The sequence below is a fragment of the Deltaproteobacteria bacterium genome, assembly GCA_029860075.1.
In the GTDB taxonomy this organism is placed as follows: domain Bacteria; phylum Desulfobacterota; class JADFVX01; order JADFVX01; family JADFVX01; genus JAOUBX01.
This window is the reverse complement of the sequence record JAOUBX010000026.1, coordinates 1-53,588: the sequence shown is the minus strand read 5'-3', so window position 1 is coordinate 53,588 and position 53,588 is coordinate 1. Positions and strand designations below refer to the sequence as shown.

Sequence of the window (53,588 nt, the reverse complement as noted above, 5' to 3'; positions counted from 1 at the left end):
GTAGCGTATTTTTTCAAATGCCTGCCATAAGGCCTTAAACTTTTTCCCCATGAAGTCTGTTGTCTTCATACCTGTTGCCAGGTCCCTTGCTTCGCTGATTCTGTCTACCGCGATGAGTCCCAGCATATAGATAAGCTTTGCACGGATTTTATCGTCATCTATAGGGTCGTAATCATAGCCGTAGCGGCTATTCTCCTGGAACATATCGCTTTTCCTGTCGTCTTTTGATTTTTCGGGAAAGCGTTTTGAGAGCGCTTCATAGAGCGCTATGTCTTTAGTGTCGGTTATGAGGGTCCACTGCGGTTCGATGAGGCTGGCTTCATGCTTTATTGTCAATGTCTTGGCGAGATCGAGTGTTTTGCCGCCTGATGGGACATTTAGCCGCAAGCCGGGGATGGTAAGTGCCTTGACGATGAGTTTTGTGGCTTTCTTTTTGTCAGTGAGAGAGAGGAGGTCAGGAACCTGGACATTGACGATCCCTGAAGGTCTTGCCGACTCGAAGGAGGCGAGGTAGGTCTCGAACTTTTTAATAACCGACTTTTCATTGTCCTTATTACTTTCATTGAAATCCATCATTTTTAAAGTATCAAGAAAATAAAGAGCACCCTGTCCGCTGAGCTTTGCCCTTGTTTTTAACTCATCCAGGGTTTTGGTCAGCTTTTCCTGATCATGAGTTAAATAAAATACCATCAAACGGAGCGCTGTCTCGGGCGTTCCCTTGTTCGATGAAGATCTTTCCATGACCTCTTTTTTCAGGGTATGCCAGCTTTCCGGCAGTGGGACAGAGGCGAGCAGTGATTTTAGGGAAAGGCTGTTTTTATTTCCCATACTCTTGTATCCGGCTATTTTGGTCAATGTTTCCGGGGGAAGCAGCCAGAAGCGGTCATAAAGCTTGAGCCATCGGGACACCGCTTTCTTCGGTGACAAGGTGGCTCTAACAGCCTTGAATTTATCGATATCCGATTTGAGTTTTTTTGCTTCACCCCGGCCCTCATTTTTTTCAGTCTTTCCCGGCATATCTGTCAGCTTGTTAATTCTGGAAATGATCTCTTCCGCGCCAATCATCTCCCTTGCTGATAACCGGTAAGGAGATATAAAGATAATGAGGAAAATTACCCCTAATAAAAGTATCCCTGTGAAGCCTCTTTTCTGTCTCTGGAACATGACGCCCTCCCTTATGAAGTTTTAGATCAAATAAAAAAGCCTGTCTTCCTGTTTCGGATTAGGGGCTTTTGCCCCGCTTTGATTTTGGTGAAAGGAGCCAGACTCATTAGAGATTAAAAGAAATATAAATCACATTAAATTTTTAGAATGGTTCTACATGATACATTATATGGCTGAAACGTAAGGAGGAAAAAGTTAGGGTACCCGGAAAATACCCTGATATTTAATTGCGGATTTGGGATTTCGGAATGCGGATTGAATGGAGCAGTTGCAGGTTGCTTGTTACTGGTTGCAGGTGAAAAGATGGTTTCGCGCAGAGGAAAGCGATAGAACGCCGATGACACAGATTTAGCGGATTTTCACTGATTTGAAAGATAGTGTTTCGCTTAAGGGTAAATACTTCTAAAGTTCAGAATAAAATTCTTTAATCCTGTAAACTCCGTTAAAATAGATTTCTCTCTCTTGCGCCCCGGCACCCACAGTGCCTGGCCTCTGAAAGAGGCATTTCCCCAAATCCCTGTTATCCCTGTTCTATTGCATGCTTTCAGATATTAATTGACGATTGATACTGAAACCTATAATATAGGTTTTATAACCTTGATAATAGGTGTTGATATGCTTGAAAAAATATTTGGAAGTGCGACGGCTGAAAAGGTTTTGCTTTACATGACGGCCTATGGTGAGGGCTATGCCACGGGTATTGCAAAGACCTTTCATATTCCCCTTAACATGGTGCAAAAACAGCTTGCCCGTTTTGAAGAGGCGGGTCTAATTGTAAGTACACTTAAGGGAAGGACAAGGCTTTATACGTGGAATCCGAGATATCCCTTTTTGAAAGAGTTTAAGGCCCTTATGGAAAAGGTTTTTCAGTTTGTTCCACAGGAGGAGAAAGAGCGATATTACCTTGAGCGGAGACGGCCGAGAAGGAAAGGGAAGCCTCTATGAAGATTACAAAGGATTCCACACTTAAAGATGTGGCCATGATTGTTTGCAAGGCCCTGAAAACTGAATTCAAAGTTCTGAGTTCAGGATTAGAAGATGGTTTCGCGCGGAGACGTTTATACCCTTTGGGTGCTAAGGCGCAGGGGGAAGGAAGTTCAAAATAAAATCTGTGTAAATCCGTATAATCCGTGCCTGCCCCGTCAGAAATACTTTCATTCGGGGTCATCTGCGTTCTAATAATTTTTCCGTGATCTCCGGGCCTCCGTGGTCGATATTTTTTAAATTGTCACAACACCCTCATCGCTCATCATTACAGAGATGATTTCAGGCATGTCACCTACACGCCCGAAGGGAATCTTGTCGAAAATGCCGAAGTAGTTAACACAGGTTCCGCAGGCAACGAGATCTACACCGCTCTTTTCAAGAATTTCCAGTGCGTCGAGCATTGCCGAGCCCTCTCCCATAAGTTTGACGCCTGTATTATAAAAAATGATCTTTCCCGGTTTGTTCTCTTCATTGCATAACTTTCGGAGGAAGGATCCCATTACCTTTGAACCCAGCTCTTCAGGGCCTTTGCCAAAAAACTCACTGTTAATGATTATATTCTTTCCCACGTTTTATTCTCCTTGTTTTTTACCTGCAATATATCGAAATAATATTTCCAATACAAATAAATATTTATGGAATCCCTGCTTTTTGAATCGAAGGGATACTTATCTTATCTAATGAATAGGAGAGATAGAGTATTTATAAAAGGTGAATTCTATGAAGATAATAATTAAAGCAACCCTTCTTTTGACCTTAATTATTGCGGGTTGCACAAATATACAAAAGGACGGACAGATGGAAGTGACTGAAAAAAATATTGAGACGAAAAGTCTTGCCAGGGCTACTTTTGCAGGGGGGTGCTTCTGGTGCATGGAACCCCCATTTGAAAAGATGGAAGGTGTTGTGGAAGTGATTTCCGGCTATGCAGGAGGTGAAAAGCCGCATCCAACCTATGAAGAGGTATCATCGGGAAATTCGGGCCATTACGAGGTTATCCAGATTGCATACGACCCCAAAAAGACTTCTTATGATGATCTTCTTTATACTTTCTGGCGGCAGATTGATCCTGCTGACGGCGGGGGCTCCTTTGTTGACAGGGGACCTCAGTACAAGTCTGCCATTTTCTATCATAATGAGGAACAGAAAAAGAAAGCTGAGGCTTCGAAAGATGCGCTTGGTAAATCAGGAAAATTTGACAGGCCTATAGCTACTGAAATTATTGCCTATGACCGCTTCTACAGGGCTGAAGAGTATCATCAGGATTATTACAAAAAGAATCCTCTCCGATACAAGTTTTACCGCAGCGGTTCCGGGCGGGACCGTTTTATTGAAAAGGTCTGGAAAGATGATGACAGGGCCGAGGTGGGCTTCCTTAAACCCTCTGGGGAGGAACTCAGGAAAAAGCTCACGCCGCTCCAGTATAAGGTGACGCAGCATGAAGGGACGGAAATGGCCTTCAGCAATGAATTCTGGGACAATAAAAAGGAAGGGATTTATGTCGATATCGTTTCCGGTGAGCCTCTTTTCAGTTCCATAGACAAGTTCAGGTCGGGCACAGGTTGGCCGAGCTTTACCCGCCCTCTTGTGGAGGAGAATGTTGTCGAAAAGGATGATAACAGCTTTTTCATGAAAAGAACGGAAGTGAGAAGCAGGGGGGCTGATTCGCACCTGGGCCATGTCTTTGATGACGGTCCGGATCCAACGGGACTACGTTATTGTATTAATTCAGCGTCTTTGAGGTTTATTCCTAAAGAGGAACTGGAGAAGGAAGGCTATGATAAATATCTTGAGCTTTTTGAGTAAGAAATAATGACTCTTTCCTGTTTAATTAATCTTTGAAATCCCCGTTTTTTGGGCGGGGTAAGAGTTAAAAGGGTATGCCATAATAATTTTACTTTTCTTTTGCGGACAAAGAAAAGTAACAAAAGAAAGGCCGCCCTAAAACTTGGTCCCGCCGAGGCGGGACTTCCCTCGCTTCCGCATCTGCCTTCGGCGGTCACAAAAACTCGCTTCGCTCAGACAGTTTGTGACCTTCATCCTCAGCCAGCTGCTTCACTCGGCTGCGTTTTAACGGGAAGTGAAAACAAGCCCCTTCATGGCTAAAAGAAAAACCACCGTCCTCTGGGCATAGATTCTTTACTAAATTTAATGTTTTTATAGTTTTTCTTTGCGTCCTTTGCGGCTTTGCGCGAAACACTTACGTACGGATTTGTTTCTATGCAACATGGTGGCCCAATTATTTCCGAATAAAGCGAAATAATTCACTCCAGCATTTTCCCCGTCATGGGAACAAAAATGACGCCGCTGATATGATCGACGAGATGCTTCCCTTCCTTTTTTGTCACCAGAGTCAGTGTCTGATAGTAGGTGGTGCTTCCCAGGGGAATGATGAGTCTCCCTCCCTCTTTTAATTGTTTTAGCAGGGGGGGAGGAATGTGGTTGGCTGCCGCCGTGACGATCACGGCGTCGAAGGGGCCGGCCTCTTTCCATCCGTAATATCCGTCACCATGCTTTACCTCCACATGGCCGTATCCGTTTTTTTTAAGGTTTTGCCCTGCCGACTTTGACAGTTCTTTTATTATCTCAATGGTCCACACCTTTGCACCTGTCTCGGCCAGGACGGCTGCCTGATAGCCTGACCCCGTGCCAATCTCCAGGACTTTATCTCCTTTTTTAACTTCAAGTTTTTCCGTCATGAGAGCGACGATATAAGGTTGTGATATGGTCTGTCCGTAGCCGATAGGAAGGGGATGATCAGAGTAGGCCTGATGCTGCGCTGCTTTGGGGACAAAAAGGTGTCGCTTTACTTTCAGCATGGCTGAAAGCGTTGCTTTATCCGATATGCCCCGTCCCTTGATATCCCGCTCAACCATTGCTTTGCGCATGCTTTCAAAAGGATCCTTTGCAGCGAGAGAAAGAGAGGGCATTGCCATAAGGCCCGGGGTAAAATAAATGATGGATATGATTAGAAATTTGAACATAATTTATCCTTATCTTTAGCATATCAAAAAGAGAGTGAGAATCAACATGTTGCCATGAAAAAGGATATTTTTTTCAAAATGCAGGGAGATAAAGTAGTATAATTTTATATGAAGTGGTAAATTAAGTGTCAAAAAAGGGAAAAGACAATAGGGTGGGGGAACTGTGAAAGGTGAATCTCTTGCAATGGGGGAGAAAAATATAATGCTGTCGACAGTTGCCCTGTTCGGACTTTTGACAGCAAAATGAGAATAATAAAAATCTTTTGAAAGGTTTCCGGCAGTGTTAATCAAATGTCCCTCATGTGGTCTTGAAGGTGAATACAGGAAGGGTTATGCAGGCGTTATCCAGTGCAGGAAGTGCCAGACTGTTTTTTGCCTTTCCGAGACGGTCCTGCCCGATAAGGGCCTGTCGGAAAGGATCTGGAGAGTAAAGGGGGAAGGAGGCCTTCCGGTAAGTCTCAGGGTTTTGAGATTCAGGGTCAACGCAGGCAACCTTTCAGGTAACGGGGAAATCAGCCCCGATGGAAAGCGGTGGATTAAGGTCGCTTCTCACCCCATGCTGGCCAGGTATCTTGATAAAGATAAACCCCATGAGGAAACAAATAAGGAGGTTCAAAATAAGGTCTCGCCTCCTCAGGCCATTGAGAGCGCTTCCCAAAGTGACAAAGATGAGGAAACAGAACTGCTGAAGGGAAGACGCCCCTGGAAATCAGCGCTTGGCTTTGCCTCTTTTGCTCTTATTGCATCAGGCGCTTTCTTTTTTCCTCTCTCTAAAAGCCTGGATAAGCTGGATGAAGAAAACAGGCAGCTTAACAATGAAAACCAGTTTTTAAAGGGTAAGCTATCAGGCGCCGAAGATCGAATCGCAGGTCTTGAAAAGCAAATTGACTCCATTGGCCGCAAGTTTGAAGAAGTAAAACAGTCAAACGAAGAATTTTTAAGGGCAAAGGAGGTTCTGGAAGATATAAAGAAGAGTATTGACAGTCACAAGGTTTACCTGGCTGTAAGTCTTGGCGAAAATCTTCTTTACGTCAAGATCGGGTCGAAGACGCTCAAGGAATATACCGTTTCTACAGGCAAGGGGTGGACAAAAGTAAAAAAAACGGGAAAGACCTATAATTTTCTTACCCCCAGGGGAAAAAGGGTTATTGAGGTAAAACAGAGAAACCCCATCTGGTACAAGCCTGACTGGGTATGGCATGAAAAGGGGCTTGAGCTCCCTAAAACTATTTCCATTGAAGACAGGGCGGTAAAAGGTGAACTGGGTAAGTACAGGCTTAAGCTGGGCGGCGGCTATGCTATTCACGGAACGAAAAGTGGCGTAATTAACGGTAAAAAAGAAACCCACGGTTGTATAAGGATGGGCAAGAAAGATTTGAAGGAACTCTATTCCATGGTGAAGCGTGGCACGGAAGTCTACATTTATTAACAGAGCCTGACTACTGAATTGCTTGCAGGATTCAGGCAGAAACAATTTAGCCGGAGAGGAGCAGTTTATGACGATAAGTGGAAATCCGCACAAACTTGCTGTGGATATAGCTGAAGGCTTTGCAAATGTTACCATGGCTACTTTGAAGAAATATACGCCGCAGGATTTGAAAACCATGACTGTTAACGTCAATATGGTGATCAGGGAGTTGAGGCAGGAGCAAATCCCCCTTGAAGATGTGATGGCCCTTAAAAAACGAAACATGAAAATACAGAGAGCGAACCAGGCTCTCTCTGTTATCAGGAATTATTGCAAAAAAAAGCGGATAGTTCTTTAGTTTTCATCGGGAAAGGGCGCTCTTTCGCAATCTCAGCGTCAATCTTCGGTTTTGCCTGTGCCACGCGCAGCAGTACGTCTCCGTGCAAACCCTTGATCTTGCAAAAAAGCCCTCTTTTCCGGATTGAAAACAAAGTCCCGTCTATCGTAGGTTTTGGATGGGCGCTATCCGGCGGCCTTATTTCTCCGGTCATGGAATGAATCAACTGTCAATGGAAAACAGGGTAAAAGGATATTCGCTCTGGCTCGTGCCGGAAGGTGAAGCGAGAAAGGTGCTTGAAGCGCTCATTTTAAAGTTGAGCAGCGCCCTTGGCACGCCATCCTTTTTGCCCCATGTCACGCTTCTCGGACAGCTAACTGAAGATGAAGAGGAGATCGTCGAAAAGACGGCGCAACTGGCTTCTTCTATTGAGCGCTTTCCTGTAAGCTTGAGCGGTACGGGCTATCTCGATGAATACTTCAGGTGTCTCTTTTTGGTTGCCGGAGAAAGTCCCGGCTTGATGACGGCGAATTTAAAGGCGAGGAGCCTCTTTGGGCGAATGGACGGCCCCCTCTTTATGCCTCATCTTAGTCTTGTTTACGGCAATATGTCCGTAGAGGCTAAAAAGGATATTGTTGCAGAAATGATCGGCCATAGAGACTGCTCTTTTCAAATCAGGAAAATCAGTCTCTTTTCAACGAAGGGCTCTCCCCACGAATGGTACCCTGTTGAAGACTTCCCTGTCGGCTAAAGGCTGAAAATTGCATTGCTTACAGTATGGGGAAGTTGAGCGTAGCCGTTACAAGCGCAGCAAAGATAATTCCAATGCCCTTTGTGATAATGATTAAGTCTTTCATTTTTTTCTCCTTTTTTAAGGTTTGATTATATTCATCTTATATATTAGCATTTAGTGTGCCAAATATATGGCGCCATAAAAAGTATCAATAATTACAGGTGGTTAGCTGCTTAAGGCCGGGAGAGAGCTGTTTGTCTTCCTTGCGTGTAATGTTTCAAAGTAGAAACGCTGTGTGTGATTATTTTTTCTGCTAGAAAAAATCTAATAAAATCTAATACTTGCAGATTGTTTCAGTCGTGAAACAATGTTTATTTGTGAAACATGTATTGCAAATCATCTTGTGCCCTCTTATAATCAGGGTAGTAATGAAACAGAAGTGTCGCTGGCAGTGTAGCATAATGTATCATTTATTATTCAACACCTGCTATTAAGCAAATATTTGAAACGACTTGGTTTCATGGGGAGGAAAGAATGGAAGACGGTGATTTACTGGTCGGTTTAAATAGTGATGCTATACTCAATGGCATTGCTGATGGGGTCATTGTTGTAGGGCTTGAACGCAAGGTCCTTTTTGTCAATCGCGCAGCCCAGGAAATTCTGGGAGGCGCCGACGGAGAAAGCATTATGTGCGGGGAAAATTGCAGGGAAGTGGTTGCCCACTCTGCCTGTGCCCTCGGTTGTCTTATGTCGCAGACGATGAAAACGGGGGAGCACATTTATAATTACGAAGCTGTTCTGGAAAAGGATGGAAAGAAGAAAACACTCAGCATCAATACTTCTGCCATCAGGGACAAAAACGGAAAAGTCATCGGCGCCGCCGAAATATTCAGGGATGTAACGCTCATCCAGGAACTCAAAAGCGAACTGAAGGACCGCTACTCCTTTAATAATGTAGTCGGGCGAAATTACAAGATGCATGAAGTCTATGAACTGCTTCATGAAGTAGCGCCTACGCGATCCACAGTGCTCATTGAAGGGGAGTCGGGTACGGGGAAGGAACTCATTGCCAATGCCATTCATCACAGTTCTCCCCGAAGTGGCAAGCCTTTTATTAAGCTCAACTGTGCCGCTCTTGCCGAAGGGGTACTGGAAAGTGAACTTTTCGGCCATGTAAAAGGGGCCTATACGGGAGCCATTGCAGACAAGGCAGGTCGTTTCGAGTTGGCCAACGGGGGAACGCTCTTTCTCGATGAAATAGGAGAGATATCGCTCCAGACGCAGGTAAAACTGCTTCGTGTATTACAGGAGAGTGAGTTTGAACGGGTGGGGGGAACGAAATCGATAAAAGTTGATGTTCGCGTCGTTGCGGCCACTAACCGTGAACTTAAAGATATGGTGGAAAAGGGGGCCTTCAGAGAAGACCTCTATTACCGGCTCAAGGTCGTTCCTATCCGTCTTCCGGCCCTTAGGGAGCGGACTGACGACATTCCTATTCTGGTAAACCATTTCATCGAAAAATTCAACAAAGAGATGTCCCGCGAGATTACCAATCTCTCACCAAGGACGATGGAACTCCTTATGGACTACAACTACCCCGGTAATATTCGTGAACTTGAACATGTTATGGAGCACGCCTTTGTTCGCTGCCGGGGAAAGACCATTCATCCCGAGCATCTTCCCAAGGAGTTGCAAAGTTCTGATCTTATCGACAGGGCCATGGACAGCGACGAACCGCTTAAGGAACTGGAAAGGGAAACCATCGTCAGGGCGCTCAACGAATCGGACTGGAAACTCCAGACCTGCGCCAAACGGCTCAAAATAAGCCGGACTACCCTTTGGCGGCGAATGAAGGATCTTGGTATTGAGAAGAAATGAATATGGCCCTTGTTTCTAAGTGAAATGAATGTTAGCATCTTGCCCTGTTTTATTCATTTATTGATTGTTAAATTTGCGTCATGTGGAGATCTCTGACCAGAGGTCTCCGACCCGAAGTTTTTAATCGGGCATCCGTAAAATGGTTCTTCACGGGAATATAATTGTGAGAAAAAAAGAGCCTTTGCGAAGGGAGTGAAGCAATCTCACATCTAAATACAGAACATTGAGATTGCCACGTCGGTCTTGTCGACCGCCTCGCAATGACTGAAAAAGGATAAACTTATGATAGAAGGCTTATTAATTCTTATCGCCATACTTGCCGTGGCAATACTCGTTTTGCTCATCCTCCTTTTTACAAGAAAAGAGGGTAGGGAACTCGTTCAACTGGAAGACCAGATTAGCTCACTTGAAAAGAATTCAGAGAGAACAGAACGGGGCATGAAGGAAGAAATCACAAAAAACAGGGAAGAAGCGACTCTTCAGGCAAGGCAGGGGCGTGAAGAGCTGGCAAACGCTCTCAAGACCTTTGGCGATGGTCTCTTTTCACGCATTACCGATATTTCAACCATGCAGAAAAACCAGCTCGACACCTTTTCCACCCAGCTCACAAGGCTGACTTCAAGCAATGAAGAGCGCCTTGAAAAAATGAGGGAAACGATTGAGCAGAAACTGAACCTGCTTCAGGAAGACAACAGCAAAAAACTGGAGCAGATGCGGGCCACCGTCGATGAAAAGCTTCATGCCACTCTGGAAAAGCGTCTTGGTGAATCCTTCAAAATGGTGAGTGAAAGGCTTGAACAGGTACATAAAGGGCTTGGCGAAATGCAGTCGCTGGCATCGAGTGTGGGGGACCTGAAAAAGGTGCTTACCAATGTGAAAACAAGGGGAACCTGGGGCGAAGTGCAGCTTGGCAACCTTCTTGAACAGGTTCTCACTGACGACCAGTATGCCAAAAATGTAGCCACCAAAAAGGGAAGTAACGACAGGGTCGAATTTGCCATTAAACTGCCCGGGAGAGATGAGGGAGAGGGTGAAGTCTGGCTTCCCATTGATGCCAAATTCCCCCAGGAAGATTACCAGCGCCTTGTCGATGCACAGGAAAAAGCGGACCTTGCCCTTGTGGAGGAATCGTCCAGGCAGATTGAGGTACGTATAAAAAATGAAGCAAAGAGTATTAAGGAAAAATATCTCGACCCGCCCAATACGACGGATTTTGGAATCATGTTTATTCCCATTGAAGGACTCTACGCTGAAGTTTTAAGACGCCCCGGCTTATGTGACAAAATTCAACGTGAATTCAGGGTTGTCGTTACGGGCCCCACAACACTGGCGGCGCTATTAAACAGCCTGCAGATGGGATTCAGAACTATCGCTATTGAAAAACGTTCCAGCGAGGTTTGGGCTTTGCTTGGCGCCGTAAAGACGGAATTCGGCAAATTCGGCGATATTCTCGACAAAACGCAAAAGAAGCTTCACGAGGCAAGCAACACCATCGAAACGGCGGCCAGAAAATCACGTACCATTGAAAGAAAGCTTCGTAATGTGCAGGAGCTTCCGGCAGGGGAGAAGGAGCCACTCATGGAGGAGTAGTTTTACTACAGGGTTTTTAAGTAAGACTTTTGTCATAACTCCCCCTGGCCCCCTCTTATCTTAAGCGAGGGAATTTATGCTCCTCCCCTTAAGGTAAGGGGCGCTTGGGTGGGGTTATGATAATTACAGGTTTAAATAATATTCAACTTAGTGTTAATCAGTGTCAAAATATTTTTCATGAAAGGAAGGTAAATGCTGTCAAAAATAAAAGATTTTTTTAACCAGAGTGCTTCCCTTGAAGGAAAGGGGGGCGAATCAAGGGAGCAAGTGATACAGAAAGCCGCCTGCGCCCTGATGATTGAAATGGCGAATATTGATGATGAATTCAGTGAAGATGAAAAAGGGCGCATCGTTGCCATTCTGAAAAAAGAATTTGACCTGTCGGAAGAGATGGCCCATGAGCTAATTGATCTGTCCCATGAAGAGCTTGAAGGGAGCGTCGATCTCTGGCAATTTACGAGCCTTATCAATCAGAATTATTCACCGGAAGAAAAAATCCAGCTTATGGAACTGGTCTGGAGGGTTGTTTATGCTGACGGCCATCTGGATCAGCATGAAGACTATCTCGTTAAAAAAATTGCCCACCTTCTCAACTTGAGGCATGGCGAGATGATTGATGCCAAGTTGAAGGTATTGGGGAGGAGCAGGTAGGCCTTGGCGATGTGAAGATATAGGGATTAGCTTCTTTTTTTGTTTGATGAACAAACATACTTTTCTTTCACCCTAAAGAGTATAAAGGCGCAAAGAAAAGTATGCAAAAGAAAGCCGCCCTTTACGGACAAGCCGAATAAGTGCCTTCGCGAAATAAATTTCTAAGTTACTAAATTTTGGCCTGCGGCTTCCCTCGCTCACGCATTTGACTGTGGCGGGGACAAGCCCTAAATAGGATAAGTGCCTTTACGAAATTAAAAATTTCTAAGTTACTAAAACTCGCTACGCTCAAACAGTTTATCCCCTTCTTCCACCGTCAAATACTCCACTCGGCTGCATTGAATGGGAATAGAAAAGATTGGTCATTTGATGGGTTACGTTTCACTGTACCCATCCTTGTTGTTTTATAAAGGGAAGCCACAATCCCTCCCTTTTGTAAAGGGAGGTCAGGAGGGATTTATTCCTGCCAATCTCATAAATAGTATTAAATAAAACATATAAAAGGAGAGAAACAAATGAAGAAATGGGTTTGTACGATTTGCGGTTACATTCATGAAGGAGATACCCCGCCTGACAAGTGTCCTCAATGTGGCGCCGGGGCAAACAAGTTCGAAGAGCAGAGCCGGGAGGGTCTTGCCTGGGCTGATGAGCACAGGATTGGCGTTGCAAAAGATGTGGACAGTGAAATCGTAGAGGGGCTGAGAATGAACTTTACCGGCGAATGTACGGAAGTCGGTATGTACCTCGCCATGAGCCGCCAGGCCGACAGGGAAGGCTATCCGGAGATTGCAGAGGCCTACAAAAGAATCGCCTTTGAAGAAGCAGAGCATGCGGCAAAGTTTGCTGAACTGCTTGGTGAAGTTCTTGTTGCAAGCACAGAAGAAAATCTCAAGGCAAGAGTTGCCGCAGAAAACGGGGCCTGTGCCGGAAAGAAAAAACTGGCCACCCGCGCCAAAGAGTTGAATCTCGATGCTATCCATGACACGGTTCATGAAATGTGCAAGGATGAAGCCCGTCATGGGCAGGCCTTTGAAGGACTGCTGAAGAGGTATTTCGGCTGATGTAAGTATGGAAAATAATAGAAGATAATGGGGTGATCCCCAATGTTGTTAAATTAAGCCATTCATCCCCTCTCCCGCCGGGAGTGAGGGTGAGGGGGGAGTATAATATTAGAACCTTAGGTGCCGCCCCTTTTAGTTGGTGAGCTTCACAAAATAAAAAACCCGCGCCCGATGAATTCCGGTTGCGGGTTTTTTATTTGAATCTTGAGTTGGAAAAATACAAAAGAGCAATATGTGTCGTGACAAAAGAAATAATTTTGTGATATAGAAATACCTTGCACCGGATAATATCGATTTTTATTAATAACAGGCAAATTACGGTGTTATCCAGAATAGAGATCGCTGACTATAAAAGGATTTTGAAAAATCTTGATAACTGAAAAGATTTAAATATAGATTAATTTTGTGGATATACAGAAAAACTTTAGGCTAACTGGTTATACCCAAAAGAAGAATGATACTAGAAGCAATATTTGAATCTTGGCATATAGGTGATGGAAATTATCCACCACTTAAGACGGGCGATAAGGTTAATTTATCTTTTGAGCTTGAAGAAAGAGGTATTAAAACTATCACTGAAACAAATGAATATTTTATGCGTTCACAGGGAAATGCCGATTATGAATTCTCTGGAATAGTTCTCAGGAATTACGGGCAAGAAAACAATGAATACATATTGGTTGTTGATACTGGAGGGTTTAAGTTTTATATCTGTTCCAACAAAGTCTCAGAATTCAAAGCAGGCGACCAAGTTGCAGGTGAAGGAACTTTGCTTCTTGATCACTACATATGGGTGGAATTTTTGAACGACTACAAAAATCCTCCGGATTTATTCTATAACTTGACAGTAGATCAGATCAGAAAGGTCAAAATACCGGAAAAGTTTATTTATCGTCATAAAAATGGTAAGTCTATGCCAACACGTGTTGACATGAATGAAGCTAACGATATAGAAATAGAAGAATTAAAAACCATGGAGGGACAACCTTTTGATGAAGAGTTCTATATTGTGAAATTTGATGATTCAGGCTTGGAAGGTGTTCGCATAGCAAAAACGTTTATATGAGGTATAACCCCGCATTCAAGCAGATCGCTGACGGCTTGCTTAATTCAATCGTTATTTGCGACCCGAGGTCGCACTATTGATTGTATTACAAGTAGTTACGTTCCTTGATAATACCTGACATGTTCCTGTCAGTTCCCAACGGAGACATGCTGCCATTGCGCTGATGATGGGGTGAGATGCTATCACGTAGCGAAGGCTCTTCTGTAATGGGAGAGATCCGGTTGAAACATTACCGGCTCTGTAAAGAGGCTGAAAGGTAGCAGGTGCCTTCGCACGAGAACATAGAATTAATCTGATTAAAAAGGGAGAGCAAATGACGGGATATGCACCCTTTGAATAGTTTGTTATTCAGAAAACTTATTGGTATCGTGTAGTAAAATTTAATTTACGGGTTGTTCCACAAGGGCAGCTTATGGAGGTGCTTGAGCCGTATGATGGGAAACTGTCACGTACGGTTCTTAGGAGGGAAGGGGGCAGTAATGCCCCTGACCTATCCGGTGTTTGAAAAGGAAATTATGAGCAAAAAAGCATTAATTGCAGTTGTGGTGGCTGCTATGTTTATAGCTGTTACATACTACTATTTTTCGGGTAAAGAGTATGTTGTGCGCATGTCAGAATCTGACATCAGGGAAAAATTGGATAAAAAGTTACCATTAACAAAATCCTATTTTTTCATTATCCAGATCACGCTTCAAAATCCTCGTATTCTTCTCGAAAATGGCACAAAAAGGGTTAATGCCGGCCTAGATGTATTGCTTAATATCAAAATTGACAAAAACCCAAAACCGCTGGGTGGGTCAGTCGATGTATCGGGAGGAGTTAGATATCTAGCCGAAAAAGGGGAGTTTTATCTTACCGATCCAGTAATTGAGAGCCTGGGAGTTCAAGGTATACCTGATAAATATATGCAAAAAGTAAATAAGGCTTTAACAAAAGCGTTAGCTAAATACTACGATGAAAATCCAATATATACCCTTAACTTAGGCGACGGGAAACAAGCAGTCGCTCGTATGGTCTTAAAGGATGTGGTCGTTGAAAATAAGGAACTGGTGGTAACTCTTGGTATATAAACATAACAAGCCTGTAAACGCGGACGTCAAAAACTGTACCGGTCGTACCTCCTCTACAGTTTTTTCCGCCGGTTACGGCAACGTTCAAGCTGTAGCCCCCCCTCATAATCCCCGTTTAATTTGATATAATTGGCAAAAAGCAAAGAGGATATTGTCCATGCCCAATTTTATCCACAAAGACCTCAATCAAATGGAACGGGTTGCTTAAAATTATGAAGCCCAATTGTAGCCGGGAACCTTTGAATATGCCATTCATTATTTAATTGCGCATAAAGCTGATCTTTCTGTTTTTTACTTCCGCTATAACAATGATATAGCAGGCCGCCCAGCCTACCACCCCTCTGTCCTGCTAAAGATAGTCCTCTTCGCTTATTCCAAAGGAATTACATAAAGCAGAGAAAAGAGATTCAGTTTAAGAGGCAGGAAAAAAGTCCAGGGTCAGTGGCAGTTGTACAGTATGGTTCATAATATTGAGAAATTAATGAACTATGGAAGATTGCATTAATAAGGGGGAAAAGTGACTTATAAGAGCTTGTTTATCAAAAAAAGAGGCTCTGTTTTTTTTAATTGAGAAATCAGGCAATATATTCTTGAAAAAAGGTAATGATTGAGATAAAGATAAGTTATTAAATTTAATTATTGGCTCTGGTAAGGGGAATTCTACAAACAGGGTGTTTCTACAGCCTCATTATGTGCGGAGTAAGGACTAAAGAAATATGAAAAACTTTCTTCAACGAATATTAAATGGGGCAACGTACGGGATAGGGTTTTCACTTGTATTTGTAGCGGTAATGCATTTATATATCACACACCTTAAAGAGCAGGTGGAAGAGCAAGGTTACTCCGATTATCCGGAGGAGTTAAAGGAAGAATATTATAGTGATATTTTGGTTGAGACTTTGCAATTTTTCATGGTTGAAGGCCAGATTAGTATCATCGGCAAGGTAACGAACAAAACGCCGGTTGACTTGTTGCAGGTCAATGTCGCGGCAAGTGTAGAGTACGAAGGTAAACCTATAGAAAAATGTACCGCTCTTGCTGAAGGGTATATTAAAAGCGGTGGATCTACAAAAGTAACAATTTATTGTTCAGATCATTGGGATTCAGTAGATCCGAAAAAGTTAAGTGCGCAATATAGGCCGAGTAACGTATATTTAGCGTATGAGTAAAAAGGGCAGTGGAGCACATAACCAACTGGCAACCCATAAGGAAAAGGGGACACCCATTAAAAGGCACCGTGTCAAGGGCAAAAAGTATCCCCTGACGAGAAAAAGTCCCTTTTTACAATACGTTATGCTTAAAAAATGAAAAACAGAGTTTACCCATTAGCAGAGCTAGAAATACCTATGTCAGTGATTGACAAATTCGGGCCTTTTGATGAGTTTGCTCGAGATGCATCAATGGTCACGGTGGAGTTAAAAAATGGGGAAATTATAACTGGGGTACTCATTGTATACCCAAACTACATAGGTGCTATTGAAGGAGAAGATGATTTGATCTTTTCACCTAAAGAGGTAATTAAGGTATTCCAGACACCGGAAGATCTAAAAAAACGGAGCAAATCTGGTTGGTTCTGGCTGTATGATCCAAAGGAGTTTAGTAGGCTATGAAGTTACGCTCCTTGTAATACCTGACATATTCCTGACCTGGCCGGCATTGTGTAAAAGCTCACTATGAAACAAAAGAAAATACTTAAACCAGGCAATGAATGTTCTTTCCAAAAGATGGGAATTGGTCAATCATTGGCAATATTTGCTGCCGCTTCCATTGCTTTAATCCTGGAGACACAATTACTTATTCCAGCTCTAAGCGCAGCTGCCGGATTGGAACCCATACTTTCCTGGTTTATCGTAGCAGGAGTAGGCATATTTACCCCAATGTTGATGGTAACTGCATTTATACTGAGAAAAGAAGGCGCTCTGTTTCAGCCCGGATTTTGGAGAAATCGTCTTCGTTTCCATCGTATGAATAGAGGCGATTGGTTTTGGAGTTTTGGCGCTATAATTGTCATCGGAATTATGAGTTCAGGAATGATGAAAGGGGCAGAAGTCATTGTCGGTCAAATGGAGCCCCAGCCATCTTTTATGTCATTTGAGCCACTTACCTCTGAGAGGTATTGGGTGTTGGGAATTTGGCTTCCATACTGGATACTTAATATTATGGGTGAAGAAATCTTATGGCGAGGAACGATGCTTCCACGTCAAGAACTAGCTTTCGGAAAACAAACCTGGTTATTTCACAGTATGGGATGGGGTATTTTTCATATTGCCTTCGGTTGGCAGCTTCTTGTTATCTTATTGCCTGTCTTGTTTATCCAACCTTACGTGGTTCAACGTCGCAAGAATACCTGGGTTGGAGTAGTTATTCATGGAGGAATTAATGGCTCAGGATTCTTGGCCATTGCCTTCGGATTGCTATAGGGAGGCTAAAAGTTTTGTCGCTTATCCAACAAACAAAATTTAACTATTGCATTCAAACAGAACTTGATCCGCCGAAAATATCTCAAATTGTGTCAATAGATTGCAAGCGCATTGTTTTTCCAGGTTCAGTGTTGCTGATCGCATAGGCCTGTCTGCTGAAATGATAGCTCGTATCTATCGTTACCGTTAGCAAATTGAACTGCTCTTCCGCCGGTTTAAGTGTATTCCTGTTATTTAGCTTTTTCTTGGACATAAATAGCAACTTTGCTTGCAAATTCCCTCCTTTTTATGTATACTTCCATCAATTATGCTGCAAGCAGCAATTTACGGTAAAAATAACCCCTATATTTGGAGAATAACTGATGAATTTACAACTGGCGCTTGATGTTCTTGACAGTAAAAAAGCTATGGAATTGGCAGAGGTGACACGTGAACATGTTGATATTATAGAAATAGGCACTCCCTTAATGAAGCATGAAGGTATTCACATTTTAAAATTGTTGAGAGAGGCTTTCCCGGAAAAAATTATCTTTGTAGATTTGAAAACCATGGATGTTGGCGAGTATGAAGCGGATTTTTGCTTTAACTGCGGCGCCGATATTGTTTCCGTTCTGGGCGTTGCTGATTTGGATACCATTAAGGGCAGTGCAAAGGCAGCCAGAAAGCATAATGCTAAAGTGCTTGTCGATATGATAAATCACCCTGACAAGACAAAAAGGGCCATTGAAGTTAAAAAGGTTGGTGCTGATTTTATCGGCGTACATTCAGGTATCGATCAACAGCTAAGAGGAATTTCACCCTTAAACGATCTCAAGGTGATTTGCCGGGTGACAGACATGCCGGTTTTTGTGGCCGGCGGGATAAATCTCTCCAATATTGGCGATATTAAAAAAGAAAATCCCGATACAGTCATTGTCGGTGGCGCAATCACCTCTTCAGAAAACCCTGCCTTGGCCGCAAAGCAAATAAAAGAGAGTTTGTTATGAAAGAAATTGCCGTCAGTCTTACATCTCAGGTAATTAAAAGTATTGAGAATATTAATCCCCGGGTAATCAATCACTTTGATGATTTTATTCATTCCCATGAGAGGATATTTGTTGTTGGGGCCGGGCGAAGTGGCCTTGTGGGTAAGTTTTTTGGAATGCGGCTCATGCATATAGGAAAAAGTGTTCATATTGTTGGTGAAACTCTGACACCAAGAATTAATGAAGGGAGTATCCTCATCGCTATCTCCGGTTCAGGAGAAACATCCTCCGTTATTTCCGTTTGTAAAAAAGCAAAAGAAAGCAATGCCAAAATTGTGCTTTTTACGTCAAGTGAAAAAAGCGCTTTGTCCGCAATGTCTGATCTGGTGATAAAAGTGGAAGGTCCGGCGGAAAAACCCCAGAATGATGTCAATGTGATGCCTATGGGCACATTTTTTGAAATTACAACGTTAATATTACTGGAATCATCCATAGGAAAATCGATATTTAACTTTGAGATAACAGAAAATGAATTGAAACTTCGTCATACAAACCTGGAATAGGACTCTCCTGAACAAAGATTCTCTTGATTAGTCCCCCTTTTTAATTTATAACGAATAAGGTTAGATTGTGTGAGGAAGCGCAATCAGAACCCTTTGCCGGACAAACCCGGTGGTAAAGGATTGCCTTGTTTCTGAGACCATGAGCGCTTGCCTGGATCAAGGCTTGCTCCTGCCGTGATGATATGTATATGCCGCTGGAAGTCCAAAGCTCCGGAATGTGTATTCAAAACAGCAACAGCATACTCTGCCCCATTGATTTATGAAAATTGGCTGCCAGGCCCTGTATTTTTTTCTTGCATATACAGATAATTTTTGATAGTTATTCTTACCGGGGGAGGGTAGTGCAATGGGGGGAACCGGAAAAGTGAATAATATTAAAAGCCCGCACCTGATGATCCAGGTTGCGGGTTTTTTTTTGAGCCTGGCCGTCTATGGCTTTGGATTTTTCAGTCTCCATTTGCCTTTGTATTTGCAATTGGAGCAGCATTGACAACAATTGGCTGAAATCCGGCAAGGCTTGAAAAGCAGTTGTTACTTTATGGCGGTTTAGCGCACTGGTCAGCAATAAAGTGAAAAAATGTTAACGCCTTAATCATCTTACTCTATGAGTAAAAACATCTAAATAATGGAGGGTTCAAAATGAATGATATGTATGACAACCAGGTAGGTCCCGGCGTTCAGGGAAAGGGCAGTATCGCTATTTACACTAACAGGCGAACTGCCAAAATATTATATTCTCCGCAGGACGAGTCCAGGTCAACGGCGCTTTATAATATTAACAGCGCAAGGCCGGACAAACCCCTTCCTGTTGGAGAATGGCTTGAAATTCCTAATGCCGATAATGTTTATATCGACTATGAAGTGGAGCCTGAAGGTGATATTAAAATTTGTTGGTCCCTGTAAGGAAACATAATCAATTGCTCCGAGACAAAGAAGGGCTTTCCACTTTGCCTTGATTGAAGGAACCCAATGCGCCGCCAGGGATTCAAGACCAAAGACCTGAACTCAAGGCAGTCCTGAGAGCTTGTTTTGCCGTGACCTGCTATTAAAACTCTCCTTAGCGTTCTTCCCATCTTTGAGAAAAAATTTATACGATTAACCAGGCAATACCTTTAGGGTGTTTAGGGCAGGGGGTAGAGGGGATACATTGTAATACCTTTTATTGCCGGGTAATAACCTGTTATGGGGTTAGTAAAACCGGTAATCATTCTAATTAACTGGAGGTAACTAGCAATGAAGAAATTGTCACGTCGAAAATTCATGGGGGCTACATTAGGACTTGGCGGAACAATTATGGTTCCGGGATTGGTTTTTCCGGCTGCCTTGCCAAAGTTAAAAAGCGGTTCTTCCCAATTGAGTACAACATCGGCGCTGGAGACCATTAAAAAACAAATTGCAAAATGGGGACAGGAAGGTCAGAAATATAAAAATGACAAACTCGATTTTAATAAAGATGAAGAATGGGACAGGCTGCTTCAGAATTATTTCGAAGCCGATAAATTTACCTGCACTTCTGTTAATTCTGCCAACCTCTGTCCATCCCTGAAACCCGTTGATGAGATGGTGTCCATGGTTCAGCAAATGCTGGCTGAAGATATTTCCTTTCCCATGCGGGCGGAACTGGCTCAGGCCGGCCTGGGGTATGGACTGGATGCCATTAAAAACTGGATAGGTCTGGGGGCGTCAAACTGTGAGCCGCAGTGCCTGGTTGCGCTTACCCGTAACACGACGGAAGGAAACAATTTTATCAACAATGGTCTTGTAACGTCCGGTTTTTTTAATCCCGGTGAACATAATGTTGTTGTATGGGATGTCAATCACCCAACCAATCTCGACGCATGGTTTTATCGTAAAGCCACCCAGGGCTGGGGAAAGAATTCCATTAAATCATTACAAACAAAAATGTTTTCGCAAAAGGTCTCTGAAGAAGAAAGAAAAATGGGCATGATCCCATCAGATCCACAGAGTGAAGACGATATTATTTTGCCCCTTAAAAACCTGCTGGACAGTCGAACAAAGATGGTCACCTTGTCCTGGCAGTCAAATGAATGCGGAATGCTTTTACCCATGGACCGTATCGTGACCGAAGTGAGGTCCATTAACAGAAATATCTATATCCACGCAGACAGTGCCCAAACCTTTGGCGTGCTCGATCTTAAATTGGATAAAATCGACGTGGATAGCATTACAGGCAGTTTCCATAAATGGCCTTGCGGACCCAAAATGGTTGGAATTATTTACATGAAAAAAGAGACGGACGCCGCCAGGAACTTTACACCTGATGTGTGGGGTTATGATGAATACATTAAAACGCCTGCTGACTATGGCTATGATCCGGAAAGGGGAGCAATGGACCCGAATAGCAAGCGCTTTTCCTACCTGGGGCAACAAAATGACGCCACCCTGGTTTCTACGTGGATTACTGCGCTATTTCATAGGGGACATTTTCATCCCAATGTATCTCCTGCCAAAATTGAGGCGCGCATACATTATCTGGGTGATCAGGCAAAAGCAGCGCTTTATAAACATTTGCCAAAGATTTTTCCTCAGTTTACTGAAAAAACAGCCTATAAATGGATTGCCACACCTACGACAAATGATAAATTCCGCAGTTCCGTATTTCTCTTCAAGGTTCCCCATGGTATTGAGGCAGGAGATGTGATGAAGCATGTTTATGAGCGGCACAAATTTGCCATAGCCAACCTGAAGGTTAAGGGCCATGACTTGCTCCGAATTGCTCCCACAATAAGCAATTCATCGAAAGATGTGCACAGGGTTGTTGAAGCCATTGTTGACGTTATCCTGGCAATGAAAAAAGGCAAATTGGCAAATAAAACTCACCTGCGCTCATATGCATAGCTTTGCAGCGCGCCTAAATAGTTCGACTGCAAATCTTGTGAAATAATGAGATAAATTGTGCATAAATCGCTTGCACCCAAAGAAGGCAATGTTTGTCTCTTGCCCGGCAGCCGATAGGCTAAATAATAAAGTCATCGGGTTTTTCTTGTTTTATCCGTTCAAGCATTTTAGCTTCTCACAAGCTTATTGCCAGTCCCGCCTTTAAATAGTAAAATTCAGGCATAAAAGAACGGAGGACTTCCTGATCAAAGATTCAGCCTTCCTTTACAGAGACGGCAAATGGCTTGTGATAAATAAACCGACGGGCTTGTCAACTTATGGGGCCAATCCCGGCGATACGGGAATAGCCGAGTGGCTGGAACTTCATCATGGCCTCAAGGTTTTTGTATGCTCCCGCCTCGATAAGGGAACAAGTGGCATTCTCCTTTTTGCATTAACGCCTGAGGCCAGTGGTGAAGCTGAAAGGATTCATGAAAAAAACCTTGCCGGAAAAAGCTATTATTTTATATCGGACGGCAAGCATGCAGGGAAAAGAGAATGGTCCTGCTCTGAACCGCTTGACGGGAAAGCATGTGTTACGGGCTTTAGCGAAATAAAGAGCGGCTTTGGCTATTTTCTCTACAGGGCACAAATAAGGCGGGGAAGAAGACATCAGGTGAGGCGTCATGCGGCATTATCGGGGGTAGCTCTTCTCGGTGATGATAAATATGGCGGGACACCTTTTCCAAGGCTTTGCCTTCACTGTGCGGAACTTACCTGGCCAGGACTTGAAGAACCCATACAGATAGATTTGCCGCCGTCATTTCAAATGCTTTTGGAAGGAGAAAAGAGGATTCTCATTGAAGCGGCTATCGCTTATGAAAGGCGTCTTCACTGGTTGCAGACGGTTTCAGAGGCTTTTCGGATTGTTCATCGTGGTGAGCTTGGCGCTTATGACTTGTCGCTTGATCTTTTCGGTTCCTGGCTTTTACTTACCGGGTATGATGAAAAGCTATCATCGGAGCAGTTAAAGGTTGCTCTGGAAAGTGTTTTCCCTTTTTGGAAAGAGCGTTATCATTTCCAGGGAGGAATAATAAGAAACAACCGGAAAAACCCTCATGAGAAAAAGCTTTTTGGTGACCTTCTTGCTTTCGGGGAAAAACCGCCTGCCGCCTTTTTTGTAAAAGAACAGGATTTAAGTTATGAGATTGCCCTGAATGATTGTCAACATACGGGCCTCTTTCTTGACCAGCGTGACTCGCGTAAAAGGGTCGAGGTTGTGGCCGAGGGGAGGCGCATAGCAAATCTCTTTTCCTTTACCTGTTCTTTTTCTGCTGTTTCTGTTGATGCAGGGGCTGAAGTTGTTTTTTCCGTCGATCTTGCTTCCGGGGCTTTAGAACGAGGGAAAAAAAATTTTGATTTGAACGGATTGAGTAAAAGTGGTAGGGGAAAGTTTATCAAAGAAGATGTTCTTAAATGGTTGACCCGTCAGGTGCGAAAGAAGGAAGGTGATCCCGTGGGATATAAAGCCTGGGACTTAATTATCTGTGATCCGCCTGTATTTGCCGCTTCAGGGAAAGGGAGCGCATTTTCCGTCGAAAAAGCGTGGCCTCTCCTGGCAGAGCATATTCGCTTGATTCTTTCTCACAAAGGGATTGCGCTCATGGCAAATAACCACAGAAGTGGAAGTGACAAGTATTACAGAACTGTTCTTGAAAAAGAGTTTTCCCGTGTTATACCCTTTCGTCCACCTTTCGATTTTCCCGAGTTACCGGGACATGGTTCTCATGTGCGGATTTACTGGTGCGAGGTTTGACCTGAAAAGGGCAGCCGGGCATGGATTTAGAGTGTAATCTGTTGGTTTTATAGTGTTTTCAGAAAATCCCGGCTTCCACCCACAGGTCAAGCGGGCATTTTCCAGGTTAAATTGAATATGACGCGATTGGCAATTGATATGTATCCCTGCCGGGAAATATGTATTTCCAGCGGCATGTCGTGTAATGATGGTGTTTTATCATTGGGGTGCGGCCAGTTTTTTTGCTTTTTCCTTTTGTTCGTCATTTAGAATCATCATGGACTCAACTTTGGTTTTTACGTGCCTCATACTCAGCTTGTTTTGAAGTTCCGACATTTCCCTGATTTTTTCTTCCGCTTTTTTCATATCAATCTCTTCTTTGGCAAGGAGTTCGTTGAGTTCCCTTTTCGCTACTCTCAGCCTCGCTTTTTCGACAACGCAAAATCTGTCACAATCACCCTTGATCTCGCGAAGCTGCCTGATCTGATCCTGGCTGAGGCCAAGTTTTTCAGCATTCATGAGGTAAAGATGGTTTTCACGGGTTTTGTCGTCACACTCAAGGAGCATACCGTGGGTGTTTACATCATTGTCCTGGTTTTCAGCATTTGCCTGGAAGGGGAGTAAGAAAAAGAGAAAAAAGGTAATGATTAACAATTGTCTCATGGCTTAAAACCTCCCTTTGTTTAAGTGGCTTTCTACTTTATTGATGAAATAAAGGCATTTTAGATGCAAAAAATGAATCCCCGGCGCTTGTCTGTTCTTATCAAAAGAGAAGGCAGTCTTTTTACGCCTTTTGGTACTTTCAATGATAGTGTTGTTTTATAAGTGAAAGTATAGCAGGAGGAAATGAGAGAACAAGGAAAGGAATTGGAAAAAAAAGAGACAATAAAAAGCCCCTTTCAGCAAACACGCTGAAAGGGGACTGTCTTTGAGAAGTCATTTTCTCTTACTTTGCTTCCAGGGAATATTTAGCTTTTACCCAGGCGTCAAATCCACCTTTTAGCGCATATACTTTCTGGAAACCAAGCCTTTTTAACATCACCGCCACACGGGCGCTGGTTGCTTCGTTCTTTCAGGTGCAGTAAACAACGATTTCACTGCCCATGGGAATTTTCGATGCCGCTTCTTTGGCGACATTTTGGTAGGCTAGCCTGATAGCGCCCTTGATCTTTTGATTGCTGTGATCCCAGGACCCGCCCGTTCTCGAATCTATGACGGCAATTTTTTCCTTTTTGTCCATTTTTGCCTTGAGTGTTTCAACGGTCATTTTGGGGATAGCATTCACATCTTTGGCGAGAATATTCTCTTCTACCCCTGCGGCAAAAACAGTAAAGGGAAACAGCAATAACATGAGTCCAAATAATAGTCTGATCAAAAAACCACCTCCTTTTTAAGAAATTTGGGGAATCTTTAATTTACTTCATTTTCGAGCCTTGTAAGCCATGCCTCGTAAGCATCCTCATCGATGCCCAGAATGGAAGAGCCGAAAAGGAGCGCTTCTTTTTCCTTTGCGATTTTTCCGTAATTGATCTTTACAATACGGTAAAGGGCCAGGGCAATAACATCTTCATCGCGTCCCTTGAAACGGGGGTGAAGGGTAATGCAGTAACACTCGTCTTTTCCATTGTTTACCCTGTCCAGCCTTGAAGACTGATTATCTTCAAGGGCAAGCTCATTGTAGTCGATGACAGTAGGAAATCTGACGACTTCGCGATTGTTAAGTGCTTCAAGAAAGGTTTCAAGGGAGTCCATTTTACCGTACCTGGATAGCGATTTTTCAGTAACCATCATGATATGGTTCTCCAGCCCCTCTCTCAGTCTCTGCGCATTCAGTTTCTTGTCGTATTCCGGTGGATAGTTTCTTTCAGACATGAGGGCCTCTTTTCAACATAGGCATAGGCGCTATGGTTGTGTATGGATTCAAAGTTTTCAGCTTCAATACTGAACCAGGTTATTTCATCTCTTGCATTTAACTTAAGGAATATTTCTCTCACCAGGTCTTCAACAAACCTTGGATTGTCATAGGCCTTTTCCGTAACGTACTTTTCGTCAGGTCTTTTAAGGAGTGAATATATTTCACAACTGGCGCTTTTTTCAATAATTTCAATGACATCCTCTATCCAGATAAATTTATCAAAGCGGAAACTGACGGTGACAATGCTACGCTGGTTGTGGGCGCCTCTTTCGCTGATCTCTTTTGAACAGGGACAGAGACTGGTAATGGGAACGGCAACTGAAATGATAAAGTCCTTCCCTTCATTACTGGTTCCTTTAAAGCGGCAGTTATAATCGACAAGGCCCTTTTCCCCGGAAACGGGGGCTTCCTTTTCTATGAAATAGGGGAATTCAACCTCAAGATGTGCCGAAGCGGCATTGAGCTTTTCCTTCATATTGTCAATGATTTCGACAAAGTTATGAACCGATATTTCCCCGTGGTATTGATTGAGGACTTTAACAAAGCGGCTCATATGGGTCCCCTTGAAATGGTGAGGGAGGTCGACATACATGTTGATCTTTGCTACCGTATGCTGATACTTTTTTTTCTTGTCATGAACGAGGATGGGATACCTGATATTTTTGACGCCCACCTTCTCCAGTTCTATTTTTCGCGTATCTTTTTCGTTCTGGATATCCCTTGTCTTTGCAGTCATGATTATTCCTCATAATAGGAGGCGGCAGCACAGTCTGTCTCCCATACAGTGATCTTTTTTACCTTTGCCGTACCGGCAAGGCCCCTGCTTAGTTCCTCATAAATGTATTTTGCAATATTTTCCGATGAGGGATTAATTTCCCTGAAGGCTTTATGGTCATTCAGGTAAATATGATCCAGGTCGCTAATGATGTGGTTGCTCTTTTTTTTGAGTACGTTAAAATCGACTGCCAGTCCCCTTTCATCGAGATCTTTGGTTTTCACCACAATGTCTATTTTCCAGTTGTGGCCATGGAGCGTTTCACAGGCGCCGTCATAGTTCCTTAAATTGTGGGCCGAGGCAAACTCGGTTTTGATCATAATTTCATACATTTTATTTCTTTAGTCCTTAATCAAGATAGTGTATGGAATGGTCAATATCACCATTCCTGATTTCCAGAATACCGACAGCGAGTTTTTTCCCCGGTCTTTTTTGTCCTCCCCCGCCGGGATTAAAAAAAAGTGTATTGCCCCTCACCTTGACATGCTGCTCGTGGGTATGGCCGAAAACAACTATATCAGGATTAATTGAATCAATATCATTCATTACCGAGGGCAAGAGCCTTCCGAATTCAATAACCTTGTGAGTGAGGTAGGTTTTTTTATCCCCCAGAATCAATATTTCTTTTTCCCTGCATTTTTCCGTTAAGGGAAAGCTGTCCGTATTACCCAGGACAGCCTTGACCGGCGCAAGGGTTTCCAGATCGGAGAGTATACCTTCATTGCCGACATCACCTGCATGGAGGATTAACTCAACTTCATTAAAATAATCAAATACATGGGGATGGATTTGACCGTGTGTATCGGATATGACGCCTACTTTCATAGTTACCAATGATACAGATTTTTGCTTCTTGCAACAATAAAAAAAGCCCGGTCTTTAGACCGGGCTTTAAAAAACGTTGATGAGAGGCTTACATCATGCCGGGCATACCGCCCATGCCACCCATGCCGCCAGGCATGCCGCCGGGCATAGCGCCTGCGCCGCCTTCTTCAGGAACTTCAGCGATCATTGCTTCAGTAGTGAGCATAAGTGATGCAACACTTGCCGCATTTTGAAGCGCTGTTCTTGTGACCTTGGTAGGATCGATGATACCGCTTTTGATCATATTTTCATACTCATCGTTAGCCGCATTGAAACCGAAGTCGTCTTTGCCTTCCTTGATTTTCTGGACAACAACAGAGGGTTCGAGGCCTGCATTAGCTATGATTTGCCTGATGGGCTCCTCAAGAGCTCTTTTAACAATGCTTACACCGACTTCCTGGTCGTGGTTAACTACTTTAAGACCATCGAGTGTAGAGATCGTTCTAAGAAGCGCAACGCCGCCGCCGGGAACGATGCCTTCTTCAACAGCCGCTCTCGTTGCGTGAAGCGCATCTTCTACTCTTGCCTTTTTCTCTTTCATTTCCGTTTCAGTGGCAGCGCCCACATTAATTACGGCAACACCGCCAACGAGCTTGGCAAGTCTTTCCTGGAGCTTTTCTCTGTCGTAATCGGAAGAAGTTTCTTCAACCTGAGCCCTGATCTGCTTTACACGGCCTTCAAGGGCAGACTTCTCACCGGCGCCGTCAATAATAGTTGTGTTTTCCTTGTCAACGACGATTCTCTTTGCTCTTCCGAGATCATCGAGAGTAAGAGCGTCAAGCTTGATACCAAGTTCCTCAGCGATGAGTTTGCCGCCTGTCAGCGTGGCAATATCTTCAAGCATGGCTTTTCTTCTGTCGCCAAAGCCGGGAGCTTTTACGGCGCAGCAGTTAAGGGTTCCTCTCAGCTTGTTAACAACGAGTGTTGCAAGCGCTTCGCCTTCGATATCTTCAGCGATAATGATGAATGGCTTGCCTGATTTTGCAATCTGCTCAAGGATGGGGAGAATGTCCTTCATGTTGGTAATCTTTTTTTCATGGATAAGAATGAAAGCATCTTCCAGAACCGCCTCCATTCTTTCAGGATCAGTCACCATGTAAGGAGAGAGGTATCCTCTGTCAAACTGCATACCTTCAACAACGTCGAGGGTTGTTTCCATGCCTTTGGCTTCCTCAACAGTGATAACACCTTCTTTGCCGACCTTGTTCATTGCTTCGGCGATGATATTACCGATGGTCTCATCGTTGTTGGCGGAAATGGTTCCAACCTGGGCAATCTCTTTCTGGTCTTTTGTCGGTTTGCTGATTTTCTTAAGCTCACCAACGCTTACTTCAACGGCCTTGTCGATCCCTCTTTTTACGTCCATGGGATTAGCGCCTGCCGCTACCATCTTGGAGCCTTCTTTTACGATGGCCTGGGCAAGAACGGTAGCTGTAGTCGTACCGTCACCTGCAACGTCAGAGGTCTTGGAAGCAACTTCCTTAACCATCTGTGCACCCATGTTTTCGAATTTGTCTTCCAGTTCGATTTCCTTGGCTACTGTTACACCATCTTTGGTGATTACAGGGGAACCGAATGATTTATCTATGATTACGTTTCTACCTTTAGGTCCGAGTGTTACTTTTACAGCATCGGCAAGTTGGTTTACTCCACCCAGAATTGCGCGCCTTGCCTCTTCACTGAAATTAATTTCTTTTGCCGCCATTTATCTTTCTCCTTTCTTGTCTTGTTTCTTACTCAAAAATTGCGAGGATATCGTCTTCACGCATAATGAGGAATTCTTCACCATCAATTTTAACGTCTGTACCGGAGTACTTACTGAAAAGTATTTTATCTCCCACTTTTACGTCCAGTGGAGTTACTTTTCCTTCATCGGAAATTCTTCCGTTTCCTACGGCTGCAATTTGACCTTCTGCAGGCTTTTCCTTTGCACTGTCAGGGATGATAATTCCACCCTTGCTTACCTCTTCCTCCTCAAGTCTCTTGACGAGAACTCTTTCATGAAGTGGTCTGATTTTGCTCATTTTATAAAACTCCTTTCTTTCATCTTCTATGTTTTGGATTTTTGCCTTTTTAGCACTCTCACAGGGAGAGTGCTAATGAGTAGTTAGAAATATAATAACAGGCATTTATAAAATCAAGGGGGGGAGGGTACTTTTTTTAACTTTTTTCTTTTTGCTGGTTATTTGATGGGTTGCCGGGGGTAAAGGATTAGTTGTATTGCAACTCGTCGAGCAGTTCGTTGACGAGAATATGGGCCGTGTCTTCGGCAAGGACTTCAATTGCCTGAAGCTGATTCATATCTTCAGATTCAAAGACTTCATTATTCGATTCGGAAACTTCAAAGAGGGGTTTTTTTGTCAGGTCATTCCAGAATTTAATGACGGCCTTTACCTTGACGCCGTCACGGCCGCAGCAGCCCTGTTCATATTTGTAGTTACTTACTTCCCCTGTAATATAGTAACAGTCTGAAGCAGCAGGGCATTGCTGTCCCATGTAGAAATCAAAATTATAGGTTTTGCCGTTGCGGCCGCTGAAATAGTCCTTTTTTGTCAGTTTCGTATAAAACTGGTCGGAAATAAGTTTTATAACCTCATCGGGAGTCGAGGCGCCGGAAAAGGGCCTGAAAAATATCATGTTTTTTTTGCCGGTGATTCTTTCATCGCTTAAACGATTGAGATGTGAACAGCTGTTTAAAAAAAGGGAAACTATGAGGAGGGCAAAGAGAATTCTCATAGGTCAAAGCCTCTTTTTTCCATTTCTTCGGTAAAGAGTTTGTTGTACATGACTTCCCACTCCCTGCTTCCTTCAGGAATAACTCTTGTATAGGAACGGATTTTTTTTCTTATCATGTCATCGACCTGGTCTTCGGCCTTGAAATAATTGAGGAGTATTTTTTTAATATCATGAAGGACGGGAACCTTTCCTCCTTCATCGATGCAGGATTCTTCTTCAAAGAGGTCGAGGATAAGATGTGAGAGGTGGCTCACCCTGTCATCACTGAATCTCATAGTATGAACCCCTTCTCTTTGGCTATTTTTGATTTTATCATGGAGAAAATTTTTCTTGAATCGACTTCACCTCTCTCAATCTGGCTTGCGTAGCTTGCCATGATCCGCTTTACTTCCCTGTCAATCTGCTCTTCGCCTTTCAGGTTGTCTGCGAATATGGCCCTGATCTTTTCCCTAAGCTTGTTTTCACTTTCGCCGAGCCGGAAATAGTCATTTTTTTTTAACTCATTAACGAGAATAAGCGATATTTTTTCAAGCTCTTTTTCATGATCTTTCATGATCCTAAAACTAACAGAGGCAGGGGGCTTTTGCAAGTGAAAAGCAGTATATTAAGCATTTGTTTACAAATGGTATTTATTGCGATATATTTGCTTATAAATAAAGAAATATTAAATGCGGCTAAAAAAGCTGTTTTTGACGCGCTGATTGATATCTCTTCAATTGATATCCGGGGATAGCAGAAAAGTTTGGAAAGGCCATTTTATTGTTTTTTTAATGTTAATATGCTTTGATGAGATGAAAGAAAGACTCTATATTAATCATTGTTTTCTAAAGTAAGCAGGATATGCCATGGGTGAGCCGAAAGAGCCTGAAGACAGTATTTACAATTTACGGGACGAGATAGATAAAATTTTTCGAGATGTTCTGACTGAAGAGGGATTCTTTGACAGGGTTCATTTCCCTGTTGTAGACATTACGGAGAAAAATGATATTCTGAAAATAGAGATAGAAATTCCCGGATTGTGCAAGGAAGATATAAAACTTGAAATGCTTGGCAATACGCTTGTCCTGGAGGGTAACAAGATTGATCAGGAAGGGTCGGAAAGAGTAAAGTATGTTTGCATGGAAAGGCGTTTTGGCCCCTTCAGAAGGACCATTGTTCTACCTACAATGACGGATATAACGAATGTAAAAACAAAACATGAAAATGGTGTGCTTACCATTACTATGCCCAAGCGGCTGGAACGCAGGGAAGCGGTTAAAACAATTGAAATAGAATAATAAGGGAGGTTCGTTTTGCCTGAAGAAGATGCAAAACAGGAAGAATTAAAAATACCCGGCACCATGCCTATGCTGCCCGTGAGAGATGTGGTCGTGTTCCCCTACATGATCCTGCCCCTCTTTGTCGGCAGAGAGGCGTCAATCAAGGCTGTCGATGAGGCCCTGGCAAAAGACAGGATAATTTTCCTTGCCTCTCAAAAAAGTGTGGAAGACGAAGAGCCCAAAACGAAGGATATCTATCGTTCGGGAACGATTTCCATGATTATGAGGATGCTCAAACTTCCCGACGGCAGGGTCAAGATCCTTGTACAGGGGCTTTCGCGGGGGAAAATAAAAAAATATGTAAAGACCTCCCCTTCCTTTAAGGTGAGTGTGGATAAACTGGATGAGCCGCAGCTTACAGACCTTTCACTTGAAATAGAAGCGCTCATGAGAAACGTCAAGGAGCAGCTCTCTGAAATTGTAAATATGGGAACCCTTGTTGCCCCTGAACTCCTTCAGGTCATTGATGAGATCAATGATCCGGGAAGGCTGGCAGATCTTGTTGCTTCCAACCTGGGCATGAAAGTGGAAGATTCGCAAAAGGCCCTGGAAATAGCCGATCCCGTTAAGCGGCTTAAAAAGGTTAATGAAATGCTTGGCAAGGAACTGGAAGTTATCACCATGCAGGCCAAGATCCAGTCCATGGCGAAAGAAGAGATGACAAAAAGTCAGCGCGAATATTTCCTGAGAGAACAGCTTAAGGCCATCAGGCAGGAACTGGGTGAAACAGACGATCTGAGCGCTGAAATTGATGAACTGAGAGAGCAGATAGATACAGCCGCTATGCCTGATGAGGTTGAAAAGGAGGCTGTCAAACAGCTTGAGCGGCTTGAGAAGATGCACCCCGACTCAGCCGAATCGGGTGTTATAAGAACCTATATAGAATGGCTTGTTGATCTCCCCTGGAGCATCTCTACCGATGACAACCTCGATGTCATTGCCGCCAGAAATGTACTTGATGAAGACCACTATGACCTGGAAAAGCTCAAAGAGAGAATCCTTGAATTTCTTAGTGTGAGAAAACTTACCGATAAAAAGAAAGGGCCTATTCTCTGTTTTGTGGGACCACCGGGGACAGGCAAGACCTCCCTCGGCAAATCTATTGCCAGGGCCATGGGGAGGAAATTTATTCGCATGTCCCTTGGCGGCATGAGAGATGAGGCCGAAATAAGGGGGCACAGAAGAACCTATGTGGGGGCCATGCCCGGAAGAATAGTGCAAAGCCTTAAGCAGGCAGGATCAAATAATCCTGTAATAATGCTTGATGAAGTAGATAAAATAGGTATGGATTTCAGAGGGGACCCCGCCTCGGCGCTTCTTGAAGTCCTCGATCCTGAGCAAAACAACTCTTTCGCCGATCACTATCTCGGCGTACCCTTCGATCTTTCCGATGTAATGTTTATTACAACAGCCAATATGCTCGATCCCATCCCCTCTGCACTGAGGGACAGGATGGAAGTGCTTGAGCTTTCGGGCTATACCCTGGAAGAGAAGATGCAGATATCGAAGCGTTATCTCATCCCGAGGCAGATTGAACAAAACGGTTTGAATGTGGAAAATATATCCATTTCCGATGCTGCGCTCAGGAGTATTATTTCTCAGTACACAAGGGAAGCGGGACTTAGGAACCTTGAAAGGGAGATTGGTTCCGTATGCCGCAAAGTGGCCAGAAAGATAGCGGAAGGACGCAAAAAGAAGAGTGTCGTTACGGCAGGCAACCTGTCGTCCTTTCTCGGTCCTCCCAGGTTTCTGCCGGAGGCTGAAAGAGAAGAAAACGAGATCGGTGTGGCAACGGGTCTTGCCTGGACCCAGACCGGTGGAGAGATCCTTTACGTTGAAACGTCGGTTATGAAAGGGAAGGGGGGGCTCACACTGACAGGTCAACTGGGTGATGTGATGAAGGAGTCGGGCCAGGCGGCGCTCAGCTACACAAGAGCAAATTCGGAAAGACTTGGAATAAGGGATAGTTTTTTTGAAAGTAGTGAGATTCATATTCATGTCCCGTCAGGCGCCATTCCTAAAGATGGCCCTTCGGCAGGCATTACCATGGCCTCATCGCTTGTTTCCGCCGCTACGGGAATCCCCCTGAAAAGAGACGTGGCCATGACCGGTGAAATTACGCTCAGAGGAAGAGTGCTGCCTATTGGTGGTCTGAAAGATAAGGCCCTGGCAGCTATGAGAGCCGGCATTAAGGATATTATTATCCCTGATCAAAACAAAAAGGACCTGGAAGAGATACCCGTTCATTTGCGGAAAAAAATGCATTTTATTCCTATAAGCCATATTGATGATGTTTTTAAGTATGCACTGATCCAAAGTCCTTTTAAAGGTGTCGGTAAGGCCGAAGTAAAACAGGCGGTAATGACTTAATTTTTTGGCTGGCGCTCAATGGAAGTTAAAGATCTTGGAGAATTTAACCTGATTGAAAAAATTGCGGCTCACTTTAACGGCCGCGATCAAGATCTGTTAATCGGTATTGGTGACGATTGCGCTGTCTACGGCAAGGGAAGCAAAAAGCTGTCACTGGTCACTTCGGACATGCTCGTTGAGGGGATTCATTTCAATCTTGATTTTACGTCACCCTACTATCTGGGAGGCAAATCGCTTGCCCTTAACATAAGTGACATTGCGGCCATGGGAGGCAAACCCCGATGGTTTCTCCTCTCTCTTGCCCTGCCGGGCCATATGGATGTAAGTTTTGTAGAAGAATTTTGCACCGGCGCCGCCCATATTGCAAATAAATATGGCCTTAAGCTTATCGGCGGTGATACGGTCGCTTCTCCTGATAAAATTATTATCAGCATTACCCTTATGGGCGAAGAAGATGGGACAGAGCCCATCAGAAGAGATGGCGCTGCCGATGGAGACCAGATATTTGTTACCGGTACGATTGGAGATTCGGCTGCCGGACTTGAACTTCTTAAGGGAGGAACATCCCGTGATAGTGAGAATAAAAGCCATGTTGAGGTCATCATGAAGCATCTTTCCCCCACCCCGCGAATTCTGGAATCCGAATTTATTGCGTCAGGAAAAATTGCTACTTCCATGATTGACATCAGCGATGGTCTCTTGCAGGACCTGAATCATATCTGCCGGAGCAGCGGTGTCCGGGGAAAGGTGTGGCTCGACAGAATTCCTTTGTCTGATAGTTACAGGGAGACGGCGCAGGGATTAGATCTCGATACCCCTTTTCCCCTTGTCGGCGGTGAGGATTACGAACTCCTTTTTACCGTTCCGCTGGAAAAGGTGGAGGAACTCGATTTGCTGGAAAAGGAGTTTTTTTGCAGGGTGACCCATATCGGCGAAATTGTGCGGGGCGAGGGTGTTGCTCTTTACGATAGCCACAATAATGAAATCGAGCTGACACAGTACGGTTATGAGCATTTTAAGGCCGGACAATAAGTTTTATTGACTTGTTAGTTCTAAATGTGGTAACTCCCTTATTTGTTAAGGGATTTTAGGAGAGAAAGGTTCCTCCAGCGATAGCTTGAAAGGAGTTAAAGGATTTTTCTGAACTGTACACCTGAAGATAATAAGCCGGGAAATATTACAGGTATCTCAAAGGAGACTTTTATGGGGGTCAGGGATATTGTTCTCGAAAGGGGAGGCCTTGATATAGGCAATTATAAAGATAAATGCATTAAAAGGCGTATTGCCGTGAGAATCAGGGCAAGAGGTTGCAGCAGCCATGAAGAATACCTGAAACTGCTAAAAAGTGATGAAAGAGAAACGGATAAGCTGCTCAACGTTCTAACGATTAATGTTACCCAGTTTTTCAGAAACATTGAAGTCTATGAAAAGGTAAGAGAGATTGTGTTCCCTTCTATTTTCAGGGAAAGGGAAGCAGATAAGGATGAGGGAATCAGGGTATGGTCTCCGGGGTGTTCCAGCGGAGAAGAACCCTATAGCGTTGCCATTATGTTGAGGGAGTATTTTAGGAGAGAACTGGGGCAATATCCTCTGTCGATTATGGCAACCGATTTCGACAGGAAAATGATCAAAAAGGGAAGGGACGGTATCTATCATGAAAAAAGTATGGAAGAAATGCCGCCCCAACTTAAGGAAAAGTACTTCAGTCCTCTTGAGAGCGGGCTTTTTTTAGTTGATAAAAAGATCAGGGACATGGTTGCCTTTAAGCGAAAAAATATTCTTGAAGAAAACATGTATGGTGATATGGATCTGGTCGTTTGCCGGAATATGCTCATCTATTTTTCGAGGGAACAGCAGAACGAAGTTTTACTTAAGCTGGCTAAAGCTCTCAAGGTGGGAGGCTATCTTGTTCTGGGAAAGGCTGAAACGCTCGTGTCGGAAAGCAGGAAGATATTTGATACGGTCTGTACCCGGGAGAGAATATATAAAAAATCAAACTGTACAGGTTTATAATTTAGTTTAGGAGGCTTTAGAATGAGGATTGAAATAGGCTATAAGTTTATATTTGGATTTATAATCGTCATTGGTGCAGTTGTCGCGGTTCCCTATATTACCCCCTATCTTGGAATAGATAAATATTGGTGGGAAGAACTCTTTACTGTCCTTTGTGCCGTTGTAATAGGCCTCTTAATTGGGACGGCCTTCTCATCGAAACTTGGGAAAATATTCGGGGATATGTCTGAAGCGGCGGAAGAGATCAGTAATGGTAATCTTAAAGAAAGAACAATTCTTATGTCAAAGGCAACCTTTCCTGATGAAACAGTTGACCTGGAAGCTTCCATACAGCAAATGCTGAGAAGTTTAAGGGAGCTCGTGACGAGCATGAAGAGCCATTCCGGCAGTGTTTCCGACGCGGCCCAGAGCCTTTCCGCAACGGCAGAGGAGATGAATGCCTCGACGGAAGAGATCTCTTCCACTATAGAACAGATCACGAAGGGGGCCGAACTTCAGACCGATATGGTTGAAAAATCTTCCAAACTTATCAAGGAAATGGCGGCCTTTATTGAAAAGGTGGAAAGCAGTTCAAAGGTTGCCGCTGACAACTCGGCGAAAACATCCAAAACTGCCGAGGATGGAAGCCAGCAGGCCATGGAGGTTATTGAAAAACTCAAGGGGGTTTTTGAGGAGGTGGATAAATCCTGTGAAGTTGTTTTCCGCTTCGGAGAAAAAACGCATGAAATCGGGAAAATTGTAGAGGTAATTACCAAGATTGCCCAGCAGACGAACCTGCTGGCCCTTAACGCAACCATCGAAGCGGCCCGTGCCGGTGAATACGGAAGGGGGTTTGCCGTTGTTGCCGAAGAGATAAGAAAGCTGGCGGAAAGTTCAACCCGGTCTGCCGAGCAGATTACGACACTCATTAAAGGTATTGAAAAGGAAAGCGCTGCCGCTGTCGGCTCTCTAAGGGAGAGTACGGGCGTGATGAATGAAGGTAAGGAGGGTATTGAATTTACGGAGCAAAAACTTCAGGAAATTGTGAAGATGGTCCAGATTTCCACGGAAAGTTCAAACAATATTTACCTTCTCACTCGTGAGCAGATGACCGGCGCCAGAGGCATGGTTACGGCTATTGATGAAATTGCCAAGGTGGCAGAGGATAATGCAGCGGCTACGGAAGAGGCTTCTGCTGCAACGGAGGAACAGATGGCTTCCATGCAGGAAATGGCTTCTGCCGCCCAGGAGCTTTCAAATCTTGCCGATGAGATGCGCAAGGCTACGGACAGGTTCGAGGTTTAAGGTTTTATGGTGGAGGTCGCTGAAAAAAGCACGGCTCTTTCTTCTTCCGGTGAACAGTACATCCTTTTCAAATTGGGAGATGAGTTATTTGCTTTTAATATAGCCACTGTTAACGAAATTACGGAACTGCTTCCCATGAATATGGTTCCCCGGTCGCCTAAATTTATTAAGGGCGTGATCAATTTTCACGGAAGAGTTATTGCCATCCATGACCTTGCAGCTTTTTTTAACTTAACTTCCGGCAAAAAAAACTTGGCTCTGAAAAGAATTATTGTGCTTGTGCCGAAAACTTACCATATAGGCTTTCTCGTTGATAGCGTAAAAGAGATTACCTGGATTAATGATGAAGATGAAGAGGTTAACCCCATGGAAGGAAAAGATTTTAAAAATATATATGTAGATAAGGTGGTTTGTATAGGCGATACACCGGTAAATATTATCGATGTAGATAAACTGCTGGCCGACCTGGAAGACTATTTTAAGGAGGTTTACATTGAGCATTAAGATACTGATTGTAGATGATGCCGTATTCATGCGAAACATGATTAAGGATATCTTTACAGGTGATGAATTTGAAGTCATTGGGGAGGCGGCAAATGGTGTGGAAGCAATAGAGAAATACAAGGAGCTTCAACCTGATGTCGTTACCATGGATATCGTTATGCCCCTCAAAAGCGGTATTGAAGCGGTAAAAGAGATTGTTACCGAATTCAATGATGCAAAAATTGTCATGTGCAGCGCTCTTGGCCAGGATTCTCTCATCATGGAGGCGATTGAAGCCGGCGCCAAGGATTTTATTGTAAAACCATTCAAGGCTGACAAGGTCATAGAAATAGTAAAGAGAATTGTTACTGATTGAGACGTGGACAGACGTTTCATGGCGCCGTTTCAACGATTAATTTTTAGAAGATTCATTCCGGTTAATTTTATTAATTAACTATCTTAAGCCAGGACCAGCCTTATGGATATGTCCAAATATAAAGGGATGTTCATTTCCGAAACAAAAGAACATCTCCAGAGTATGAACAAACTCATCATATCGCTTGAAAAAACTCCTGACAAACAGGAAGATATTGAGGCCCTCTTCAGGGAGGCCCATTCCGTAAAGGGGATGGCTGCTTCCATGGGGTATAGTGATATCTCCGAACTAAGCCATAAAATGGAAGACATGATGGACCTCTTCAGGAAGGGGACCCTTAAGCTTGATTCTTCTGCCGTTGATCTCCTTTTTGAGGGGCTCGATAGCCTTGAACTTATGTTGAAGGGAATCGAAAATGACGAACCTGCCGGCATAGACTGCTCGGCGCTTATCTCAAAAATGCAGGACATACAAAAGGTCAAGGGAAGCGGCAGGGAGGCAGAAGCTCCCAGGGAAGAAACCGCTGAAACGCCTTTAGAACCAAAGGCGACAGAAGGCGCCCTGTTAACTGTTGATATAAAGATCGACTCCTCATCCCAGATTCCCGGAATGAGGGGATTTCTTGTTTATAAAAACCTGACCAACATAGCGGAAGTTGTTTCTGTAGCGCCCGATATTGAGACTGTAAAGCAGGGGGATTTCGGTAACGAAATTTCATTCCGGATTTCTACCGAAAAGGGCGCTGCTCAAGTCAATGAAATGCTGAAAAAAATGGTTGATCTGGCCAGCTTCAGTGTCTATAAAGTTGATACCGTCACTGCCTCTGCTGAAGAATCGTCAAAGCGTCCCGCGCAGGAGCCGCCAGGCTTTTCAAAACCCGGCGCACCCCCAAAAAAGCAGCAGGTGAGAACGGTAAGGGTTACTACCGACCTTCTCGATAACCTGATTAATATTGTTGGTGAAATGATTATCGCCCGTTCCCGCCTCTTTGAGATGGGAAAGGAAATACCTTCAGAACCCCTTCATGAAGGCATGCTTGAGATGAGCAAGCTCATCAGAGACCTTCATGGACAGGTTATGTCTGTCCGTATGACGCCTATTGAAAATCTTATGGAGCGCCTGCCCCGTGTTGTGAGGGACCTGGCGAGAAAGAGTGACAAAGAGGTAGAGCTTGCTATTGAAGGAAAGGATATCGAGCTTGACAGGGCAATTGTTGATGAAATGGGGGACCCCCTTGTGCATATCCTGAGAAATTGCGTTGATCACGGTGTCGAGTCTATGGAAGACAGAAAGGCGGCAGGCAAAAATCCTGTGGGAATAATAAAGATCAGGGCAATGAGAGAAAAGGACCAGGTCTACATCAATATCCAGGATGACGGTCGGGGGATGGATGTTGATAAGATCAAAAGAAAAGCCATTGCCAGGGGGATTCTTAAAAAAGAGAAACTTAATCTTATCAGTGACAAAGAAGCCCTCATGCTTGTTTGCCATTCCGGTTTGAGTACGGCTGAAAAGGTGACTGACGTTTCCGGCCGTGGTGTTGGCATGGACGCTGTAAAGTCTGTTGTCGACTCAATCGGCGGCAGTCTTCATATTGATTCTACACCGAATAAGGGAACCATTATTACGCTTAAACTGCCGCTCACCGTTGCAATTGTTCATGTTCTTCTCGTTAAGGTAAATGAAGAAGTTCTGGCTATACCCATTAACAAGATAATCAGAACAGCCGAAGTAGAAAAAAGCGGCCTCAAGCGGAGTCAGAAACAGCTTGCCGTTCTTATCGATAATGAGCTTATTCCTCTTCTTAGTTTAAAGAGAATTTTAAAGATGAAAGGGAAGGATGTGCTTGGTCAGCAGATATCGATTGTTGTCGTCGAAATGAAGAATAAGAAAATAGGTCTTGTTGTGGACAGTTTTGTAGAGCAACAGGAATCCTTTGTTAAACCGCTTGAGCCCCCTTTGTCATGGGTAAAGGGTTTTTCCGGAGCTACTATTCTTGGTGACGGGTCGGTTATCTTTGTCCTTGATATGCCTAACTTACTTTAAAGGTTGATGACGATGGTATTTTCCAGACTTCAAAATGCCCAGCTCGATGCACTGACTGAAATCAGTAATATCGGTGTTGGCCATGCGGCAACGGCCCTTTCCCAGCTTCTTGCAACGAGTGTTGAAATAAGGGTTCCAAAAGTTGAATTACTCGATATTGCGGATGTTCCCGATCAACTCGGTGGGGACGATACGCCTGTTGTGGGAATGTTTCTTAAAATGCTGGGGGATGCCAGCGGTAATATGCTTCTTATTTACCCGAGGGAAAGCGCTGAACGGATGGTCTCTCTTCTTTTACAGAAAGAACTTGAAGAAGGTGAAGTTTTTTCAGAAATGTCGCTTTCGGCGCTGAAGGAAGTGGGTAACATTCTTGCGTCAGCCTACCTCAGCGCTTTAGGCACCATGCTCAATATAAATCTCATCTGTTCAACGCCGAGTGTTTCATATGATATGGCAGGCGCCATTGTTGATTACTCGCTCATTGAGCTTTGCAGCGCAGAAGATAAGGCCCTTGTCGTTGAAACTGAATTTTTCCTGAGAGGCGATGAGGTAAAGGGTAACTTTTTTCTCATTCCTGACCCCGGTTCTCTCAATGTTATTCTTAAAGCTGCGGGTCAGGAAAGGTAGAGGCATTTTGTGGCAGTCGATTGTAATATCATCAAGGTAAAAATTGCTGATTATAAAATCGGGGCAGCTCCTGACATCCTGGTAACGAACGGACTCGGTTCATGTGTCGGCCTTTCTCTTTATGATAAAGAAAAAAAAATGGGCTGTCTTGCCCATATTATGCTCCCAAACAGTACAAAAGCGGTGGAGGAGAAATTTTATCCCAGGTATGCAGATACGGCTATCAATCTCATGCTGGAAAAACTTGGCCATAATGGCTGTTCATCAATAAGCCTTGAAGCAAAAATGGCCGGTGGGGCCTCCATGTTTCCGGCGCTGAAAAAAGAAAATAAAGGTGTGGGAGACAGGAATGTTGAAGCCATTCTCGAAATATTGCAGACACATGAGATCAGGCTTATCGGTTCTGATACGGGAGGTTCTTACGGAAGAAGTATCGAGTTTAGCACTGATTCCGGCAAAATGAGTATTAAATCTATCCAGCACGGCATTTTGGAAATCTAAATTTTTCATTTCTTGATTCCTTTTGTTTTTCCAGATATATTTAAGGAACCTCTTCAATACCGCAGCGCAGCGTCTGTATATTTGGGGAGCGCCCTTAAGTTTTTGAGTAAAGGGTCTTAACTATGGAAAAAACTATCATCCCCATTGCCGGTGGAAAGGGTGGCGTTGGTAAAAGTCTCTTTGTGGCCAACCTCTCTATTGCCCTTGCAAAGGCGGGCCATTCAACGGTTGCCGTAGACCTTGATCTGGGCAGCTCCAATCTGCATACTTACCTGGGGCTTCCCAATGTTAATCCCGGTATCGGTGATTTTCTCAAGGTCAAAAAAGTCAGTTTCGATGGTTATCTTGTAGATACGGGGATCGAGAACTTTTCCTTTCTTCCCGGTGACGGCAAATCTCCTTTTATGGCAAACATCCCCTATGCCCAGAAACTGCGCATAATAAGAGAAATAAAAAAGATTCCCGCAGAATATATCCTCGTCGATCTCGGGGCCGGAAGTTCTTTTAATACACTTGATTTTTTCGGCATGGCCGATTCAGGAATCATCATTTCCACTTTTGAGTATTCGGCAATTATGAATGTGCTCATGTTTTTGAAGAATTTTATCCTGAGGAAGATGAGGCATATTGCGCGGCCCAACAGGGCTGCTACAGCGCTTATTGATGAGTTATGTAAAAAATCGACAACTTCAAAGCCGCTTACCTCTGAACTGGTTATCGAGGAGATGGATAAGGTTGACCGTCAGGTAGCCGGGGAGATGATGGCCTTTTGCCATGATTGCCGTCCCCGGTTTGTATTTAATATGGGTGAAAACCCGGAGGAACTCAAGGTTCTCGATAATCTCCATTCAACGATTAAGGAGAGGCTTTCCCTGGAGACGGAATATATCGGGTTTGTTTTTGACGACAGTCATGTCAAGAAATCTGTTAAGGAGAAAGTACCGCTTCTCACCTATTATGATGATTCTATTGCTGCCGAAGGGATAGAGAGTATTGCCGGTCGGATTATTAAATACTGGGACGGTCCTATTGAAGGCAGTATAGAGAAGCTTATGGCGGCAACGCAAAAGGCATATGATTCCAAATTTATAGAATCCTACGATATCAGTCTGGCCTGAGTTATTCACTTTTATTTCATTAAGGGTGGATTGAAATAGCCGAACTTTATTGACCGTCTTACTTCTTTTATCTTCTCCATCCACTTTCTGATTCCGATTGTTTCTGCCTTGACTTCCCCCATTTCCATTTCTTCCCAGTACATATGGGGATCCATGTTGAGATTTCTCATCTGTATCATGTTGACGGGAATTTCTTTTAAAAGAGCAGTCATTTCCGCCATTTCATCTGCCCTGTCGGTAAAGCCGGGATAGATGAAGTAGTTGAGGGAGACCCATTTGTTTAACGCTTTGGCTACTTTCATCGATTCTTTCACATGAGAAAGGCCGTAACCCTTCGGTTTGAAGTAACGCTCGTAGTAGCGCTCCTGAGCGCTGTTTAATGATATTCTGATACTGTCCAGTCCGGCATTGCAGATTTTTTCGACGGCTTCAGGCATGGATGCGTTACTGTTCAGGTTGATGGTTCCCTTTTGTGTTTTCTTTCTCATTTCCCTGACGGCTTCTTCAATGAGTCTGGCCTGGGTCAGGGGTTCCCCCTCACAGCCCTGACCGAAACTGACAACGGCCCGTGGCGCTGATTCGAGATGAGGGACGCAGTATTGAACGATTTCATCAACGGTAGGTGTGAAGTTGAGCCTGTCCTGTGTAGAAGGAATATCTGATTCTTCGGGTTGTTTGGAAATGCAGCCCCGGCACTCGGAGTTGCATCCTACCGATACGGGAACAGGCGCTTCCCATCGTCCCATAACCCAGTTTCTGGCGGCGGGGCAGAGGTAGTCAAAGGCACAGTTCTCTATGAGGTGGGTGGTGAGCCGGTTTCCTTTGTATTTTTTAAGAAGCTTTTTCCCTCGTCTTATAATTTCTGCCTGATCAAAGTTTTCACAGTCCTGTCTTTTGTCGTTATCCACCCTGAGAGCTGCTGCGACAAAGTCTTTGCCGTCAAAACCAACGGCTGCATAGGCAAAAAGGGGGAGTGCCCGGGCTCCTTCCTTTTTCTTGCAGGCTGAAAGATAGAGCGCTGTATAGGCGGGCGCAAGAAAGGCCGAAGCGGCGAACACTTTCATCCCCCTGTAACTTTTAAGGGTCTTTATTTTGCCGCTCCTGCGATCAATCCCCAGTGCATACCTGTCAGGCAGAACATGCAGGTCGCTGCCATAGGGGAGCGGTATTATCGCTTCTCTTTCAGGGATGACAAATTCATTACCGCTTCGAGCAAGCATGGCATATTCGGGCAGGTCGAAAAGGTTTCCTGCTTCGTCGCTCACAACGAGGGAGGGGAGGGCGTTGAGTTGTTTTCTGCTGACATTCTTTAACATAGCGCTATATTAGCATAGGGAGAGTAAATGGTAAATAAGGCCTGACTTGACGATAACCGGAAAGACCTTTTATAATATTCCTATGGAAATGACTTTTGACAGAAACAGGCTCGGTGTAGGCCTTGCTGTCTCCCTTGTTGTCCACCTTGTACTTCTCTTCTTCATCGCTGTCATCTCTTCTATTGATATAAAACCGGTGGTACCTGAATCAAAGGATTTTTTTGTGGAAATCTTTGATGGGACGGTGGAGAAGAAAGAACAGTCACGCTCTGAGGAAAACAAGCGATTTGGACGGGAAGCGAACCGGGTAGAGAAGGAGACAGCCCCGCCACCATCACCGTTACCTCCCGAGGTGTTTTCAAAAGAGCAGCGTTCTGTGTCGTCCAGGCCTGAGAGTGTGCAGGCTGAACCATCAGAAGGCAATTTAGAGTTGGAAAGTAGTAAAGAACCCTTTACCGATGCTCCTGGGCTTGATGTAAAGGAGCAAGCTCCTGTTATACAGGATGGGTTGAGTAAGAGTCCCCTTGAAAAAGCCGAAAAAAAACTGCCTTCTTTCAGTGCCCTCATGCCCTCATATGAACGGCTTTCCATGCAAAGGCCTGACCTTGATACACCGAGAGAAGTGGAAATTGGCAATGCCGTCTCACTCAACACGACAGAATTTAAATATATCTCCTACTTTTCCAAAATCAAGCGGCAGATCCAGATGGTCTGGAAGTACCCTGAATCGGCGAGAAGAGAAGGTTTAAAGGGGATACTGACACTTAAATTTTCCATTAATGAGGATGGAACTTTGAAAGGTGTAAATCTTCTTCGGTCCTCGGGCAGTTCAATTCTCGACGGCGCCGCCATAGATGCCATCAGGGATGCCGTTCCTTTTTTCCCCTTGCCTGATAACCTGGGTGAGGTTCTTGATGTTGTTGCCAACTTTGAGTATGAGTTGAATGGGTATTATTTCAGGTAGCAATTGTAAATTGGGTAGAGGAATGCGAAACCGGATTCCCGATTAGACCCTCGGGAATGACAATGGGGGGGGCATTCGGAGTAGGACAGGCAAGGCTTCTTTCTTCCCTGTCATCCCCGAATTATTCTATCGGGGATATGGTTCTAATTTTGTTACTTGGTCAACCCGGCAGATTTTAAAACCGGATTCCCGATTAGACCCTCGGGAATGACAATGAGGGGGGCATTCGGTAAGAACAAAAGAGGTAGATTGGAATGGACAGATAAGGTGTTCTGCTTTTTCTGTCATCCCCGAATTATTCTATCGGGGATATGGTTCTAATTTTGTTACTTGGTCAACCCGGCAGACTTCAAAACCGGATTCCCGATTAGACCTTCGGGAATGACAATGAGGGGGGCATTCGGTAAGAACAAAAGAGGTAGATTGGAATGGACAGACAAGGTGTTCTTCTTCTCTGTCATCCCCGAGCGCTTCTATCGGGGATATGGTTTCAATTCCATTACTTGATCAAATCACAATACAAATCCCGCCACTGGGGATTATTCTTTTCAATCAAAGCAATTTTCCATGCTCTATTCCACTTCTTAAGCTGTTTTTCCCGTGCTAAGGCACTATTTACATCTTCGGCAACCTCAAAATAAACAAGGTTATGGATGTGGTATTTATTTGTAAAACCCTCTGCCAAATCAGATTTGTGAGTATAAACCCTTCCTGTTAGATCGGAGGTAACACCGATATAAAGCATTCCGTCTCGCTTACTTGCCATGATGTAGACATAGTATTGTTTATTCATCATATCTTAAAACCAGATTCCCGATTAAACCCTCGGGAATGACAAAAGGGGGACATTCGGAGTAGGATAGGCAAGGCTTCTTTCTTTCCTGTCATCCCCGAGTGCTTCTATCGGGGATATGGTTTTGATTTTATTGCTTTATCAAATCATCAAACGTTAAAACCGGATTCCCGATTAAACCCTCGGGAATGACAAAAAAAGTAGTAGTAATGTACCCACTCATTTACGGTAGAAAAAAGTCCTGCTCCTTTTAAGCAGTTCGGCGGCACGGCTCTTGTTATTGCCGCAATATTCCAAAACCCTGACCCTGGCGGTCTCTATTATACTTTCTACGGAAAGATCGACACAGGGATTGTGAAAAAGGACCCTTTCCAATTGTACTCCCGGGACAAACCACTCTTAATGAAAAGCTGCCGCATTACCTTTTAAATTTTCTTAAAGGAAGTTCGAACACATTTTTCCATTTGTAAAACTTCGTCGTCTGTCAGACTTGCGAACTTGGCCTTACGCATGTTAATTGACAGTTGACCTTTGTTGTCAATGCACAGGCGGATAAAGAGATCAATAAGCCGATCAGGCATATCCACAATCTCTCTTATAGCCAATTTTGCCCTATCGTAATCAATAATAAAGTCCAATTCTGAGACTAACTCATGTTCAATTGTATCCTCGATAAATCCGAATAATCTTTCAGCTATTGCGGTCATATCGATATATTTATAATGCAGTGCCGTTTCATTCTTAACATCCATTCTGCCATCAGCATCCAGTTCATAATCCAGCAGTGGCAAAAGAGACTTTGAAAAGAGCTCTAAAGCTTCATCATATTCCCTCATCTTGTGGAGCATGGTTGCTGAAACCGGGAAAATAAAGCCTTTCGGTGTAAACAACCTTTTTGCCAAAATATTATGAATTAGAAAGCGATGAATACGACCATTACCATCATCAAAAGGATGAATAAATACAAATCCGAATGAAATTGCTGTCGCAATCAAAACAGGATGAACTTGAGAATCCACCATTCGCTTATAGGCCTGGAACATGCCTTCCATGAGTTCTTGAAGGTCTTCAGGCCTGGGTGAAATATAATGGATCACCTCATTACCAAAACTTACGGTTTGTCCCACATAGTTTTGATCAGTACGAAAATCATGATTAGCAAAACGTTCATCAACAGTTGCCTTCTGAAGTTCTATCAATGATTTTTTTTCAAAGAACTCCTGATCATCTGCTCGCATAAGCAATTCAACAAATCGGGCTGCCCGTTTCTGATCCGGAACTGCTCGCTCAATCTCAAAGGAAGATTTTGTTTCCCTGGTAAATAAATAAGAAACTGCCCGCTGTATGATTTCCGGCGGATATTGACCTATTACTTCTATTCCTTTCTTGTCTAGCTGAAGATCAATATAATCTTCCAGTTCATCAGTTCGTCGAATCATAGGGCAGAAGTGCTGATTGCCTAAGAGATTATCTGTAACTTTTTGACGGCGGGATTGGGCACCTTTTCCAGTGTAATACTGGCCCGAATCAAGGAGATCAACATAATTAGTTACACCGGGAGTTTCCAAATCCAGTTCCTTGTCCATAAGATATTCGTACAAAAACCAGATTTTTCGTGAATGCTTCCCTGCTGGATTTCGCTTGATAGAGTCTTCAAGTTCCCCGGAGTCTACAACCGGGAAAAGAGCTTTGAGTATCTCCAAGTTGATCCCTTCATACTTTAGAGCAAATACTAAATGATCCATCAAAGTGTCTGCAGGGTCATATCTCCTGGTATAAATCTCCTTCCTCCGGTAATCCTCTATAACCGTCTTACGCCTTCCTTTTTCAGCGATGAATGACTGAGTATGATGAGGTATGACTTTAAGAGAATAGCGCCGTACTAATTCGCCATAACCAACGAGCCTAAGATCTTTGTCCGGGTTAATTTTCATATTTATTGCTAACGCATAGTTTTAATAAACATTTATTTGAGGAATAATAGATTAATTCTAGTGAAAGTGTAGCAAAACACTTTTTATTTGTAAATTTATTTATTTTTGATTGGAAATTGGTTGAAAAAGACTTTTTGATGTAGAAGTTTGGATTTTATTGGCTATTCTTGTTTCAAATCATATTTACAAATTATCGACCAGTACCTAAATCTCGTTGCCGCTGCCTTACTATTTGTTGCTGCATCCTTTGCAACTGCTGCAGGGCCTTATTTTTATTTTTGTCAGAGTTTGCTAATCCTTCAATATAATGTTGTTAAGCCAGGGGAGACAGCTTAAAACTATTGCACTTGAAGAAGATGCAACGATTCAGAAGCTTTTAAATGAAGCACTGAATGATCTGTTTGTTGAACTGGAAACGTAAGTACAGTAGAGCCTGGCAATAAAAACGTCTTACAGGGAAATTATATGCCCCGGATTTTCATCCGGGTTACGCTTAAGTTAAAGACCCTATACCACTAAAATTAGAACCCTTTATTGCCCTCCTTTCTTCTCTGTCATCCCCGAGTGCTCCTATCGGGGATATGGTTTTGGTTTTATTACTTAATCAAATCACCATACTTAAAAACCAGATTCCCGATTAGACCCTCGGGAATGACAAATTCATATAGGTTTCTTTCTTTCCTGTCATCCCCGAATGCCCCTGTCGGGGATATGGTTTCAATTTCATGACTCGATCAAATCACAATAAAAATCTCACCACCGGGGATTATGCTTTTTAACCAAAACCAGATTCCCGATTAAATCCTCGGGAATGACAATAGCGGGACATTCGGAGTGGGATAGATAAAATATGGTTTTCGTAGATCAGAATGGGCGGAGTGAAGTGCAACCCATAATTTCAAGAGAAAGAGCTATCACTTCACACCAGCCGCCCCAGCCTCAATCTCCTTTATTCGCTTAAGAATTTTCATTGCCTCATCCCTTTTACCACTGTCATAAAGCAACTGCCCCTTTCTTTTCAGCGGATTGATGTAGGCTGAAGCCAGGACTTTGACCGTGAGATCATCTTTCAGATTATATTGGAGCAGGCTTCGGAAATTGAAGGTGTCCCATTTTTTTACAGCCGGTTTTTCGTAGGTCTTGCTGACTTTGTAAATGAGGCCTTCATTGATAACGTAAATCCCTTTTATCTCTTTAAATTGTCTGTAGACGGGACCGAATTCATAGGATATATAGATAGGTCTTATTGCGATGATGTCTTCAATAACAGTATCCACCTGGTTTACCTTAAAGGCATCGAGCATGTCGGCAAAGGCGACTTTTTTACCGCTTCTTGATGAATGCTTGCCCAGGTCTTCCACTTTGATATCAATATTTTTGTACCTTTCCCTGATTTGTCCTTTGAACCAGGGAAGCATGAGAAAGTCCACGTCGATGACGGCCACATCGGGTCTTGCGCCTTCAACAAACTGGAGATACCAGAGGGGAAAGAGGGCCGTGTCGGACTCAACGAAAATAACACCCTTTTCATCGATGCTGTTAAATATGTTGGAGGCATAATCGAGGGCAAAGTAGTTATTGCTTTCGTCGTTTTTTTGATAGACAGAGGGTGCGTTATAAATCAGGGAAGCTGAAATTGCGGCAAAAAGTACGGTAAGGGAAATGTGGCCCCCTTTTCTATTGACTATTATAGATGTTAAGTTCGAAACAGCGAGACCGATCCAGAGCGCCATGATGGCATAGGAAGGGATCAACATGGCGCTTACGTTTTTGTAGGATTCTGAAGATGTGGGATTTAAAACGAGCAGGGTAGCAATTCCGTGGATAATAAAAAGGAGGAAGAGAAATAAAAAGGGAGGCTTTCCCCATTTGTAAGACCTTGTGAGGCCCCACAGCGCCAGAATCGCTCCTGTAAAGGTAAATTCCCGGACTATAGCACTGCCATACCAGGTAAGTTGCTTAAATGCCTGTTGTAAAGTAAGGCTTGTTTCAATCGTTGGAAAGTGTCTTCTTAGTACTATATCGAAAAATTGCCTAAAGTTTTCAGGATCGCCCCAGTCCATAGCGGGGGACTGCATTGACCTTAGGGGCATATAAATATAAACACTTAAGCCGAGTATGAATAAGGCGATCAATGAAAAGATAAGAGGAATATTTTTTATTTCATTTCGCTTTCCGGCAATAAGGAAGATGATCAATAGAGGTATAAAGGGAAGCAGTGTGTGATGATTGGCAAGACCAAGGCCATAAAGAAAAAAGCCTGCCGGCAGGTATGGCCTGTCTCCCTTTTTCCACCAGAGATAAGTAAAAAAAAGCAGCAATGAAAAGAAAAGAAGGTTGAGGGTATAAACTTCTGACACTACCGATTGGGACCATAAGGTAGTTGAGAGAGCCAGAAAGGTTGCAAAAAAAATAATGCCCACTCTGGCGTAATTGATTCCGGAAATTTCAATGAGCAGTGCAAGTATAAATATGGATGCTGCCGAATAAAAGGCCGATGCTAAATTAATCCGCCGGGCAATGGAGTCAGACCAGGGAATGAGAGAAAAAAACTTGCCCAGCAAAGAATAAAGGGGATAGCCCGGCGGATGGGACATGCCGAGTGTATAGGCTGATGATATCAGTTCGGGGGAATCGCCAAAATTTATTGTTGGTGACAGGGTGAAAGCATAAAGTATGAGAGTTATTGCTGAGAGTGTAAGTGGGAGAATTAACTTTTTTTTATAAAATGCTGAAGGAGGAGAATCCATTGCATTAAATGTAAAATACCAGATCTGGTATGACAAAAGATTTATTACTCATAATTATATCAGATAAATTTTTAATAATAAAATCCCTCCTCACCTCCCTTTACAAAAGGGAGGGATTTTAATCTCCCCCTTTTGTAAAGGGGGAAATATGCCCCTAGAGGGTATTAAGGGGATTTTAACGCGGTTTAGCTTTCACTTATGAATTTAGGCCGCCTGCTGCAATTTCAAGGGCCCTCATGCTTCCTTTGGCCTTGTTTACCGTTTCTACATATTCGCTTTCCGGGTCCGAATAGGCGACAATGCCGGCACCGGCCTGTACATATGCTTTGTCCCCCTTGATGAGAATAGTTCTTATGGTAATGCAGATATCCATATTGCCTGTAAAAGAGAAATAGCCCACGGCTCCCGCATAGGGGCCTCTTTTGGTCGGCTCCAGTTCCTCGATGATTTCCATGGCCCTTACCTTGGGTGCCCCTGATACGGTTCCCGCAGGGAAGCATGCCCTCAGCACGTCATAGGCATCGAGACCTTCATTGATATTGCTTTTTACGTTGGAGACAATATGCATGACATGAGAATAGCGCTCGATAACCATGAGTTCATCCACTTCAACACTGCCTACCTGTGATACCCTTCCCACGTCATTACGGCCAAGGTCGACAAGCATGATGTGCTCGGCTCTTTCCTTGGGGTCGGCAAGAAGATCTTCCTCAAGGGCCTTGTCTTCTTCTTCCGTTTCGCCTCTTTTGCGGGTCCCGGCAATGGGCCTTAGCGTAATGTCTCCTTCTTCTACTCTTACCAGTACTTCCGGTGATGATCCTACAAGGGAAACTTCATCCATAGTTAATAAAAACAGGTAGGGAGAGGGATTTAAAGACCTGATGGCCCGGTATACGTCGAAGGGATCTTCATGATTATCCACTTCAAAACGCTGGGAGAGAACGACCTGGAAAATATCGCCTTCCCGGATGTAGTCTCTTGCCTTTTCCACAATATTCTTGAAGGCTTGTTTTGAAAAGTTAGAGTTTGGTTCCTCTGGCTTTGACAGCCTTTTCCGGTTCTCCCTGATCGGTATAGGGCTTCTGAGGCGGTCGATCATATCTTCGACTCTTTCCGCTGCCCTGTGGTAAGCCTCTTCTGTATCAACACCCTCCGTATGGGCGTTTGAGACGACTTTAATCTTCTGATTTACATTGTCAAAGATGAGGATCGTATCGGTGATCATGAGAAGAGAATCAGGCAGGCCCAGATCATCTTCCGTAAGTTCAGGGAGTTTTTCAAAAAATCTGACCATGTCGTAACCGAGATAACCGACGGCACCTCCAAAAAACCTTGGAAGGCCCGGGAGCTTGACAGGCTTGTATCTGTTCATAAGCTCTTTCAGGTGATAGAGGGGGTCTTTATCACAATGGATGATTTTCGTTTCGCCATTTTCGATGATCTCTACATTGCCACCCTTGCTCTTGAAAATAACCGACGGCTCACAGCCGAGAAAGGAGTACCTGGCCCATTTTTCACCGCCTACGACGCTTTCAAATAGAAAGGAGTAAGGGCCGCGCGCTATTTTTTTATAGGCAGAGACAGGTGTATCCATGTCGGCCAGTATTTCCCTGTAAAGGGGAATAAGGTTCCCCTCTTTGGCCAGTTCTTTAAATTCGCTCATTGAAGGTGTGTGCATAGGAAGAATGTCCTGAGTACTTGTTGTAAAGATGTATACTAAATTATGAGTTAAAAAATGTCAAAGAATTAGCGGCATTGCTGATTTTTAATGGGTATAAAAAATAATCTTTTTTCAGGTATTTCAATACCGGTCTTTAATATCTCCGTCCACGGATAATAGCATTGTTTAGTTTTATTTGAAAAAATAGTATGCTATAAAGATTACAGTGCTATGTCAGGGAGAGATGAATGATCAGGCAGGTCGAATACTTTGAAAGCAGCGGCAGGGAAAATAGTGGGCGCTGTATTGAAATTACGTCTCAGCTTGTTAATGAGGGGTGCAGGCATGTTGTTGTCGCAACGACTGTCGGAACTACCGGTGCGGCTATGGCCAGGCAGCTTGAGGGTAAAAATGTCAACGTCGTTGTTGTTACCCATTCTGCAGGTTTTAAGGAGCCAAACCATTTTGAATTTTTGCCTGAACATCGAGATGAAATATTAAGGTGCGGCGCAAAAATATATACGGGCACCATACTGACTCATTCAATAGAAACGGCTTTTTCAAAGAAATTTGACGGTCTTTATCCGACTATGATCGTTGCCCAGTCACTAAGGAGGTTTGGCGAAGGGGTCAAGGTTTGCTGTGAAATCGTTATGGAGGCCTGTGACGGTAGTCTTATTCCCGAAGGGGAGGAAGTTGCGGCCCTTGCCGGTACGGTAAGGGGGGCTGATACGGTATGTATAATCAAATCGGCGGCATCAAAACGCTTCCTTGAATTAAAAGTGCTTGAAATTCTTGCAAAGCCGAGGGATTGAAATTTAATTTCCTTTCCAGTATTTTTTAAAAGGAGGTCGCCATTAAACTTTTTAAAGGGAAGGAACTGACACGCCGGCAGCTTCTTGATAAAGCGGCCAAAGCAAGAGGCAAGCGAAATGCGAAGAAGGCCGTTGCCATTTACCGGGAAATGCTTGCAAAAGAACCTAATGAATTTGAGTTGCATCTTAAAATGGCCCCTATCCTCGTATCTATGAAAAATTATAAGGATGCGGCTTCAAGTTTTAAAAAATCTGCTGAAGGATACTATAAAAAGGGAAAAGTAGACATGGCTATCGCAGTGTACCGGCAGGCTGCCCGTGCCATGCCGAATCACAGCGGCTTGTGGGAGCGTCTCGCCAGGCTGGAGCTGGATCGAAATAAAACGTCAAATGCGCTTGCCATTCTTATGGAAGGAAGTAAGCACTTTCATAAAAAATCGACCAGGGACAAGTCTGTCAGGCTTCTTCGTATTGCCTTTAAAATAAAACCCTGGCATTTTGATACGACCCTTGAGCTGGTAAGGCAGCTTGCCAAAAAGAAGGAAAAAAGAGAGGCCGTGAAAATTCTTAAGGGACTTTCAAAACGGGCAGAAACGAATAAAATGTATCGCAAGGCTATGCGCACTCAGTTTCGTATTTCTCCGACACCGGGACATCTGTTGCTTCTTATGAGGTCTTTCTTCCGAAGAGGATGATGGTTGCCTGTTTTGAGAGGACTTATTTTTCAGCCCTCTTATCCGGGTTTTGAATTAGTGGAGATTTCTTTAAACAAAGATTAGCTATAAAGGACAAATTAACCCTTATTAATTGGTAAGGAGTATTGTTAATGGCCATCGATGAGAAGAGGACAAGCGAGCGTATCGGATTTAACAAACCCATACTTTTCGGCCTGGAAAGGCCTCCGGCGAAGTGGGCTTACATCATAGACATTTCTGAAAAGGGATTGTTTATAAAAACCAATATCATCTATCCCGAAGGAACCGTTCTTTATTTGACCATTAAAGACGAAAAGGGTGTTGATCACGAACTGGTGGGTGAAGTGATGCGTTTCAGGAAGATCCCCCCTGCTTTTTACAAGGAAGGGCTCTCCGGTATGGGGATTAATCTGCTTACTTATGAAGAAGAGTTTCTGGAAGTTTATCGAAAGAAGCTCGAAGAAGAGAAATAGATTCTCAGAGCTCGGTTCCCCTTTGGGAATTTGGACTTATTTGTTTTTTCCCGGAGCTTTGTTCAATATTTTCTGCCTGTTGTCTGTTCGTTTATCAACGGCATAGGAACTGCCCGGTAACGATTTGGCGTAATCTTTGAGGTCTGCGGCAAGTTCCCCCACCTGGATGTGATTTACCAGTGTTCTGTGCTGGTTTGTAACAACGGCTATGGAAATAGTCATTATGGGGAAGTTTGTTTTTTCCCCCGGCG

General features: G+C 43.7%; 57 protein-coding genes and 4 pseudogenes. 39 read left to right on the top strand and 22 right to left on the bottom strand.

Annotated elements, in window-relative coordinates; all coding sequences use genetic code 11:
• Positions 1 to 1,164, bottom strand: a 1,164-nt coding sequence (locus OEV42_09830) for a hypothetical protein (protein ID MDH3974562.1), incomplete at its 3' end; no start/stop codon positions are given.
• 555 nt (positions 1,165 to 1,719) lie between these two features.
• Between OEV42_09830 and OEV42_09825 the strand changes: the two genes are divergently transcribed.
• Both OEV42_09825 and OEV42_09820 read left to right on the top strand, forming a co-directional pair.
• On the top strand, positions 1,720 to 2,109 hold the full coding sequence (locus tag OEV42_09825) for a winged helix-turn-helix domain-containing protein (GenBank protein MDH3974561.1): 390 nt from the start codon (positions 1,720 to 1,722) through the stop codon (positions 2,107 to 2,109).
• Positions 2,106 to 2,270: a hypothetical protein gene (locus OEV42_09820; protein MDH3974560.1), complete on the top strand. Its 165-nt coding sequence runs from the start codon at positions 2,106 to 2,108 to the stop codon at positions 2,268 to 2,270. Before OEV42_09825 ends, OEV42_09820 begins: the two co-directional genes overlap by 4 nt.
• A 114-nt stretch (positions 2,271 to 2,384) precedes the next feature.
• Here OEV42_09820 and OEV42_09815 read toward each other — a convergent pair whose 3' ends face one another.
• The gene (locus tag OEV42_09815) at positions 2,385 to 2,720 is read right to left on the bottom strand and encodes a sulfurtransferase-like selenium metabolism protein YedF (protein MDH3974559.1); all 336 of its coding nucleotides are present in this window, start codon (positions 2,718 to 2,720) and stop codon (positions 2,385 to 2,387) included.
• A gap of 229 nt (positions 2,721 to 2,949) precedes the next feature.
• Between OEV42_09815 and msrB the strand changes: the two genes are divergently transcribed.
• A complete protein-coding gene (gene msrB / locus OEV42_09810) occupies positions 2,950 to 3,957 on the top strand; it encodes a peptide-methionine (R)-S-oxide reductase MsrB (GenBank protein ID MDH3974558.1) in 1,008 nt (335 codons plus the stop codon).
• Positions 3,958 to 4,415: 458 nt separating this feature from the next.
• On the opposite strand, the gene OEV42_09805 is transcribed toward msrB, so the two are convergent.
• A complete protein-coding gene (locus tag OEV42_09805) occupies positions 4,416 to 5,135 on the bottom strand; it encodes a protein-L-isoaspartate(D-aspartate) O-methyltransferase (protein MDH3974557.1) in 720 nt (239 codons plus the stop codon).
• Positions 5,136 to 5,415: 280 nt separating this feature from the next.
• Here OEV42_09805 and OEV42_09800 point away from each other — a divergent pair, with 280 nt between their 5' ends.
• The 15 genes and pseudogenes from OEV42_09800 (at position 5,416) to OEV42_09730 (ending at position 17,349) form a co-directional block, all read left to right on the top strand.
• Positions 5,416 to 6,564: a L,D-transpeptidase family protein gene (locus tag OEV42_09800; protein ID MDH3974556.1), complete on the top strand. Its 1,149-nt coding sequence runs from the start codon at positions 5,416 to 5,418 to the stop codon at positions 6,562 to 6,564.
• Positions 6,565 to 6,631: 67 nt separating this feature from the next.
• Positions 6,632 to 6,901 carry a hypothetical protein gene (locus tag OEV42_09795; protein MDH3974555.1) on the top strand — a complete coding sequence of 90 codons (270 nt, stop codon included), beginning with the start codon at positions 6,632 to 6,634 and terminating at the stop codon, positions 6,899 to 6,901.
• Positions 6,902 to 7,058: 157 nt separating this feature from the next.
• Positions 7,059 to 7,631: a 2'-5' RNA ligase family protein gene (locus OEV42_09790; GenBank protein MDH3974554.1), complete on the top strand. Its 573-nt coding sequence runs from the start codon at positions 7,059 to 7,061 to the stop codon at positions 7,629 to 7,631.
• Between the two features lie 516 nt (positions 7,632 to 8,147).
• On the top strand, positions 8,148 to 9,491 hold the full coding sequence (locus OEV42_09785; GenBank protein ID MDH3974553.1) for a sigma 54-interacting transcriptional regulator: 1,344 nt from the start codon (positions 8,148 to 8,150) through the stop codon (positions 9,489 to 9,491).
• Positions 9,492 to 9,773: 282 nt separating this feature from the next.
• Positions 9,774 to 11,081 (top strand): DNA recombination protein RmuC, encoded by a 1,308-nt coding sequence (gene rmuC / locus OEV42_09780; GenBank protein ID MDH3974552.1) that lies wholly within the window; start codon positions 9,774 to 9,776, stop codon positions 11,079 to 11,081.
• Positions 11,082 to 11,273: 192 nt separating this feature from the next.
• Entirely contained in the window at positions 11,274 to 11,732 is a 459-nt protein-coding gene (locus OEV42_09775) for a TerB family tellurite resistance protein (protein ID MDH3974551.1), read from the top strand.
• Positions 11,733 to 12,247: 515 nt separating this feature from the next.
• Positions 12,248 to 12,793, top strand: a complete 546-nt coding sequence (locus OEV42_09770; protein ID MDH3974550.1) for an NADH peroxidase — start codon at positions 12,248 to 12,250, stop codon at positions 12,791 to 12,793.
• A 454-nt stretch (positions 12,794 to 13,247) separates the two neighbouring features.
• Positions 13,248 to 13,859: a hypothetical protein gene (locus OEV42_09765; GenBank protein ID MDH3974549.1), complete on the top strand. Its 612-nt coding sequence runs from the start codon at positions 13,248 to 13,250 to the stop codon at positions 13,857 to 13,859.
• Between the two features lie 418 nt (positions 13,860 to 14,277).
• Positions 14,278 to 14,361: pseudogene (locus tag OEV42_09760) on the top strand (TraG family conjugative transposon ATPase).
• Between the two features lie 106 nt (positions 14,362 to 14,467).
• Complete coding sequence (locus OEV42_09755) at positions 14,468 to 14,929, top strand: DUF1439 domain-containing protein (protein MDH3974548.1); 462 nt, start codon at positions 14,468 to 14,470, stop codon at positions 14,927 to 14,929.
• A 157-nt stretch (positions 14,930 to 15,086) separates the two neighbouring features.
• Positions 15,087 to 15,317: pseudogene (locus OEV42_09750) on the top strand (IS1182 family transposase).
• 24 nt (positions 15,318 to 15,341) lie between these two features.
• Positions 15,342 to 15,434: pseudogene (locus OEV42_09745) on the top strand (transposase).
• Between the two features lie 211 nt (positions 15,435 to 15,645).
• Positions 15,646 to 16,098: a hypothetical protein gene (locus tag OEV42_09740; protein ID MDH3974547.1), complete on the top strand. Its 453-nt coding sequence runs from the start codon at positions 15,646 to 15,648 to the stop codon at positions 16,096 to 16,098.
• 135 nt (positions 16,099 to 16,233) lie between these two features.
• Positions 16,234 to 16,539: a hypothetical protein gene (locus tag OEV42_09735; protein ID MDH3974546.1), complete on the top strand. Its 306-nt coding sequence runs from the start codon at positions 16,234 to 16,236 to the stop codon at positions 16,537 to 16,539.
• A 63-nt stretch (positions 16,540 to 16,602) separates the two neighbouring features.
• A complete protein-coding gene (locus tag OEV42_09730; GenBank protein ID MDH3974545.1) occupies positions 16,603 to 17,349 on the top strand; it encodes a CPBP family intramembrane metalloprotease in 747 nt (248 codons plus the stop codon).
• Positions 17,350 to 17,431: 82 nt separating this feature from the next.
• Here the strand turns inward: OEV42_09730 and OEV42_09725 are convergent, their stop codons facing one another.
• Entirely contained in the window at positions 17,432 to 17,602 is a 171-nt protein-coding gene (locus tag OEV42_09725) for a hypothetical protein (GenBank protein ID MDH3974544.1), read from the bottom strand.
• 109 nt (positions 17,603 to 17,711) lie between these two features.
• Here OEV42_09725 and hxlA point away from each other — a divergent pair, with 109 nt between their 5' ends.
• From hxlA to OEV42_09700, 5 genes are all read left to right on the top strand, one after another.
• Positions 17,712 to 18,335, top strand: a complete 624-nt coding sequence (gene hxlA, locus OEV42_09720; GenBank protein MDH3974543.1) for a 3-hexulose-6-phosphate synthase — start codon at positions 17,712 to 17,714, stop codon at positions 18,333 to 18,335.
• Complete coding sequence (locus OEV42_09715; protein MDH3974542.1) at positions 18,332 to 18,877, top strand: SIS domain-containing protein; 546 nt, start codon at positions 18,332 to 18,334, stop codon at positions 18,875 to 18,877. Before hxlA ends, OEV42_09715 begins: the two co-directional genes overlap by 4 nt.
• Before the next feature lie 639 nt (positions 18,878 to 19,516).
• Positions 19,517 to 19,780, top strand: a complete 264-nt coding sequence (locus tag OEV42_09710; protein MDH3974541.1) for a hypothetical protein — start codon at positions 19,517 to 19,519, stop codon at positions 19,778 to 19,780.
• Between the two features lie 330 nt (positions 19,781 to 20,110).
• On the top strand, positions 20,111 to 21,736 hold the full coding sequence (locus tag OEV42_09705; GenBank protein ID MDH3974540.1) for an aminotransferase class V-fold PLP-dependent enzyme: 1,626 nt from the start codon (positions 20,111 to 20,113) through the stop codon (positions 21,734 to 21,736).
• A 286-nt stretch (positions 21,737 to 22,022) separates the two neighbouring features.
• Positions 22,023 to 23,531, top strand: coding sequence for a class I SAM-dependent methyltransferase (locus OEV42_09700; GenBank protein ID MDH3974539.1), 1,509 nt, complete (start codon positions 22,023 to 22,025; stop codon positions 23,529 to 23,531).
• 198 nt (positions 23,532 to 23,729) lie between these two features.
• On the opposite strand, the gene OEV42_09695 is transcribed toward OEV42_09700, so the two are convergent.
• From OEV42_09695 to OEV42_09645, 11 genes and pseudogenes are all read right to left on the bottom strand, one after another.
• On the bottom strand, positions 23,730 to 24,173 hold the full coding sequence (locus tag OEV42_09695) for a periplasmic heavy metal sensor (protein MDH3974538.1): 444 nt from the start codon (positions 24,171 to 24,173) through the stop codon (positions 23,730 to 23,732).
• 283 nt (positions 24,174 to 24,456) lie between these two features.
• Positions 24,457 to 24,558, bottom strand: coding sequence for a hypothetical protein (locus tag OEV42_09690; GenBank protein MDH3974537.1), 102 nt, complete (start codon positions 24,556 to 24,558; stop codon positions 24,457 to 24,459).
• Positions 24,559 to 24,582: 24 nt separating this feature from the next.
• Positions 24,583 to 24,885, bottom strand: a complete 303-nt coding sequence (locus OEV42_09685) for a hypothetical protein (GenBank protein MDH3974536.1) — start codon at positions 24,883 to 24,885, stop codon at positions 24,583 to 24,585.
• A 35-nt stretch (positions 24,886 to 24,920) separates the two neighbouring features.
• On the bottom strand, positions 24,921 to 25,382 hold the full coding sequence (locus OEV42_09680) for a hypothetical protein (protein ID MDH3974535.1): 462 nt from the start codon (positions 25,380 to 25,382) through the stop codon (positions 24,921 to 24,923).
• Positions 25,340 to 26,161, bottom strand: coding sequence for a GTP cyclohydrolase FolE2 (gene folE2, locus OEV42_09675; GenBank protein MDH3974534.1), 822 nt, complete (start codon positions 26,159 to 26,161; stop codon positions 25,340 to 25,342). The genes OEV42_09680 and folE2 overlap by 43 nt, the downstream gene beginning before the upstream one ends.
• Before the next feature lie 2 nt (positions 26,162 to 26,163).
• Positions 26,164 to 26,532: a 6-carboxytetrahydropterin synthase QueD gene (queD, locus tag OEV42_09670; GenBank protein MDH3974533.1), complete on the bottom strand. Its 369-nt coding sequence runs from the start codon at positions 26,530 to 26,532 to the stop codon at positions 26,164 to 26,166.
• 16 nt (positions 26,533 to 26,548) lie between these two features.
• On the bottom strand, positions 26,549 to 27,025 hold the full coding sequence (locus OEV42_09665; GenBank protein MDH3974532.1) for a metallophosphatase family protein: 477 nt from the start codon (positions 27,023 to 27,025) through the stop codon (positions 26,549 to 26,551).
• 88 nt (positions 27,026 to 27,113) lie between these two features.
• The gene (gene groL, locus OEV42_09660) at positions 27,114 to 28,769 is read right to left on the bottom strand and encodes a chaperonin GroEL (GenBank protein ID MDH3974531.1); all 1,656 of its coding nucleotides are present in this window, start codon (positions 28,767 to 28,769) and stop codon (positions 27,114 to 27,116) included.
• Positions 28,770 to 28,797: 28 nt separating this feature from the next.
• Complete coding sequence (gene groES, locus OEV42_09655) at positions 28,798 to 29,088, bottom strand: co-chaperone GroES (GenBank protein MDH3974530.1); 291 nt, start codon at positions 29,086 to 29,088, stop codon at positions 28,798 to 28,800.
• A gap of 187 nt (positions 29,089 to 29,275) precedes the next feature.
• Positions 29,276 to 29,800 carry a hypothetical protein gene (locus OEV42_09650; protein MDH3974529.1) on the bottom strand — a complete coding sequence of 175 codons (525 nt, stop codon included), beginning with the start codon at positions 29,798 to 29,800 and terminating at the stop codon, positions 29,276 to 29,278.
• Positions 29,797 to 30,353, bottom strand: a pseudogene (locus tag OEV42_09645) (DUF507 family protein). The gene OEV42_09650 and the pseudogene OEV42_09645 overlap by 4 nt, the downstream one beginning before the upstream one ends.
• 36 nt (positions 30,354 to 30,389) lie before the next feature.
• On the opposite strand from OEV42_09645, the gene OEV42_09640 reads away from it, so the two are divergent.
• The 12 genes from OEV42_09640 (at position 30,390) to OEV42_09585 (ending at position 41,937) form a co-directional block, all read left to right on the top strand.
• On the top strand, positions 30,390 to 30,533 hold the full coding sequence (locus OEV42_09640; protein MDH3974528.1) for a hypothetical protein: 144 nt from the start codon (positions 30,390 to 30,392) through the stop codon (positions 30,531 to 30,533).
• 112 nt (positions 30,534 to 30,645) lie between these two features.
• Positions 30,646 to 31,077 (top strand): Hsp20/alpha crystallin family protein, encoded by a 432-nt coding sequence (locus tag OEV42_09635; GenBank protein ID MDH3974527.1) that lies wholly within the window; start codon positions 30,646 to 30,648, stop codon positions 31,075 to 31,077.
• 63 nt (positions 31,078 to 31,140) lie between these two features.
• Positions 31,141 to 33,489, top strand: a complete 2,349-nt coding sequence (lon, locus tag OEV42_09630; GenBank protein MDH3974526.1) for an endopeptidase La — start codon at positions 31,141 to 31,143, stop codon at positions 33,487 to 33,489.
• 18 nt (positions 33,490 to 33,507) lie between these two features.
• Positions 33,508 to 34,521, top strand: coding sequence for a thiamine-phosphate kinase (thiL, locus tag OEV42_09625; GenBank protein MDH3974525.1), 1,014 nt, complete (start codon positions 33,508 to 33,510; stop codon positions 34,519 to 34,521).
• Positions 34,522 to 34,692: 171 nt separating this feature from the next.
• Complete coding sequence (locus tag OEV42_09620) at positions 34,693 to 35,502, top strand: protein-glutamate O-methyltransferase CheR (protein MDH3974524.1); 810 nt, start codon at positions 34,693 to 34,695, stop codon at positions 35,500 to 35,502.
• Positions 35,503 to 35,523: 21 nt separating this feature from the next.
• Positions 35,524 to 36,786 (top strand): methyl-accepting chemotaxis protein, encoded by a 1,263-nt coding sequence (locus OEV42_09615; GenBank protein MDH3974523.1) that lies wholly within the window; start codon positions 35,524 to 35,526, stop codon positions 36,784 to 36,786.
• Positions 36,787 to 36,792: 6 nt separating this feature from the next.
• Entirely contained in the window at positions 36,793 to 37,290 is a 498-nt protein-coding gene (locus OEV42_09610) for a chemotaxis protein CheW (GenBank protein ID MDH3974522.1), read from the top strand.
• Complete coding sequence (locus OEV42_09605; protein MDH3974521.1) at positions 37,280 to 37,645, top strand: response regulator; 366 nt, start codon at positions 37,280 to 37,282, stop codon at positions 37,643 to 37,645. Before OEV42_09610 ends, OEV42_09605 begins: the two co-directional genes overlap by 11 nt.
• Before the next feature lie 102 nt (positions 37,646 to 37,747).
• Positions 37,748 to 39,691, top strand: coding sequence for a chemotaxis protein CheA (locus OEV42_09600; protein ID MDH3974520.1), 1,944 nt, complete (start codon positions 37,748 to 37,750; stop codon positions 39,689 to 39,691).
• Between the two features lie 12 nt (positions 39,692 to 39,703).
• Positions 39,704 to 40,318, top strand: a complete 615-nt coding sequence (locus OEV42_09595) for a chemotaxis protein CheC (protein MDH3974519.1) — start codon at positions 39,704 to 39,706, stop codon at positions 40,316 to 40,318.
• Between the two features lie 9 nt (positions 40,319 to 40,327).
• Entirely contained in the window at positions 40,328 to 40,819 is a 492-nt protein-coding gene (locus OEV42_09590; protein ID MDH3974518.1) for a chemotaxis protein CheD, read from the top strand.
• Between the two features lie 122 nt (positions 40,820 to 40,941).
• Positions 40,942 to 41,937, top strand: coding sequence for a P-loop NTPase (locus OEV42_09585; protein MDH3974517.1), 996 nt, complete (start codon positions 40,942 to 40,944; stop codon positions 41,935 to 41,937).
• A gap of 11 nt (positions 41,938 to 41,948) precedes the next feature.
• On the opposite strand, the gene OEV42_09580 is transcribed toward OEV42_09585, so the two are convergent.
• Positions 41,949 to 43,253: a radical SAM protein gene (locus OEV42_09580; GenBank protein ID MDH3974516.1), complete on the bottom strand. Its 1,305-nt coding sequence runs from the start codon at positions 43,251 to 43,253 to the stop codon at positions 41,949 to 41,951.
• Positions 43,254 to 43,335: 82 nt separating this feature from the next.
• Here OEV42_09580 and OEV42_09575 point away from each other — a divergent pair, with 82 nt between their 5' ends.
• Complete coding sequence (locus OEV42_09575) at positions 43,336 to 44,217, top strand: energy transducer TonB (protein ID MDH3974515.1); 882 nt, start codon at positions 43,336 to 43,338, stop codon at positions 44,215 to 44,217.
• A gap of 499 nt (positions 44,218 to 44,716) precedes the next feature.
• Here OEV42_09575 and OEV42_09570 read toward each other — a convergent pair whose 3' ends face one another.
• The 5 genes from OEV42_09570 to trpE all read right to left on the bottom strand — a co-directional run bounded on the left by OEV42_09570 (position 44,717) and on the right by trpE (position 51,372).
• Complete coding sequence (locus OEV42_09570) at positions 44,717 to 45,013, bottom strand: GIY-YIG nuclease family protein (protein MDH3974514.1); 297 nt, start codon at positions 45,011 to 45,013, stop codon at positions 44,717 to 44,719.
• A gap of 216 nt (positions 45,014 to 45,229) precedes the next feature.
• On the bottom strand, positions 45,230 to 45,385 hold the full coding sequence (locus OEV42_09565) for a helix-turn-helix domain-containing protein (protein ID MDH3974513.1): 156 nt from the start codon (positions 45,383 to 45,385) through the stop codon (positions 45,230 to 45,232).
• Between the two features lie 50 nt (positions 45,386 to 45,435).
• Positions 45,436 to 46,944 (bottom strand): Fic family protein, encoded by a 1,509-nt coding sequence (locus tag OEV42_09560; GenBank protein ID MDH3974512.1) that lies wholly within the window; start codon positions 46,942 to 46,944, stop codon positions 45,436 to 45,438.
• Positions 46,945 to 47,858: 914 nt separating this feature from the next.
• Positions 47,859 to 49,730 carry a DUF2723 domain-containing protein gene (locus OEV42_09555; GenBank protein ID MDH3974511.1) on the bottom strand — a complete coding sequence of 624 codons (1,872 nt, stop codon included), beginning with the start codon at positions 49,728 to 49,730 and terminating at the stop codon, positions 47,859 to 47,861.
• Between the two features lie 160 nt (positions 49,731 to 49,890).
• A complete protein-coding gene (gene trpE / locus OEV42_09550) occupies positions 49,891 to 51,372 on the bottom strand; it encodes an anthranilate synthase component I (GenBank protein ID MDH3974510.1) in 1,482 nt (493 codons plus the stop codon).
• Between the two features lie 230 nt (positions 51,373 to 51,602).
• Between trpE and OEV42_09545 the strand changes: the two genes are divergently transcribed.
• From OEV42_09545 to OEV42_09535, 3 genes are all read left to right on the top strand, one after another.
• A complete protein-coding gene (locus OEV42_09545) occupies positions 51,603 to 52,169 on the top strand; it encodes a hypothetical protein (protein ID MDH3974509.1) in 567 nt (188 codons plus the stop codon).
• A 149-nt stretch (positions 52,170 to 52,318) separates the two neighbouring features.
• Entirely contained in the window at positions 52,319 to 52,864 is a 546-nt protein-coding gene (locus tag OEV42_09540; protein MDH3974508.1) for a hypothetical protein, read from the top strand.
• Positions 52,865 to 52,995: 131 nt separating this feature from the next.
• A complete protein-coding gene (locus tag OEV42_09535; GenBank protein MDH3974507.1) occupies positions 52,996 to 53,337 on the top strand; it encodes a PilZ domain-containing protein in 342 nt (113 codons plus the stop codon).
• Between the two features lie 36 nt (positions 53,338 to 53,373).
• On the opposite strand, the gene OEV42_09530 is transcribed toward OEV42_09535, so the two are convergent.
• Positions 53,374 to 53,588, bottom strand: a 215-nt coding sequence (locus OEV42_09530) for a hypothetical protein (GenBank protein ID MDH3974506.1), incomplete at its 5' end; no start/stop codon positions are given.

Coding starts and splice junctions, on each gene's coding strand:
- OEV42_09820 (MDH3974560.1), top strand. CDS start 2,106: ATGAAGATTACAAAGGATTCCACACTTAAAGATGTGGCCATGATTGTT.
- msrB (MDH3974558.1), top strand. CDS start 2,950: ATGGAAGTGACTGAAAAAAATATTGAGACGAAAAGTCTTGCCAGGGCT.
- OEV42_09805 (MDH3974557.1), bottom strand. CDS start 5,135: ATGTTCAAATTTCTAATCATATCCATCATTTATTTTACCCCGGGCCTT.
- OEV42_09795 (MDH3974555.1), top strand. CDS start 6,632: ATGACGATAAGTGGAAATCCGCACAAACTTGCTGTGGATATAGCTGAA.
- OEV42_09790 (MDH3974554.1), top strand. CDS start 7,059: ATGGGCGCTATCCGGCGGCCTTATTTCTCCGGTCATGGAATGAATCAA.
- OEV42_09785 (MDH3974553.1), top strand. CDS start 8,148: ATGGAAGACGGTGATTTACTGGTCGGTTTAAATAGTGATGCTATACTC.
- rmuC (MDH3974552.1), top strand. CDS start 9,774: ATGATAGAAGGCTTATTAATTCTTATCGCCATACTTGCCGTGGCAATA.
- OEV42_09775 (MDH3974551.1), top strand. CDS start 11,274: ATGCTGTCAAAAATAAAAGATTTTTTTAACCAGAGTGCTTCCCTTGAA.
- OEV42_09770 (MDH3974550.1), top strand. CDS start 12,248: ATGAAGAAATGGGTTTGTACGATTTGCGGTTACATTCATGAAGGAGAT.
- OEV42_09765 (MDH3974549.1), top strand. CDS start 13,248: ATGATACTAGAAGCAATATTTGAATCTTGGCATATAGGTGATGGAAAT.
- OEV42_09755 (MDH3974548.1), top strand. CDS start 14,468: ATGTCAGAATCTGACATCAGGGAAAAATTGGATAAAAAGTTACCATTA.
- OEV42_09740 (MDH3974547.1), top strand. CDS start 15,646: ATGAAAAACTTTCTTCAACGAATATTAAATGGGGCAACGTACGGGATA.
- OEV42_09735 (MDH3974546.1), top strand. CDS start 16,234: ATGAAAAACAGAGTTTACCCATTAGCAGAGCTAGAAATACCTATGTCA.
- OEV42_09730 (MDH3974545.1), top strand. CDS start 16,603: ATGAAACAAAAGAAAATACTTAAACCAGGCAATGAATGTTCTTTCCAA.
- OEV42_09725 (MDH3974544.1), bottom strand. CDS start 17,602: ATGTCCAAGAAAAAGCTAAATAACAGGAATACACTTAAACCGGCGGAA.
- hxlA (MDH3974543.1), top strand. CDS start 17,712: ATGAATTTACAACTGGCGCTTGATGTTCTTGACAGTAAAAAAGCTATG.
- OEV42_09715 (MDH3974542.1), top strand. CDS start 18,332: ATGAAAGAAATTGCCGTCAGTCTTACATCTCAGGTAATTAAAAGTATT.
- OEV42_09710 (MDH3974541.1), top strand. CDS start 19,517: ATGAATGATATGTATGACAACCAGGTAGGTCCCGGCGTTCAGGGAAAG.
- OEV42_09705 (MDH3974540.1), top strand. CDS start 20,111: ATGAAGAAATTGTCACGTCGAAAATTCATGGGGGCTACATTAGGACTT.
- OEV42_09695 (MDH3974538.1), bottom strand. CDS start 24,173: ATGAGACAATTGTTAATCATTACCTTTTTTCTCTTTTTCTTACTCCCC.
- OEV42_09680 (MDH3974535.1), bottom strand. CDS start 25,382: ATGTCTGAAAGAAACTATCCACCGGAATACGACAAGAAACTGAATGCG.
- folE2 (MDH3974534.1), bottom strand. CDS start 26,161: ATGACTGCAAAGACAAGGGATATCCAGAACGAAAAAGATACGCGAAAA.
- queD (MDH3974533.1), bottom strand. CDS start 26,532: ATGTATGAAATTATGATCAAAACCGAGTTTGCCTCGGCCCACAATTTA.
- OEV42_09665 (MDH3974532.1), bottom strand. CDS start 27,025: ATGAAAGTAGGCGTCATATCCGATACACACGGTCAAATCCATCCCCAT.
- groL (MDH3974531.1), bottom strand. CDS start 28,769: ATGGCGGCAAAAGAAATTAATTTCAGTGAAGAGGCAAGGCGCGCAATT.
- groES (MDH3974530.1), bottom strand. CDS start 29,088: ATGAGCAAAATCAGACCACTTCATGAAAGAGTTCTCGTCAAGAGACTT.
- OEV42_09650 (MDH3974529.1), bottom strand. CDS start 29,800: ATGAGAATTCTCTTTGCCCTCCTCATAGTTTCCCTTTTTTTAAACAGC.
- OEV42_09635 (MDH3974527.1), top strand. CDS start 30,646: ATGGGTGAGCCGAAAGAGCCTGAAGACAGTATTTACAATTTACGGGAC.
- lon (MDH3974526.1), top strand. CDS start 31,141: ATGCCTATGCTGCCCGTGAGAGATGTGGTCGTGTTCCCCTACATGATC.
- thiL (MDH3974525.1), top strand. CDS start 33,508: ATGGAAGTTAAAGATCTTGGAGAATTTAACCTGATTGAAAAAATTGCG.
- OEV42_09620 (MDH3974524.1), top strand. CDS start 34,693: ATGGGGGTCAGGGATATTGTTCTCGAAAGGGGAGGCCTTGATATAGGC.
- OEV42_09615 (MDH3974523.1), top strand. CDS start 35,524: ATGAGGATTGAAATAGGCTATAAGTTTATATTTGGATTTATAATCGTC.
- OEV42_09610 (MDH3974522.1), top strand. CDS start 36,793: ATGGTGGAGGTCGCTGAAAAAAGCACGGCTCTTTCTTCTTCCGGTGAA.
- OEV42_09600 (MDH3974520.1), top strand. CDS start 37,748: ATGGATATGTCCAAATATAAAGGGATGTTCATTTCCGAAACAAAAGAA.
- OEV42_09595 (MDH3974519.1), top strand. CDS start 39,704: ATGGTATTTTCCAGACTTCAAAATGCCCAGCTCGATGCACTGACTGAA.
- OEV42_09585 (MDH3974517.1), top strand. CDS start 40,942: ATGGAAAAAACTATCATCCCCATTGCCGGTGGAAAGGGTGGCGTTGGT.
- OEV42_09580 (MDH3974516.1), bottom strand. CDS start 43,253: ATGTTAAAGAATGTCAGCAGAAAACAACTCAACGCCCTCCCCTCCCTC.
- OEV42_09575 (MDH3974515.1), top strand. CDS start 43,336: ATGGAAATGACTTTTGACAGAAACAGGCTCGGTGTAGGCCTTGCTGTC.
- OEV42_09570 (MDH3974514.1), bottom strand. CDS start 45,013: ATGATGAATAAACAATACTATGTCTACATCATGGCAAGTAAGCGAGAC.
- OEV42_09560 (MDH3974512.1), bottom strand. CDS start 46,944: ATGAAAATTAACCCGGACAAAGATCTTAGGCTCGTTGGTTATGGCGAA.
- trpE (MDH3974510.1), bottom strand. CDS start 51,372: ATGCACACACCTTCAATGAGCGAATTTAAAGAACTGGCCAAAGAGGGG.
- OEV42_09545 (MDH3974509.1), top strand. CDS start 51,603: ATGATCAGGCAGGTCGAATACTTTGAAAGCAGCGGCAGGGAAAATAGT.
- OEV42_09540 (MDH3974508.1), top strand. CDS start 52,319: ATGCTTGCAAAAGAACCTAATGAATTTGAGTTGCATCTTAAAATGGCC.
- OEV42_09535 (MDH3974507.1), top strand. CDS start 52,996: ATGGCCATCGATGAGAAGAGGACAAGCGAGCGTATCGGATTTAACAAA.